Raw genomic sequence first — 57,671 nt, 5'->3', positions numbered from 1 at the left:
TAAACCTATATAGATGAAGAATATATTATAAGAGGAGAAATACTAATGAATACGTTAAGTGATTTTAAATATATTGATTTATACAATGCAGTTGTAGGAGGGATAGTTGTATTTTTGAACTTTATTTTTGGTGAACACTGGATTTTATTTGCGTTGTTTTTATTATTTAATGTTATTGATCTTATAACTGGATGGATGAAAGCTATAATGACTAAAAAAGTAAATTCTGTTACTGGTTTTAAGGGAATATTAAAAAAGTTAGGTTATTGGATAATGATTTTAATTGCTTTTTTAGCTTCGATTACATTTGTAGAAATTGGTAAGACTTTAGGAATTGATTTAGGTGTAACTAAATTATTAGGTTGGTTTGTTTTAGCATCTTTAACTATAAATGAACTTAGAAGTATTGTAGAAAATTTTGTAGAAGCAGGATATAATGTCCCTGCAATATTAACAACGGGGCTAGAAATAAGTAATAGATTAATAAATCAAAAAAAATAGTTATAAATATTGTTAATTAAAAAAAATTTTTAAAATCGTAAAACAAAAAGTTATGATATATACTGTATAATTTAGAAATATATGTAATTAAAGATAATGTCTTTGATGAAAAAATAAAAAAATGTATTGCAATATGTATATAAACATGATATTATATTTAAGCAGTTGAGGAAACGGAGACATACTCAAGAGGCTGAAGAGGCGCCCCTGCTAAGGGTGTAGGTCGGGAAACTGGCGCGAGGGTTCAAATCCCTCTGTCTCCGCCATTTAATTGGTCTGGTAGTTCAGTTGGTTAGAATGCCGCCCTGTCACGGCGGAGGTCGCGGGTTCGAGTCCCGTCCAGACCGCCAATAAGTAGATAACAACTCTTAGAAAGAGTTGTTTTTTTATTTAAATATATGATATTTCTTGTTAGTAGTCTGGTAATGTGTTAGAAAGTTAAAAGAATTGGAAATATGGATGTATTTTTGTTGATTGAATTTAGGATTTTATCCATTTAAATCAGTAACTATACAAAGAGGTGTTTATTTTTTATAAGTGTTTAAAAAGGGATTTGATATATTAAATTTAAAATCTTATAATTTTTGTATATTTATATGTTCCTAAAGTTAAAATAGATTTTTTCTAGTTATTTTATTTTGGAATAGTTACTGAGGAATTAAAAATTATTATATGGAGGTATAAGATGATTGAACCACTATATTTTAAGACACGTGATGAGTTTAGAAACTGGTTGTCTAAAAATTGTACAACAAGTAAGGGGATTTGGTTAGTCTTTAGAAAAACAAAAGAAATAGGAACATTAAAAGCAGATGAAGCACTTGAGGAGGCACTTTGCTTTGGCTGGATTGATGGAGTGATGAAACGTATTGATGATAAATCATATATGAAATATTTTTCTATACGCAGAAAAAATAGTAAGTGGTCTAAAAAAAATAAATCTCTTGCAATAAGTTTAGAAAAACGTGGCTTAATGACTGATTTTGGTTATGCTAAAATTAAAGAGGCAAAGGAAAATGGACAGTGGGATAATGCTAGTAAACCTTCTGCTATTACAGATAAACAAATAGAAGAATTAATTGAATTATTAAAAGAAAATAGATGTGCTTATAAAAATTTTCAACATATGTCTTTATCTGTTAAAAAGACATATACTAGAGCTTATTTAGATGCTAAAACTGAGACTGGACGTATTAAACGATTGTCATGGATCATTGATCGTTTGGAAAAGAACTTAAAACCGATGTAAATATATTTTAGATGATTTTTAATGAATATTAAATTAATTGTGGAGGATTTTTTATGGGATATAATCAGAAAAAAGAAGTTAATGAGGCTATTGAGGCTGTTGATTATACTCTAGGTTATTTAATAGAAGCACAGAAATATTTACATAGTGCGAGTAATTGGGGTGTTTTTGATATATTAGGAGGTGGCTTTTTTGCCACAATGGTTAAACATGGAAAAATGGATGATGCACGAAATGCTATAATGATGGCTAAAGATTCAATTATAAGTTTAAAAAAAGAACTTCTTGATGTTAATGAAGTTCTTGATGTAGATTTAGAAATTAGTGATTTTTTAATATTTGCTGATTATTTTTTTGATGGGATAGTTGCAGATTGGATGGTTCAATCAAAAATCAAAACTGCTCAAAGCCAAGTTGATCAAGCAATTGAAAAGTTAGAAGAAATAAAATCTTGTTTAAAAATGATTGTTTGTTAGGAAGAAACATGTTGATATATGTTATTTGATTATAAGGTTTAAATATGTTTGAAAGAATGTCGGATAAAATAATAAATTATATGTAAAAGTGATTGTTTAAAAAAGTAATTAAAAAAACAAAACCTGATTTTTATATTGGATTTTTTTTTATAACTTACTTTTTAATAAACTTTTAAATCTTTCTTTTATTAATATAAGCATGCATAATTGCAATCATTGTTTTAGAATCAAAAATTTCACCATTTACAACTTTTTGATATGCTTTATCTATGTCTATTGCAACAACTTCAATTTCTTCATCTTCGTCACAATTTAGAGGATTTTCTACTTTGAAGACGTCGTTAGCTTCATATACATATAACCATTCATCACTATAACCAGGAGTTGGTAAAAATTTGGCTATTTGAGTAATACTTTTAGCACTATATCCAGTTTCTTCTTCTAGTTCTCGCAAAGCACAAAGCTTAGTATCTTCACCTAATTCTAGTTTACCAGCTGGGATTTCTAAAGTATCAGTTGCATTAGGGTAACGGTACTGTTTGACTAATAAAATTTTATTATCAATTATTGCTAGAACTCCTACACCGCCATGGTGTCTTACTACTTCTCTAAATGCCTCATTACCATTTTCGCATTTTACTGTATCTTTATATACTTTAATAATTTTGCCATCATATATTAAATGGCTGTCTATTTTCTTTTCCATAGTTTCACCTCAAATAAATTATAACAAAAAAAGTATGCGGGGGTGCATACTTTTTTATATTATTTCACGTAAGGGTGATAATAGGGGGTATGTAAAGCGAATTATCTTCACTTGACAATGTCATTATAACATTTGAATTAGTAAATGTAAAGGGTTTCATTAAAATAAGTAGGTATTTATTATAAAATTTGTTATAATGATTAATGGTGATATAGATGAAGGAACTTAGAATAACAGAAAATGATGCTAACCAGAGAATTGATAAATATTTAAAAAAATTATTAGTCAATGCTCCAGCTAATTTTATTTATAAAATGTTTCGAAAAAAAGATGTTAAAGTTAATGGGAAAAAAGTAGATGAAAAATATATATTAAAGAATAATGATCTAGTTGAAATGTTTTTGTATGAAGATAAATTTCAGGAATTCACAGCTGCAAAGAATATATATCAAGTAACTAGAACTTTTAAAGTTCTTTATGAGGACAAAAATGTTCTAATTGTATATAAACCAGTTGGATTATTGGTACATGAAGATGCTAATGAGAGTATTAATACTTTAACTAATCAAGTTTTAAGTTATCTAGCTGAAAAAAATGAGCTGGACTTAGGACGTGAAAATACTTTTATGCCTGGACCAGTACATCGGTTAGATCGGAATACTAGTGGTATTGTAATTTTTGGTAAAACATTAGCAGCATTACAAATATTGAATGAAATGATTAAACAAAGGCATTGTATAGAAAAAACATATTTGACTATTTGTAAAGGGAAATTAAATCAAAAACGTAATCTTAAAGGTTATATAGTAAAACTTGAAGATCAGGCACAAGTAAAATTAGTTGATAAAGATTATCCTGGTGCATTAACGATGGAGACAATCGTTAAGCCAATAAAATTTAATGATGATTATAGTTTAGTAGAGGTAACTTTAGTAACAGGACGAATGCATCAAATTAGAATCCATCTTGCAAGTATTACTCATCCAATTATAGGAGATCGTAAATACGGGGATTTTGAGTTGAATAAGTGTATGAAAAGAAAATTTGGATTAAATAATCAGCTTTTACATGCGTATAAAATAAAATTTGTTAAAACATTTGGGGTATTGGACTATTTACAAGATAAAGAAATTATTTGTTTGGAACCTGAGCTGTTTAGAAAAATAGAAAAAACTTTATTCTAGATATCTTTTATTAGAGTTATCTTTATTGTATAATTATTTATATATGCAGGAGGAATAAAATGAAATATTATATTGGAATTGATTTAGGTGGTACTAATGTTCGTACTTTGCTGGTAGGAGAAAATGGAACAGTGTACGCTGAGGTAAAGGATAATACTGAAAGAGAAAATGGACCTGATTATGTGTGTACAAAAATCATCAAGCAAATTGAAGCTCTAGATACAATTGTTTGTGATGGATTAAAAGGTGTTAGTGGGATTGGAATTGGTGTACCAGGACCAGTGGATACAGTAAAAGGAACAATGATTATGGCTACTAATTTGCCAGACTTTGAAGATTATCCGATTTGTGATAAATTATCTGAGCGTTTTGGTTTACCTGTATTTATTGATAATGACGCTAATGTAGCTGGATTAGCTGAAGCAATATTAGGAGCAGGAAAAGATTATCCTACTTGTTATTATGTGACTATTTCTACAGGAATTGGTGGTGCTTTTATTGCTGATGGTAAATTAATCTCAGGTGGACGTGGACATGCTGGTGAGATAGGAAATATTATTGTTAAAAATAATGGATATAAATTTGGATCATTAAATCCTGGTGCAGCGGAGGGAGAAGCTAGTGGTACAGCAATTACTCGAAAAGGTAAAGAATTATTAGGTGAAGATAAAGTAAATCATGCAGGTGATGTTTTTAAGTTGGCTAGTGAGGGAAATTTAAAGGCACAGAGTATTGTTGATGAGTGTGTATCACAATTAGCTGCTTTATTTGCTAATATTGCTCATACAGTGGATCCTCATTGTTTTGTAATTGGTGGTGGTGTAATGAAATCACAGGAATATTTCTATGATAAACTAGTTGAACAATTTAATTCAAAGATTCATTTAGGAATGAGAGGTCATATTCCCTTATTGGCAACTAAACTTGAAGATTGTGGAGCTATTGGAGCTGCGATGTTACCAATGTCAAAACTTGGATAAGAAGGAAAATTAATTTTCTTTCTTTTTTATTATAGAAATGTTATTATATGCAAGTGAGGTGACGAGAATGTCAAAAAGAGTAGTATTAGGATTAAGCGGTGGTGTTGATTCAGCAGTTGCTGCTTATTTATTAAAAGAACAGGGCTATGAAGTAATTGGTGTTTTTATGCGGAATTGGGATAGTCAGCTTAATAATGATATTTTAGGTAATCCTACTAATGATAATGATATTTGTCCTCAAGAACAGGATTTTAATGATGCTAAAGCAGTAGCTAAGTGTTTGGGGATTGAAATAAAGAGAATAGATTTTATTAAAGAATACTGGGATCAGGTTTTTACTTATTTTTTAGATGAATATCGTAAAGGAAGAACACCAAATCCAGATATTCTTTGTAATAAACATATTAAATTTAAGGCTTTTTTAGATTATGCAAAAACATTAAATGCTGATTATATTGCTACAGGTCATTATGCAAGAGTTGTACATCATTCTAATGATGATTCAATTATGCTTAAAGGTTTAGATTATAATAAGGATCAAACATATTTTTTGTGCCAATTAAATCAAAAACAATTACAAAATTCATTATTTCCATTAGGTGAAATTGATAAAAAGGAAGTAAGACGTCTTGCCCATGAATTAAATTTACCTGTTGCTAATAAAAAAGATAGTACAGGAATCTGTTTTATTGGTGAACGTGATTTTAAAGAATTTTTGCAAAACTATATTCCAGCTCAGCCTGGGAAAATGGTTGATATTGAAACAGGTGATGTTATCGGTGAACATTCAGGAATCATGTATTATACAATTGGACAACGCAAAGGCTTAGGGATCGGTGGACCAGGAGCTGCCTGGTTTGTTGTAGGAAAAGATTATGATAAAAATGTTTTGTATATTTGTCAAGGAGACCAAAAAGATTGGTTGTATTCAACAGGTGCTTTAATAAGTGATGTAAACTGGATAGCTTCAAATAAGCCAGCTAAAAAAATTAAATGTAATGCAAAATTTAGATATCGCCAGATAGATAATCCGATTCAATTAGAATTTATTGATGAAAATACAGTATATTTGACTTTTGATAAACCTGTAAAAGCTGTAACTCCAGGTCAGGCTGCTGTTTTTTATGATGGAGATATTTGTTTAGGAGGAGGAACAATCGAGACTGTTTACAAGGATGGTAAACCGATTGAATATTTATAATGATTGAATATACTGGTTATATTAAGAAGATTCGCTTTTATAGTGAGTCTTCTAATTATATTGTGGCTTTAATTGAAGTTGAACAAGAAGATAAATTAATTACAATGAATGGATATATGAATAATTTTAATGATTATGATAAATATTTATTTATTGGTGATTATGAAATTCATCCTAAATATGGTAAACAATTTAAATTAAATGAATATCGAATTGTTTTAGCTAAGGAAAGTGATGAAATTGTAAAATACTTATCTAGTCCATTGTTTAAAGGAATTGGTAAAAAGTTAGCACAACAGATTGTTGATAGTTTAGGAGAAGACTGTTTATCAAAGATAAAAGCTGATAAACATAGTTTAGATTTTGTAATTGGGATGACTGAAAAACGTCGTGATACAATATATGATACTTTAACAAATAGTGATTATGATCAAGAAGTGATGCAGTTTTTCATGGGGCATGGAATCAGTTTAAAGAATTTAGGATTAATACAAGGTTTTTATCAAGAAAAGACTTTAGATGTTTTACAAAATAATCCTTATCAATTAATAGAAGATATTGATGGTATTGGTTTTAAAACAGCAGATGATCTAGCTTTAAAAATAGGTGGATCATTGGATAATCCCAATCGTATTAAAGCAGCAATTGTTTATTGCATTAAACAGTATGGTTTTAATACTGGTAGTACATATTGTTTAATAGATGAGATAGTAAATATGTTCAGTAAAATTATTTATAATATTGATGAATCAGTATTTTATGATTATTTAGAAGAATTGATTGATGAAGAATTAGTTATTAAAGAAGATGAACGTTATTATTATCATGAAATGTATGAGGCTGAAAGAAATATTGCAAAATATTTAAAAGCTAGGATAAATCGTCCTGAAGAATTATTTGATGAAAATGAAGTGAATCGTTTATTAAAAAATTATGAAAAAAAACAAGGAATAACTTATGCTTTGAAACAAAAAGAAGCACTAAATTATTTCTTAAAATCATCAGTGATGATTTTAACTGGTGGACCAGGTACTGGGAAAACAACAATTGTTCAAGCTTTATTAAAAATTTACTCAACTTTATATCCAGAAGATCGTATTGGTTTAGTTGCTCCTACAGGTAGAGCTGCTAAACGTTTAACAGAATTAACAGGAATTAGTGCCTGTACCATTCATCGGTTATTAAAGTGGGATTTGCATAGTAATACTTTTGCGATGAATAAGAATAATCCATTAGATATTGATGTTTTAATTATAGATGAGTTTTCGATGGTTGATTGCCTTCTTTTAAGTAAATTGTTTGAAGCTGGAAGGAAAATTAATAAAATCTTATTTATTGGTGATTACCATCAGTTACCTTCAGTTGCTCCTGGCAATGTTTTACAGGATCTAATGGAAGCTGGAGTGAAAACTATTGAGTTGGATGAAATATTTAGACAGGCTAAAGACTCAGGGATTATTCAATTAGCTCATCATATTATTAGTAATGAAATAGAGGATATGGAAATTTTTAATCAATTTCGGGATATAAACTTTTTTTCGTGTATAAACTATGATGTCATTAAAAATGTTAAAACAATAGTAAAAAAAGCGTTAGATGAAGGTTATGATGCTAATGACATTCAAGTGTTAGTTCCAATGTATCAAGGAATAGCAGGAATTGATGCTTTAAATGATGCTTTACAAGATATATTTAATCCTAAAGATGAGTTTATTGAAAGTTATAAAATTGGTCGAATTGAGTATCGTGTTGGAGATAAAATTTTACAATTAAAAAATCGTCCTGATGATGATGTCTTTAATGGTGATATTGGTATTTTAGTGGAAATTTGTAAAAAAGATAATTTTGAGTATCTCCAAGATACTTTGATTGTTGATTTTGATGGTAATTTGGTTGAATATACATCACAAAATTTTAATACCATTACTCATGCTTACTGTATGTCAATTCACAAATCTCAAGGGAATGAATTTAAAATTGTAATCATGGCAGTATTAACTGATTATTATATAATGTTAAGACGAAATTTATTATATACAGCAATTACAAGAGCGAAACAGTCTCTCTTTATTTTGGGAAATTATAATGCATTTATGCAAGGACTTAATAATTATCAGGATAGTCGACGTAAAACAACTTTAAAAACGAGATTTGAATCTGATGAAGAATTAAATGTGTATGATTTTATGGAATAATGACAAACTATACTGAGGTGAGATTATGTTAGCAAGAAATAAATTATTGATTGGATTAACCGTTGCTTCACTAATGATATTATTTAGTGAATGTGAATGTGTTGAAGATATGATGGATAATTTAAAAGCAAAGATGTAGAGATGAGGCTTGAAAAATAGTTTTCAATAGTTTATAATTTGGTAAATCGTTGAAAAAGAAGAGTACTATAAAGATGTTTTTTAGAGATAGTATGGCTGGTGAAAATACTAATCATGTTTATAGGAAAGCTGCTTTGGAGAGTAATTAAATATTACCGTGTAAGCTGCGTTACTAGCTAAATGAGGGCATGAATTATTCATGAACTAGGATGGTACCGCGATTTAAGTCGTTCCTAGCAATAGGACGACTTTTTATATTGAACAAAGGAGAAGAAAATGAAGCAATTAACTGGAAATCAAGTAAGAAAGATGTTTTTGGATTTTTTTGAAAGTAAAGGTCATAAAGTTGAGCCAAGTCATTCATTAATTCCAAATGATGATCCAACTTTACTTTGGATCAATGCAGGAGTAGCTGCATTAAAAAAATATTTTGATGGAACTATAAAACCAGATAATCCTCGTATTACTAATGCACAAAAATCAATTCGTACTAATGATATTGAAAACGTTGGTAAAACAGCACGTCATCATACTTTTTTTGAAATGTTAGGGAACTTTTCAATTGGGGATTATTTTAAAAAAGAAGCAATTGATTTTGCTTGGGAACTATTAACTGATGAAAAATGGTTTGCTTTTGAAAAAGATAAACTATATATTACAGTTCATGATCATGATGATGAGGCTTATAACTATTGGGTTGATGTAAAAGGTGTTGATCCTACACATATGTTAAAAACACCAGGAAACTTTTGGGAAATTGGTGAAGGACCATGTGGACCTGATTCTGAGATTTTCTATGATCGTGGCGAGAAGTATGATCCAGAAGGATTAGGAATAAAATTATTTTATGAAGAGTTAGAGAATGATCGTTATATTGAAATTTGGAATCTTGTATTTTCTCAATATAATTCTCAAGAAGGTGTTGCTCGTGAAGATTATGAAGAATTACCTCAAAAAAATATTGATACTGGAATGGGATTAGAAAGAATTACAAGTATTATTCAAGAGGGAGAAACTAATTTTGATACTGATTTCTTTTTACCAATCATTCATGAAACTGAAAAGTTTGCTAATGTTAGCTATCATGAAAATAAAATGGCTTATCGAGTAATTGCTGACCATATTCGTACAGTTACTTTCGCTTTAGCAGATGGAGCATTATTTGATAATGCTGGTCGTGGTTATGTGTTAAGAAGAATTTTAAGAAGAGCTGTTCGTTATGGTAAACAAATTGGAATTAAAAATGCATTTATGTATAATTTAGTTACTGTAGTTAGTGATATTATGAAAGAGTTTTATAGTTATTTACCAGAAAAAGTTAATTATATTAGTGATTTGGTAAAAAAAGAAGAGGAAGCTTTTCATAAGACATTATCAAATGGTGAAAAATTATTAACTAGTTTAATTTCTAAAAATACAGATGGGGTTATTAGTGGTAAAGATGCATTTAAATTATATGATACTTATGGTTTTCCATTTGAATTAACATTAGAAATAGCTGAAGAGTCAAATTTGAAAGTAGATGAAGAAGGTTTTAAAGAGGAGTTAAAGGTTCAACAAGAAAGAAGTCGTGGAGCACGATCTGATAATGAATCAATGGCTAGTCAAAAACCGGATTTAATGTCATTTGATCTACCATCATCTTTTGAATATGATTCAGCTAAAATTAATGGAATCGTTATTGGGTTATTTAAAGATGGTGTTAAAACTGATATTTTAGATGATTATGGAGAAGTTATTTTTGATGTAACAACTTTTTATGCTGAAATGGGAGGACAATGTGCTGATACTGGTGTGATTCATAATGAAAATTGTAAAGCAAATGTTGTAAATGTGTTAAAAGCTCCAAATCAGCAACATTTACACTTTGTTGAAGTTGAAAACGGAACAATTAGTATTGGAGATGTTTTAACATTAGAGATTGATAATGAAAAACGTAATAAAATTATTGCTAATCATACAGCTACCCATTTATTACAAGCAGCTTTAAAGGAAGTTGTTGGAAATCATATTAATCAGGCTGGTTCATATGTTGATGATAATCGTTTAAGATTTGATTTTACACATTTTGAAAAGATCTCTAATGAGCAAATAAGGGCAGTTGAACAAAAGGTTAATAGTGTTATTTTTAATGGAATTGACGTTGAAATTAAAAATATGACTAAAGATGAAGCGTTAGCTAGTGGAGCAATGGCTTTATTTGATGAAAAATATGGAGATACAGTAAGAGTTGTTTCAGTAGGAGAGTTTTCAAAGGAATTATGTGGTGGATGCCATGTAACTAATAGTGCTAATATTGGATTATTTAAAATAGAAGCTGAGGAAAGTGTAGGGAGTGGAGTTCGTAGAATTGAAGCAATTACAGGTAAAAGTGCATATGAAGCTTTAGTTCAAGAAAAAGAAACAGTAGATACAATTAGTAATCTTTTGAAATTGAAAAATCGTAAAGAAGTAGTTAATAAAATTAGTGCATTAAATGATGAATTATCATCTGTCAAAAAAGAAGTTGAAACTTTAAATGCTAAATTAAATGCTTTAAATGCAGCAAGTAAAATTAATGATGTTGAAAATATCAATGGTGTTAAAGTTTTATATGTTGAAGAAAGTTTAGAAAGTGCCAAAGCTAAACAGTTAGCATTTGATTTTAGAGATAAAATCAATTCTGGAGTAGTAATCTTAGTATCTTGTTTTGAGGACAAATGTTCATATTTTGTTGGTGTAACTAAAGATTATATTGCAAATGGTTTTAAAGCTGGGGATATTGTTAAAAAGATTAATGCAGTAGTTGATGGTCGTGGCGGTGGAAAACCTGATTTTGCTCAAGGTGGTTGTCCAATGAATGAAAAAATTACAAGTATTCATGATCAACTTAAAAACTTCTTTTAATTTACTACTATTTGGTGTAAAATAATTCTATAGGCGATGCCTTGAAGGAGGTCGAATAATATGCATGATTTAACAAAAACAAAAGTATTTAGTTCCGAAGATATGCGTCGGGAGATGATTCGTAGTAATCTTCAAACAGTAATAGATGCTTTAAATGAAAGAGGATATAATGCAGTACATCAGATTGCAGGTTATTTAATCTCTAATGACCCTGCGTATATTTCTAGTCATAAAAATGCTAGAAATATAATTCAACAAATCGAACGTGATGAAATTATTGAGGAATTAGTCAAATCGTATTTGGAGAAATAAGATGGAGAGAATATTAGGATTAGACTTAGGCTCAAGAACATGTGGAATTGCTATGAGTGATGCTTTGGGGATGTTGGCTCATGGTGTTGAGACATATCGTTTTAGTGAAAATGCTTATGAAAAGGCAGCTGATTACATTGAAAAGATAATTAATGAAAATCAGATTAAAACTGTTGTTTTAGGATTACCAAAACATATGAATGGTGATTTAGGAGAAAGAGCAGAAGTCTCGATCATGTTTAAAGAAATGTTAGAAAAAAGAGTAACAGGGTTAGATGTTATTTTAATAGATGAACGTTTAACTACAAAAGTAGCGCAGGATCGCTTGATTTTTGCTGATGTTTCTCGAAAAAAACGTAAACAAGTGATTGATAAGATGGCAGCAGTAGCAATATTACAAGGCTATTTGGATGCTCAATAGAAAGGAAATTTAATGGAAGCAAATAAAATTCAGGTAATTGATGATCAAGGAAATGAAAAAGAATTTGAAGTATTGTTTACTTTTAATAATGATGAATTAAATAAACAATATGTTTTATACTATGATTCAACAGTTGAAGAACCTAGTGTTTATGCATCGATTTTTGATGATGAAGGAGGATTATATCCTATTGAAACACCTGAGGAATGGGAAATGGTAGAAGAAGTTTTCCAAAGTTTTATGGCAGAAGATGAAGAAGAACATGGATGTTGTAGACATCATGGTGATGGTGAGTGTTGTCATGAAGAGGATGATCATGAATGTTGTGGGGGACATGGTCATGATAATCATGAATGTTGTAAAAATAAAAATGATAATTAATAGAAAAGCTAAATTATTTTAGCTTTTTTTTGATAAAAGAATTTAATATAATTTATTAGAGATAGTTGTATCTTTTTTTTGGATGACTAAAAATTGGTTATACTAATAATATAATTGTCAATTTTTGTTATATTTACAGATAAGTTGAATAAGGATGAAAAATATCTTATAATGTAAAAAACGGAGGATATTATGAAAAAAAAGCAGAAAATTATTATTGGTATAACTGCTGCTGTTTTGATTATTGTTTTTAGTTTGGTATTTCTTTATTTTAATGGTCAAAAAGCAGTATCTTTAAAAAGTGAACAAGTAGTAGTTGAAATTTCAGGATCAACGAATGCTGTAATAGATCAATTAGATGAAGCTGGATTAATTAAAAATAAGATGGTGGCTAGTATTTATGCAAAATTGAATCAGCATAGATTTATAGCAAATGTTTATGTATTAGATAAAAATATGGATCTTAAGACAATTTTTAAAATTCTTGAGGGTGATAAAAAATATATATCTACTGCTAAAATCACTATTCTTGATGGCAATACAGTTCCAGAGTGTGCTAAACAAGTAGCAAAGGCATTAAACATTGAAGTTGATACTAATGGATTGAATGAGGAACAGATATTGGCAGCAAAAACACAGGTTGTATTGGAGAAGTGGACTAATAAAGAATATTTACAAAGCTTGGTTGATCAATATTGGTTTTTAGATCAAAGTATTTTAGGTAGTGAAATTATGTTTCCTTTAGAAGGGTATCTTGGACCAGAAACTTATGTGATAACATCTAAAAAAACAACTATTGAAGATGTTACTAAATTGATGTTAGATCAAATGGATAAAAACTTAACTGCAATTAAAAGTAAAATTGAGGAATTTAAGATAAATGGTAATAATATAACTGTTCACCAATTTTTATCGTTGGCTTCAGTTGTGCAATGTGAAGCATCTGGACAAAAAGAAGATCAGTCTAAAATTGCTGGTGTTTTTATGCATCGTTTAGAAAAACCAATGCGTTTACAAAGTGATGTAACTGTTAATTATGCTAATCAAATTAAAACTGTAGCAGTTACATATAATCATTTAGAAGTAGATTCTAAATATAATACATATAAATATGAGGGACTTCCTATTGGACCTATAAGTATGGTTTCTAATGAAATTATGGAGTCATGTTTAAATTATCAACCAACTGATGATCTATTCTTTTTTGCTTTAAAAGATGGAACAGTTATTTATTCAAAAACGTATAATGAACATCAAAAAGTAGTAAAGGAAAATAAGTGGTATTAAAATGAAGTATTTTAAAGAGTTAGAATTAAGTGCAATTAATCGTAATATTCCAATCATGCAACGTGAGGGATTAGAATTTATGATCAATGTTTTTAAAGAGAATAATTATCATTGCTGTTTAGAGATTGGCAGTGCAATTGGTTATTCAGCAATGATGCTAGTGAGTAATATTGCTGATTTTAAAGTAGAAACAATTGAATTAAATGACGAAAGGTATTTAGAAGCTTTAGAGAATATATCAGATAATAATTTAAAAGATCAAATAATTATTCATCATGATGATGCTTTACAGTTTGAGATTAATAATCTTGTTTTAAATAACTTTGATTGTCTTTTTATTGATGCTGCTAAAGCTCAGTATCAAAAATTTTTTGAAAAATATATGCCATTAATTTCTAGTAATGGTATTTGTATTGTAGATAATCTTGATTTTCATGGAATGATATTTGATATTGATAATATTAAAAATCGTAATACTAAACAACTGGTAAAAAAGATTAAACGTTTTAAAGATTGGATTTTTGATAATGAACAGTATGAAGTTACATATCATTCTGTTGGTGATGGAATATGTGTGATAAGAAAAAGGGTGACATAATGGAACTAGTAGTACATTTAAATAGTGTAAAATATGTTAATGATTTTATTGATATTGGGATTAAATATTTTGTTGTTGGAACAAAATATTTTTCTTGTCGACAAGCATTATCACTTGATTATGAAGAATTAAGTGATTTGAAAAATAAATTGGAAAATAAAAAGCTATGGGTATTAGTTAATGCTTTAATTGAAGAGCATAATTTAGATGAACTGCTCAATCATTTAGAAAAATTAAATGAATTAAAAGTAGATGGGATATTATTCCAGGATTTTGGTATTTTAGAAATATGTAAAGATAATAATTATGATTTTGAATTGATTTACAGTCCTGATACATTAAATACTAATCAAGCTACATTAAATTATTTAGCTGCATTAGGAATTAAATGTGCTTTTTTAGCACGTGAGATACCTTTAGATGAAAAAATTATGATTGCTCAAAATACAGCTATAAAGACTGTGACACAAATTCATGGTGTTGAATATATGGCATATTCAAAGAGGAAATTGTTATCAAATTATTTTATGGAAACAGGTTTAGAAAAGTCAGCTTTGATAAATGATAATATCATTATCCAGGCTAATGGAGTAGATTATGGATGTCATATATATGAAGATCAGTTTGGATGTCATATATTAAGTCAAAAACAGATTTGTGGATTAGATATTTTAAGTAGTTTTACTAATTTTGATTATTTATATATTGAGTCTTTATTTATTGATGATTTAAAATTAGTAGAAATAGTAAATCTATATCAGGATGGATTAAAGAGTATTAATAATGGAACATATGGTAAAGAACGAAAAGAATTATTACCGCAACTTCATCAGATAGAACCAGAAGTAGATTATCATCATAGTTTTATGTTTGATGCTACTGTATATAAGATTGATGATGTAAGAAAGCGAGAAGAAAATGAGAAACATAAGTAAGATTATTGATGGTAAAAGAGTAATTATAAAAAAACCAGAATTATTAGCACCAGCTGGAAATCTTGAAAAACTTAAAGTAGCAATTAGATATGGTGCTGATGCAGTGTTCGTTGGAGGAAAAGAATTTTCTCTTAGATCAGGAGCTTCAAACTTTACTCTTGAAGATATTAAAGAGGCTGTTGATTTTGCAAAACAATATAATGCAACGATCCATGTAACATGTAATATTATTTTACATCAAGATAATTTGCATGGAATAGAAGAGTATTTAAAAGCTCTAGATAGGGCTGGGGTTAAGGCTATTATTGTAGCTGATCCTTATATTATGAAAATAGCTAAGGATTTGGATTTAAATTTAGAGGTCCATGTTTCAACGCAACTTTCTACTTTAAATACTAAGGCAATTAAGTTTTATCAGGATTTAGGAATGGATCGGGTTGTTTTAGGTCGTGAGGTTTGTTATGATGACTTAAAAATTATTTTAGATAAGACAGATATTGATATTGAATATTTTATTCATGGGGCTATGTGTATTCACTATTCAGGACGTTGTATGTTATCAAACTATTTTTCTCATCGTGACGCAAATCGTGGCGGCTGTTCACAGTCTTGTCGCTGGTATTATGATATTTTTGATAGTAATCAAAAGTTAAATGAAGGGAAAATTCCTTTTAGTATGTCAAGTAAAGATATGTCATTAATTAATCATTTACCTGAATTAATTGAGCTAGGGGTAGATTCTTTTAAAATAGAAGGACGAATGAAATCATTACATTATATTGCTACAGTAGTCTCTACTTATCGAAAGTTGATAGATGATTACTGCAGTGATCCTGATAATTTTGTGTTTAGTGAAAAATATTATCTAGAACTTTTAAAAGCAGCAAATCGTGCTTTGTGTACTGGTTTTTATGATAATCAAGCAGATAATTCTAAACAATTATTTAATCAGCGTGATGAACATCCAACTCAAGAGTTTTGTGCTCGAGTAATTAGTTATGATAAGATTAATAAATTAGCAATTATTGAGCAACGTAATTATTTTAGAGTTGGTGATAAAATTGAATTTTTTAGTCCGCAACATGAAAATATCATTATTCCTGTAACTAAAATAATTAATGAAGAAAATGAAGAAGTTGCTGTTGCTAATCATCCAATGGAAATATTGAAAATTCCTGTAGATATTGAATTAGAGGAAGATGATATGGGAAGGAAAGTAATTTAATGGATAAACCTGTTATTATTGGAATTGCTGGAGGGAGTGCTTCTGGTAAAACAGCTGTTGCTTATAAAATCTATGAATATTTTAAAGGGAAACATACGATTAAAATTATTAAATTGGATGATTATTATAAAGATCAGTCACATTTAACAATGGAAAAGAGAGTTTTAACTAATTATGATCATCCTTTTGCTTTTGATATGGAACTATTAGTAAAGCATTTAGATTGCTTAAAAGCGGGTCAAGCGATTCAAAAACCTATTTATAATTTTGAACTTCATAATCGTGCAGAAGAAATTGAGACTATTTATCCTCGTGATGTTTTTATTTTAGAGGGATTATTTGTATTGAATGAGTCTCAAATAAGACAGCGTTGTGATATTTTGGTTTATGTCGATACTGATGCAGATATTCGTTTTATTCGGCGATTACAACGAGATATGAAAGAAAGAGGACGAAGTTTAGATTCTATTTGTAATCAGTATCTAACAACTGTAAGACCAATGCATGAGCAGTTTATAGAGACATCTAAAAAATATGCTCATATCATCATTCCAGAAGGTGGCAGTAATACTGTTGCAATTGATTTATTGATAACTAAAATTTGTTCAATCGTTGAAGAATAAGGACTAGCTATTTAGCTAGATATATGCTATATTAGTGATTACGAGGTGAGATAATGGAACAAGAAAAAGTATTGTTAACTCAAAGTGGGTTAGAAAAATTAGAGCAAGAAAGAGATAACTTGATTAATGTCGAAAGACCAAAAGTTATTGAAGAATTACAATTAGCACGTTCTCAAGGTGACTTATCAGAAAATGCTGACTATGATGCAGCAAGAGAAAAACAAGCTCACTTAGAATCAAGAATTAAAGAAATTGATTATATGCTTCAAAATGCAGAAATCATTTCTGAAGATCAAATGGATTTAAAAGTAGTTAAACCTGGGACTACAGTAACTATTTTGGATTTATCTGAAAAGGATGCTGAACCTGAAAGTTATCAAATTGTAGGGTTTACTGAAACTGATCCTTTAAATGGTAAGATTTCAAATGAATCACCACTTGCTAAAGCTGTATTAGGTCATGGTGTAAATGAAATTGTTACAGTAGGGGTCGCTGATCCTTATGATGTAAGAATTATTAATATTGAATTTAAAAATTAAAAAGAATTAGTTATTGTAACTAGTTCTTTTTTGATATGAATATGGTGTGAATGTTTGAAGTGAATGCAAGGTTAAATGTCATTTTCTGTAACAGTTTCTACTATAGGTTTTAATATAAGTAGCGGTATTGATTATTGGCGATTGGCTAGTAGTGTAACAACTTTATATATATGTTTTGATTTTAATCAAACCTATGATTATGTTATTTTTAAACCAAAGGATGCAGATGAGGGGATTAGAAACTAGAAAATGTTTTGGTAAAAATACATATTATGTAACTGCATTTTATAGTAAGGGAAAAGGGATAATAACTTATTGATTTGTTATAGTTTAAGAAGGTTAAGATGATTTAAAGGTTATTTGGGTATTTAAAAATTTATAGCATAGGTAATCAAAAAATATTCAAGAATTACATAGAAAAGATATATCATAGGAGAAAGTGTATTATGTATGATGTAAATGAAAAAGATTTGAAAATTTTAAGAAAAAAATAATTATTTGGCAAGAAAACTATATGCAAAAGTTAAATAATGAATATATTGAACTTTTGCAAAGGAATAATAAAGCTTCACAAAATTTTTGGGATTTAGAAAGAAGAATATTTAAAGATAAAAAAGTATAGGTGTAGTTATTGATATGAGAAAATCAATGATGGTACAGAATAGGTGTTATTAAATTTGATGATTTAGATGAATTTAGTGAAGAATTAAAGAATGAAATACAGTTTATGATTGATAGATAGAAAATTACTATTTGAAAGGATGGTAACTTATGAGAAAAATAATAGAGAATCTTTCACATCATTTAGATGATTATGAATGTATGTGGAATGGTATTGAAGATATTTATATGAATAAAACTGGTGAAAAAATTCCAGATCAATTCTTTTTTGCTATGAGTGGATTTTGCAGTTTTGCATATATAAAAACTAATAAGGCAGATATAAAAAGAATGGTATCTTTTGGAGATGGAAGAACTAAGAAAATGTATGAATTTCTTGCTCCAATAGTGGGGTTTAACTATCATCATATAGAATGTAAAAGTCCAGAATTAGCATTAACCAAAGCAAAGAAAGAAATAGATAATGGTTTTCCAGTTGTAATTGGTGCTTTAGATATGTATTATTTAGAATATTATACAAAGCTTTACCATAAAGAACACATCCCGTTTCATTATGTTTTAATGATTGGATATGATGATGAAGAAAAGAATATATTTTTATATGATTGTGGAAGAAAAGAAATTATAAAACTCTCTTATGAAAACTTGCTTTTAGGTATGAATGCAGAATACAAAGGGTTGTGTAAACCAAATACAATATGTACTATTAGAATGGATAGACCAAATAGTAAAAAAGATATTTTTAAGTCAGCAATGAAACTTAAATCCAATATGTTTTTAAATCCACCAACAAAATTTTTGGGAATCAATGGATTAAAAAAATTATCTAAAGAAATACTTAATTGGGAAGAAGAACTAGGAAAGCAAGAAACTGATAAGATATTAAGAAATATTGTTGAGTTTTGTGGTAGTGTTCCTACAACACCAAATAGACTGAATGGGATTAGTAAAAAAGATGAAGTTGTATTTATGTGTTCAAGAGATAAAATGAGCAAAGTTTTAATTGAACTTGGTAAAGAATATAAAAACAATAATTTGGTTAAATCTGGGGAATTGTTTAAAGAGAGTGGAAAACAATTTGAGAAATTATGTAATATATTTATTGATTATATTTTAGATACAAAAAAAGATATGAAATTAGCAAGTGATGTAATTTTAGATATTGCTGAAATAGAATGCAGTGCTTATCAGTTAGTTAGTAAAGGATTAGATGAGATATAGATAAATTGGAATTTGGGAGGTAATAGAATGATATTGTTAGTTGTTGATACTCAAAATTTAATTATGAATGATGACTTGTATCAATTTCAGACTTTTGTATATCGTATTAAAACACTAATCAAAGAGGCACGCAATAATGATATAGAAGTTATTTATGTTAGACATGATGATGGTGTCGGACAGAAATTAACTAAAGGCACATTAGGCTATGAAATATACGAAGAATTTCAGCCAATGCCAAATGAGCGTGTTTTTGACAAAAATGTAAACAGTGCTTTTAGAGAAGATACAGGGTTGTTGGATTACCTACATGAAAAAAACGAAGATACAATTATTATTGTAGGGCTACAAACAGATTACTGTATAGATGCAACAGTGAAATGTGGTTTTGAGCATGGACTTAAAATGATTGTTCCAGCTAATACAAACAGTACATTTGATAATGCGTATATGACAGCAGAAAAATCTTATAGATATTATAATGAGTTTATGTGGAATGGAAGATACGCAGAATGTATATCGTTTGAAAAAACTCTTGAATTGATGAATAGATAAATTTTAGTTTATAATTTTTGGCATTACTAACTAAGGATTTAATCTATAAATTTTATATGGAAAAGTATTTTGATAAAAAAGAAACTAGATATTAAGTTTAAAACGTCTAGTTTCTTTTGTTGTGTGCCGGGCATGACACGAATTCAGTTGGAGATAAACCAACCACAGGTATTTACCGCCAAGTGTAGTGAACCACAAGCCGTTGATAGTGATGTCATGGGTGAAGGAAGTGGTGTAGCGATTCTTTTGAGCGTACGAACAGAAACTTGATGAGGCTAAATGGTGGATAAGGTTGCAATACAAACCGAAGTTCAAAAGGTAAACGTAAAACCAAGACAGTAAATCAAGACGTTGTGAAAGAAATAGGGTTCATGTCTTACCCCGGGAGGTCTTATGGACGAGGAAGTCTAGTAAACTTTAAAATCAGTGATAGTACCCTCGGTCGAAAAAGGTTTACCATAAGAAGTCAGATGAAGTCATAGTAGGTAGAAATACAGAAGGACTGAAACGTTTATAGAGTGCAAATCACTATAAGCAATGTTTGGATAATCCGAATATGAGGATAGCCTAGAACTATGAAACGTAATCATAGATGGTAAAGGTAATTGGGAGGTTTCCAAATAAATTTACAAATAGATGAGGAGCAGCAAATGAAATTAATGGAAAAGATTTTAAGTAAAGAGAATTTAGAAATGGCAATCAAAAAGGTCAAACAAAATAAAGGAGCACCAGGAATAGATAAAATGAAGGTACAAGAAATTGAATATTGGTTTGAACAATATCAAGAAGAACTCATCTCTAAGATAATGAACAAACAATATCGACCAATGCCCGTTAAAAGAGTATATATTCCAAAAGCAAATGGGAAACAAAGACCATTAGGAATACCAACAGTAGTAGACCGAGTTATCCAACAAGCGATGTTTCAAGTATTAAGTGAAATCTATGAGCCAATATTCAGTGAACATAGTTTTGGTTTTCGACCAAGAAGAAGTGCGCATATGGCAATGGAAGAAGTACTACAATACTTGAACGAGGGTTATGAATGGATAGTTGATTTAGACATTGAAAAGTTCTTTGATACAGTAAATCACGATAAATTAATTTCAATCTTAAGAGAGAAAGTAAATGACGCAACAACATTACATTTAATACGAGCATATCTAAGAGCAGGAGTATTAGATAATGGACTTATTAAAAGCACAACAATAGGAACACCGCAAGGAGGACCTATCAGTGTGATTTTATCTAATATCTACCTAGACAAATTTGATAAAGAGTTGGAAACAAGAAATCTAAGATTTGTGAGATATGCAGATGATTGTATCATTTTTGTAAAAAGTGAAATGAGTGCTAATCGAGTAATGAAGTCAGTGACATCGTGGTTAGAAAGAAAACTATTCTTGAAAGTTAGTGCAACAAAGACAAAAGTAGTTCGACCAATGAAAGGACAATTCTTAGGATTTACATTTTATAAGAATAGTCAAGAATGGAGATGCCAACCTACTCAAGATAGAAAGAAACGCTTATATTCAAAGATACAAGAATATCTTAAAAGAAAACAAGCAGTAACAAGACCACTCGCAATAACATTTATAAAAGTCAATCAAATAGTGAGAGGGTGGATAAACTATTTTAAGATAGGAAGTATGAAGAACTTCATAGATGAATTTGGACAATGGTTACGCCACAAGATAAGATGTATCATTATCAAACAGTGGAAGAAACCAATGACAATTTACAGAAATCTAATGAAATTGAATATCATATACAAATGTAAATTTAGTGACGAAGAAATCTATAAATGCGCAAACACAAGATTAGGGTGGTATAGAAGAAGTGGACTAGATGTCGTGAATTTTATACTATCACCAAAAGTACTAAGCAAAGAAAAAAGGGATAGACCTGGTTTAGTCAATCCTCTTAACTACTATCTTAAGAGTTTGTAATTTCGATATAAATGTAGAGCCGTATACGAGACCCGTACGTACGGGTCAATGGGAGGGGCAATAAACTAATTTATTTCTCTACCCTATTTGAATATTATAGTTATGAACTTTTTTTGATTTGAATAGATAAATTTTTAAAAATTTAAACTTCTAATTTCTTTTTATACATAGATAGAATAATTACAGTCATTATCAAAATAAATGGTCGAGAAATGATATTAATGAGATTAATATCATTAATATTGATCATTAAAGCAATAAGTGCAAAAATCAATCCACATAATAAACTATGCAAAATTGCATTTTTAGAAAATGTTTTAACAATCATAAATCCCCAGATAATCATTATAATACCAGCAATAAGATTTATTATAGTATGATAAATAATGTTTGATAAATGAATAAAACTAATAATAGAGGCTAAGATAAGACTAGTAATAGTAAAGGTAATTAGGATAAATAATGCGAATTTTAAGTATATTTTTAAATATGATTTCATATTTCCTCCTTGTTATCTTACTAATATTATATTTAAGGATTGGTGAAATATGAATGTCTTCGAAGTGTTTTTTATAAGTCTTTGTATATATATTTATTTAAGTGTTTTATTAAGAATTTTTGGTAAAAAAGAATTTAGTCAGTTAAATGTATTTGATTTTGTTGTATTTTTAATTATTGCTGAAATTATGACAGATACAGTTGGTAATAAGGATTTTACTTTTTTTCATGGTGTTATTGCAACAATAACTTTAATTGTAGTGGATCGCCTGGTTTCAATGATAACAATGAAATCAAAAAGATTACGTGATATTTTTGAAGGAAGACCAACATATATTATTTTTAAAGGAAAATTAGATCAAGAGAAAATGAAGAAGCAGCGTTATACAGTTGATGATTTATCACATCATTTAAGAGTTAATGATATTGATAGTATTTCAAAAGTAGAATTTGCTTTGTTGGAAACAAATGGTTCATTGTCTATTATTTCAAAGGATGAATGTGTAGTTGAACTTCCAGATGCATTGATTTGTGATGGAATTGTTGATGAAAATAACTTGAAATTGCTGAATCGTGATCTTAATTGGTTGAAGAAAGAATTAAAGAAACAACATATTGATCATATTGAAGATGTTTTTTATTGTATTTTAGAAAAAGATAAGTTACTTGTAATAAAAAAATAGAACTGTATAAACAGTTCTATCCAAGTAACATTCTGTCGTTAGCAAATTCTTCACCACTAGCTTCTTCAAATTTACGAAGTAAATCTTCAACAGTTAGCTTCTTTTTTTCTTCACCCTTTACATCATAGATAATATGTCCATTATACATCATGATTAAACGATTACCAACATCAATAGCATCACGCATATTATGAGTAACCATCATAGCGGTTAAATGTTGTTTTGTTACAATTTCATTAGTTAATTTTAAAACTTTAGCAGAAGTGGCAGGGTCTAGGGCAGCAGTATGTTCATCTAATAATAGTAATTTAGGTTTTTGTAATGTTGCCATCAATAATGTAATTGCTTGCCTTTGACCACCTGATAATAAGCCCATTTTGGTTGTTAAACGATCTTCTAAACCAAGGTTTAATGACTTGACAAGTTCACGGTATTGTTCTTTTTCTTCTTTGGTAACACCCCAAGATAGTCCACGACGTTTACCTCTACGATTTGCAAGTGCTAGATTTTCTAATATTTGCATATCTCCAGCAGTTCCCAACATAGGGTCTTGGAACAAACGACCAATTTTTTTAGCTCTTTGATGTTCAGGTTGTAAAGAAATGTTTTCACCATCAAGAGTAATAATTCCACAATCTAGAGGATATAGCCCAGAAATCATATTTAATAAAGTGGATTTTCCAGCTCCATTTCCACCAATAATTGTAACAAAGTCACCGTCTTCTAATTCTAAATTAATTTCATGAAGAACTTTCTTTTCATTAACAGTTCCAAGATTAAATGTTTTACTTACTTTTTGTAATTTAAGCATTTTCATCAATCTCCTTTGTTAATTTTTTATATGTGGCAACTTGTTTTCGTTTTGAAAGCATGATTGGAATTGTTAAAGCAATACCTACTAAAATAGCAGTCAATAATTTTAAATCATCAGTATTTAATCCCATTTGTAATACAAGTGCAACAATAATACGATATATAATTGAACCAATAACAATTGATGCTAGTCTTAAAGCAAAACCACTTTTCTTACCAGAAATAACAACTTCCCCAATAACAATTGAAGCTAGAGCAATAACAATAGCTCCTGTTCCTACTCTAACATCAGTTGCTTGACCATATAAAGCATATAATCCGCCAGATAAACCAACCAATCCATTACTAATCATTAATCCTATTAATTTCATTGTATTAGTATTGATTCCTAAAGATCTAGCCATTTGCTCATTGTTTCCAGTAGCTCTAATTGAAGATCCTGTTTCAGTTCCAAAAAACCAATAAAGTAAAGCAATAAAGATAATTACAAAGATTAAAGCAACGATTAATGTAATATAATATTTGTTGATATTTAAAGCTGTAGATAAATCAGAAAATAGTGTGTTTGCTGCAATTAGAGGTAAATTAGCACGTCCACTCATGATTCTTAAATTAATTGAATAAAGACCGATTTGTGTTAAGATACCAGCAAGAATTGCAGGTATCTTACATTTTGTGTGTAAAATACCAGTAATGGCTCCAGCTAAAAATCCTGCTAGAATAGCAACTAGGATTGCAAGTAGGGGGTGGATATTATTTAAGACACAGACTGCACAAACAGCACCACCAGTTGCAAAACTACCATCAACAGTTAAATCTGCAATGTCTAATAAACGAAAGGTAATATAGACACCTAATGCTAAAAATCCCCATATTAAACCTAGATCAACAGCTCCTAGATAAGTATAAAATAACCCCATTTTATAAACTCCTATTCTTCAATAAAAGAAGCATCAGGATAATCTTCTTTGTTAATTGTGATACCACATTTTTCAGCTACTCTTAAATTAATTGCTAAAGTACAATTTTTAGCATCTAATTTTACAACTGGAGTATTAGCTGCAGTTTTTTCACCTTTTAAAATAGCAAGCGCTTGTTTACCAGCTTCACGACCTAAATTTTCGTAGTTAATCCCATAAGTTGCAAATCCTCCAGATTTTACCATTCCTTCTTCTCCAACAATACAAGGAATTTTTGCAGATGTAGTAATGGCTTCAACGCTACTTATATATGTTGCAAGTAAGTTGTCTGTAGGAATATATAAAACATCATTTTTATCGTTTACTATTTGACTAGTTACTGCTTGAATTTCATTTGAATCAGAAACTTTGTATACCTTATATTCCAATCCTTTTTCTTTTGCTGCCTCTACTGCTAAATTTCCTTGGAAAATTGAATTATCTTCACTACCACAATACATAATAGCAACTTTTTTAGCATCAGGTAACATTTTTTCCATTAAGTCAAATTGATCTTTTACTGGTGTTAGATCACTTGCACCAGTAATATTTCCTCCAGGTTTATCATTACTTTTTACTAATTTTGTACTTTCATAATCAGTTATTGCACATCCTATAATTGGAATTTCAGTAGTAGCTGCAGCAGCTGCTTGAAGTGCAGGTGTTGCAATAGCATAAATTAAATCATTACCAGCATTTACTAATTTATCAGCCACAGTAGTACAATTTGATGTATCACCAGCAACTTGATAATCAATATTTTCTTTTTTAACCCCAGCTTTGATTAATTCATCTTTAAACCCTTTGTATGAAGCATCTAGTGCATCATGCTGCATTAATTGAATTACCCCAACTTTAACATCTGATAAATCTTTTGCTTCGCCATTATTTTCTCCACCAGTACCACATCCAGTAATACTAGCACACATAGCTAAAGCTAATAAACCTTTTAACATTCTTTTCATAATTAGTCCCTCCATTTTTCAATTATTAAACAAAAAAAGTCCTCAAAAGAGGACGACAGAGTCGTGATACCACCCCAAATTCATTATTAATTCGCATTAATAATCTCAATAAGTGTAAAACTTTACTATGATAACGGCTAGCAACCGATGACTACCTACATATCAGTATCCGACTCCATGATGAATTCAATATTTCTTAACGCATTGTTCACACCAGCCACAATGTCTCTGATATCTAAGATATATTTACTACTTCACTTCATTGTCTTTGTTTAATAGATTGTTACTCTTATGATACTTTATCATTATTAATTTGTCAATAAGTGAAAATAATAAACATATTATGAAAGTAAAATATCCAATGACATCATGATTACAAAACCAATCATAAAACTAATTGTTCCAATATCGATGCCCTCTGTAGCATTAGCTTCAGGAATTAATTCTTCAATGCACACAAACATCATAGCGCCTGCTGCAAAACATAATGCAAATGGTAATATTCCATTTACTAGTGTAGCAAAAATAAAACCTAATAAAGCTGCAGGAATTTCAACGATTGCCGAAAACTGACCATACATTATTGCTTTAAAACGACTTTTACCACATTGATGCATTGGCAGTGAAATCGCTGTTCCCTCAGGGAAATTTTGAATTCCAATTCCGATTGCTAAAATCAAGGCAGGTAGATAGTTACCACTTTGGCATCCTGCAAACGCTACCCCTACAGCTAATCCCTCAGGGATGTTATGCAATGTCATTGCTAACATTAGTAACTTGTTTTTTGAATAATGACTAGGATTAATTCCTTCTTGAACATGTGTCATCATATGTTCATGAGGAAGTAATTTATCAATTAACATTAACAATCCTACACCACAAATAAAACCTATTGGTACAATTAATAAATCTAATTTACCTGTGTTTTCAAGCTGTTCTTTTGCAGGTAGAATAAGCGAAAAGAATGAAGCTGCAACCATAATTCCTGCTGAACTGCCAAGAGCAATACAAACTAATTTTTTACTTGCATTTTTAACAAATAACACTAATGAAGCCCCTAAAAAAGTCATTAGCCAGTTAAATGTAGCAACGACTAATACAATTATAAATGGACTTAATGATAATAAGTATTCCATCATTTCACCTCATTTATTAATATGCAATTATCATTATTGCTTCTAGGCATTTGTATTGAGCCTTTCATAATAATATGATATTATTAAATAAATGGGGTGATTGATAGTGGAAGAAATGACGATTGCGATGCAAAATTATTTAGAGTTAATTTATGAGTTATCTCTAGATGGAAAAAAAGCACGTGTTAGCGATATTGCTAAACAGCTTGGAGTTTCAAAGCCAAGTGTAAATAATGCTGTTGTAGTTTTGGCTAAAAATGGTTATGTAGATTATGAAAAATATGCTGATATTAAATTGACAGATAAAGGTAGAAAAACTGCAGAGTTTATTTGTAGTAAACATCAAACAATTAAGCAGCTATTTATTGATGTATTAAATATTGATGAAAAAATTGCTGATACTGATGCTTGTTTGATTGAACATGTTATTTCTGATGAAAGTATCAAAGCTATGCAGGTATTTATGGAAAATTATCAAAAAAACAAACTGGATTAATAATTAGAGTGAATGTTTATTTTGGATGGAAGTATTTATAATTAAGAATATTAAAAAACACTTCGAAATAGAAGTGTTTTATAATAGAGTTATATTTACTAAGATGTTATATGATAATTTTGATAAAAAATTATTGAATTATCTATTAATAGTATAATTATTTATAAAGAAATTGATAAATCAGAATTTATGGAGGTTATTTCTATGAGAAATTTGGATATAAATGTATTACATTTGGATGAACTACAAATATTTGGATTATGGGGAAAGTCTAATGATAAAACAATTTCTAATGATATAAAAATTCTCTCAAAAAAATATCATTCCATGGTTTCCTTACCTGAAGGTAAAGTATTTCCTTATTTTGTACTTGCTAGAAATTATGATGAACAAAGTAAGGATTTTGAAATGTTTATAGGTAGTACGATAGATAAAAATGAATTAGAAAGCTTAATCCTCTCTGCTGGCGAATACGCTAAGATAACAGTAAAACCAAAATTAAGATTTTTATGGGGCGTTTCTGTAGGGAAAGCAAAACGATACTTTTATACAAAATGGCTTCCTGAAAGTGAATTTAAAGCATTAAATATGGAATATGAATATCACACAGAGAAAAGTATTGGAAAGCATCCAACGATTGATATATTTTTTGCCATTGAAAGAAAGTCATAAAATTAAGGTTATGCCTTTGTATCAGCATTTTTATGGAAAGGGGGGTTACGTTAAATGAGTTATGAAGCACAGATTGAAATGTTGACTTGTTCAGATAATAAACAAGCATATAACGCATTGAAAGAATTGTTGTTAGTTTGTGAGCACAGCAATGATTTATATATTTTTTTTGATAAATTTGTTGATATGATGAATAATAAAACAAATTCATTTATTCGTACAAGAGGATTGCGATTAATTGCCTATCATGCGAAGTGGGATAATGAAAATAAGATTAATTCTATTATTGAACAATGGCTAAGCCATATCGAAGATGAAAAACCAATTACGGCAAGACAATGTATTCAAGATGTAATTGTTATTGCTAAATATAAACCAGAACTTATAAATGTTATTCTTGATGCATTAGGACATTTTGACCAAATTTATGATGATAGTATGCAGAAATTAGTTTATAAAGATAGACAAAAAGCAATAAAAATAATTCGCCAATATACTTGGTAAATTTCAGTTTGTCAAACTGGAAAATTCTAATTTTATGAGGAGAAATATATGGATGAAAAATATAAGTTAATAAAAAATGAATGTTTGAATTCAAATACAAGAAATCCAATTGAATTGATTTTAAGCATAATGAAAAAAGATTATATTAATATTCATGGACCTGAACATCATGTTTTAGATGGTTCCTGCTTTTTAACAACTATGCATAATGCAGGTGTTGAATTTGATTTAGATAAAGCATTAGATGAAATGATAGTTAGAGGTCAAAAAATGCCAGGGGCTACTTGTGGTCAATGGGGAATGTGTGGTTCTTCTGCTTCTGTTGGAGCAGCATTAGCAATTGTTCATGAAACTGGACCTTTAAGTAATAATCAATATTACAAAGATAACTTGAGTTATGTGTCAAAAGCACTAGGAAAACTTGCTGATGTAGGTGGCCCAAGATGTTGTAAGAGAAATGCATTCCTATCTATATTAACTGCTATTGATTTTGTTAATGAGCAATATGGAATTAAATTAACTAAACAAGAAGTCAAATGTATATTTTCAAATAAAAATAAGCAATGTATAGGTATGAGATGTCCGTTTTATAAGGATGAAAGTAATGATTAAGAAATTAAAAGTTGCATTTGTATGTGTTCATTATTCTTGTAGAAGTTAAATTGCAAAAGCACTAGGGAAGTCATTATTTTCTGATGTATTTGAATGTTGTTTAGCGGGAAATGAAACAAAGTCACAAATTAATTAAGATGCTGTAAGATTGGTTAAATAAATTTATAATGTTGATTGTTCACATAAAGAAGATTGGAGATTAGAAAATCCTACTAGTGAAAAGAATGAGGAATTTAAGAAAGTTATAGAATTAAGTCAGGCAACATTAAATTGTAAAAAATTTGATTTAGATAAAATAATGGAGTAAAAAAGAAATAGAAAATCCTAAGTAAAAGATAGTGATCATTTGCATTATAGAGATTATAATAATTCTTGGAATGAAAAAGAATATGATTTGGTTGTTTTTATAGATGAAAGTGTAGATTAAATTATAATTATCACAGCACATATTATAAAATAGAAAATATCTTTGTTTCAATAATCTAATTTGCATTAAAAAGGACAATGCTTATCAGCTAGGTTTAGCTGAGTACATTGCCCTTTTTTAGGCTTAACTTGTTTATATTGGTATAGTTTTTTAGTACCCAAAATCCAAGTATTCTTCAGTTGTAATAATTAAAATAGCTTTGTTTGTAACAATTCCTTTTTTGTTGTCAAATGTTTCAATTGGTGTATATTCAACTTTATCATGACGTTGAACTTCTTCATCATAAACATAATCAGCTTGTCTAAAGAAAATACCATCTTCATCATATTTAGAAATAGTTCCTAGTGCTTTTTGATTGTTGTAATGAACAACAGTTCCTTCAATTCTTTCAACATATTTACCAAGGTTATTCATAACTTTGTCATACATAATATCATATAACTCACTTGAATCATGATCAAGATATTTATCACCATAATCTTTTTCTGGAGTATATTCTTGATTGTTTTCTTGACAAAGTTTAGTAATAAAGGCATCAACGATTTCTATCAAGTCAGAATCATTAGTTCTTATTGTTGCTTCTTTTAAACGTAAATAAATTCCTAAATGATTAAAATTGTAACCATTTTCAAAGAATTCATATAGTAAATAAGCATTAGCTTCTTTAATGTTACCAATGTTAGCATTTGTTTTATAAAGAACTTTGTAGAAATTAATGTTACGGATACGATTATGTAAAGATAAGAAAACTTTTTTTGCTTCTTCAAATTGCTCTAATTCAACTAATGAACAAGCTCTTTGATAATTGATCCATTGCAAAGTATTAAAATGCCATTTTAATGGTAAAGATAAGGCATTGTTTGCTGTTTGTACACATTCTTGATGTTTTTTAGCATCATATAAAGCTTTTACCTTTAGTCTATAGTAACGTTCTTTTTTAGATTCAAATTCTTTTCCTTCAGAATTAGTAAATGGTTTATCATCTAATAAATTAGGATCTAATAGATTAAGCATTTCAATTAATTTTTCATAATCGCTAGATTTTTCACGTTGTAGATATTTAATTGCCCGATTTACAGATGGTTCCATTGGTGAATAGCGTTCTTGTTTACAGACATCTAAGATATCTTCAAGGACACTAAAGAAAAGTGTTTCATTTTCTTTTATTTTTTCATCATCAACATTGATAAATTTGTTGTAAAGAGCATAACCATATTGATTTAAATACCCTTTTAGGTTTGGACACTGTGACATAAATGTCTTTCCAACCTCAATTGCTTCTTCACTTTTTTCGCTTTTTTTCAATAATTTAATGTAGTCGTTAGCTTGAAAATCATTGAAAGAAGTAGGATCTTCACTAAATTTAGCATTGTATACCTCTAAGCTTTTTAATTCATTTTCATTCATAAAATCACCTCTGGTTAGTATTATAACATTTTTTTTAATGGTTTTGCAGTAGTTAAGTAATAAATTGTTTTGAAATAGAAATTTATATGTTATAATGGCTAAGATAATAGATGAGGTGAGAGAATGAGTAAACAAGTGTTTAGTATGGATTTTTATGGTAAAAATCTAAGTGTGGAAATTGGAGAATTAGCTAAACAGGCTAATGGATCTGTATTGGTAAGATATAATGATACAGTTATTTTATCTACTGTTGTAGCAGGAAAAGAACCAAAAAATGTTGATTTTTTTCCATTAACAGTAACATATGAAGAAAAATTATATTCTGTTGGGAAAATTCCAGGAGGATTTTTAAAAAGAGAAGGACGGCCTAGTGAACATGGGACTTTGACAGCTAGAATGATTGATCGTCCAATTAGACCATTGTTTGCAGATGGATTTAGAAATGAAGTACAAAGTGTTAATACTGTTTTGTCAGTTGACCAGGATGCGACACCTGAAATGACAGCAATGTTAGGGGCATCATTAGCTTTATGTGTTTCTGATATTCCTTTTAATGGACCAATTGCAGGAGTAAATGTTGGTTTAGTTGATGGTGAATTTATTGTAAATGGGACACCTGAACAATTAGAACATTCTTTAATTAATTTAGAAGTAGCAGGAACAAAAGATGCTATTAATATGGTTGAAGCTGATTCAAAAGAAGTTAGTGAAGAAGTAATGTTAGAAGCATTGTTGTTTGGACATGAAAAAATCAAAGAGTTAATTGCTTTTCAAGAAAAAATTGTGGAAGCTTGTGGAAAAGAAAAATTAGAAATTCCATTATTTGAATTAGATTCTAATTTAGTTGAGGAAATTGCAAATCGTGCTAAAGCTGAAATGGTTGCAGCAGTATCAATTCCAGGTAAGTTAGAAAGATATGGGGCAATTGATGATTTAATTGCTCAAGTAACTGAGGAATATGATAATAGAGAATATGAAAATGAAGAAGTAAAAGCAGATACAATGAAACAGGTAGGAATCATTTTACATGATTTAGAAAAAGATGAAGTACGTCGTTTAATTACTGAAGAGAAAGTTAGACCTGATGGTCGTAAAATTGATGAAATTAGACCATTAGATTCACAAGTTGATCTACTTCCAAGAGTTCATGGATCAGCTTTATTCACACGTGGAGAGACACAGGTTTTATCAGTTGCGACACTAGGTGCTATTGGTGAACATCAAAAGATTGATGGTTTAGGATTAGAAGATCAAAAACGTTTTATGCACCATTATAATTTCCCTCCATATTCGGTTGGTGAAGTAGGTAGAATGGGGGCTCCTGGACGCCGTGAAATTGGACATGGTGCTTTAGGAGAAAGAGCTTTGGCACAGGTTATTCCAAGTGAGGATGAATTTCCATATACAATTAGGGTTGTTTCTGAAGTATTGGAATCAAATGGTTCTTCATCTCAAGCTTCTATTTGTGCTTCAACAATGGCTTTAATGGCAGCTGGGGTGCCAATTAAAGCACCAGTAGCTGGGGTTGCTATGGGGTTAGTTAAAAAAGGTGAAGAGTATACGATTTTAACTGATATTCAAGGTATGGAAGATCATTTAGGGGATATGGATTTTAAAGTTGCTGGAACAGATAAAGGTATATGTGCTTTGCAAATGGATATCAAAATAGATGGTATTACTAAAGAAATTTTGCAAGAAGCATTAGCTCAAGCTAAGGTTGCTCGTAAACAGATTATGGCTAATATGATGGAAGCAATTAGTTTACCAAGAGCTGAATTATCTCCATATGCTCCAAAAGTGCAAATGATGAAAATTGATCCAGATCAAATTAAATCAGTTATTGGACCTGGTGGTAAATCAATTAATGAAATTATTGAACAATCTGATGGAGTTAAGATTGATATCGAACAAGATGGTACTGTTATAATTTATCATTATGATCAAAAGGCAATTGATAAAGCGATAGCTTTAATTGAAAGAATCGTTAAAAAGGCTAAAGTTGGTGAAGTATATGATGGTAAGATTGTCAGAGTTGAAGATAATTATGCTTTTGTAAATTTATTTGATGGTACTGATGGTTTTTTACATATTTCTGATTATGCTTATGAAAGAACTAAGAAAATGGGTGAAGTAGTAAAACTTGGTGATGTTATAAAAGTTAAAGTTACTAAAGTTGATGATAAAGGTAAAGTAAATGTTTCAAGAAAAGCATTATTTCCTAAACCAGTCAAAAAGGAAGAACCAAAAGCAGAATAATGAAAAAAATTATCCTTGCTAGTAGTTCTCCAAGAAGAAAAGAATTATTAGAATTACATAAAATTGATTTTATAATTGATTTTCAAACAATAGATGAGGTGTTAGATGAAAATCTAGCACTTCCTTTACGTTTGGAAAAATTAGCTTATCAAAAGGCTTTACCCATTTCTTCAAAATATCCTAAGGATATTGTAATTGGGGCAGATACAATGGTTTGTTTGAATAAACAAATGCTAGGTAAGCCAAAAAATCGCCAAGAGGCTTTTAATATGTTAAATATGCTGTCAAATCGTACACAAACTGTTTATTCGGCAGTTGCTATTATTGATAATGGTAAAGTTGCAACTTTTTGTGATGATACAAAAGTAACATTTAAAAAGTTAACCGAACAAGAAATAAATGATTATTTGGATACTGATGAATGGCGAGGTAAAGCAGGTGCTTATGCTATTCAAGGAATTGGAAAATGTTTGGTTGCGAAGGTAGAAGGAGATATTGAAACAGTTATTGGCTTACCAGTTAAAATTATTGAAAGATATTTAAATTTTTATTAAATTAAAAACTAAAATTATTATTATATTTTTAAGTGTTATTATGTGTCCAAATATCTTTATTTTTCAAGGTATTTGGGCTTTTTTTATATCAATGAATATTTATATTTCTTTGTAAAATTTCTTATATTTCGTGTAAGCTAAAATTAATCCAATGTATTTAAAAAGTGATTACTAGTTGTATAATTACTAATAGTCACTTTATTTCTGTCTTTTATTATTAAAAAATAAATGTAAGAACCTATAAAATATATCTCACTTTATTATTATAACATAAATATGAATAACAAAATAGACTGCTAATTATTAAAATTTATCATATAATATAAGTAGGAGATAACAATAAGATAATAATAAAAAAGAACCCAATAAATGAAAGGTGAGATAATTATGTTAAGACACATATAAAAGTATTAGTTTGTTTATTCACTGCATGTTCATTGATTATTGCTATCATATTGGGGTTGCTGCAAGACTGGATTGTTCAACATGTAGAATGCAATCATCTGAAATTAAATCACAATATATTGATGAAGATGGAAATGTTGTAATTATATATGAAGATGGTGTAGAAGCAATTTATATGACAAACGGCAAAATAGTCCTAAAAGATTACTATAATGTCTTTGAATCTGACTTAAATCAGCTACCTACAACTAGAGTAATACCAGGATGGATTTTAATTGGAATAGGTATTATTGGTGGAACACTTACCACATGTGAACACATTGATTATGTAAGTGGTCATGATGTATGCAGAATTATTTTAAGTAAATTAGGAACATCAGCAAAACCAAGAGCCCGTTATGAGTTAACTGGAAGATTCATTCAAGGTTATATTCCAGGTTGTGAGCCAAGATATTCAGGACTTTGTAATACTGGATATTGGGAATATAGAGTGGTGCCATTATAATTATGAAAAATAGAAAAGATATATTGGTATTAATCTTATTAGTTATCTGTATAATTGGCATGTTGGTAGTTAAATACTGTTATGAACAAGCTGTTATTAATAGTACAACAGCATTAATTTTAAATGATATCTTTGGTATTCCATGTACAGTTGTAATTTTATATTATATCTATCTATATATACAAAAAAGAAAGAAAAAGAAAATTTAAAAGTGCGAGAAAAAATATTTGGGTTCGTTATAATATCAAAAGCTATAGTGACTTGTTATAGCTTTTTTGTTATAGGAATGTAACTTAAATTAATACTATTAATTTGACAAATCGTGATATATATGAGTATAATAAATGTGTCAATAATGACAATGGTTATAAGAATAGCATATTATTATATTTAATTTCTGATTTTAATAAGTAATGGAAAAGTAGTATTTAGTACTGCTTTTTCTTTAATTGCTTGACATTTTGATTGATATCTATAAATTTCAATATAAGTGAAAAGAGGAGTAGCTGATAAGTGGTTATGCCTTGGATTTATTAATGTAGAATAACTACTTCAGTGTTGGAACAAAAGAGGCAGTTATTTTTTTAGATAAACTAAAATTAATGTTGATTGTTTATGTTGCAAATACTCTTTAGTTATATAATATGCTTTTTCTATGTATAAGAATTGATAAGAGATATTATTTGGTTGATACTGTTTATAAGGGATCATTAATTTTACTTTAGGAATATTTTTTAATCAATTTATGATTAACTTTGGCAGTTTTCTTTTTTAATTGGTGATGATAGAATATATGTCTTTCTATTATTTTTTTATTAGTTATAGAAAGTACTTTTAAAAGGGAGTAGCTCGAATATTATCGCTTTAGGGAGGATTTTACTATTTCAATTTATGTAAAATTAATATTTTTGTGTAAACGGTAACATTTTTGTTGTGTTTTAGTAAAAAAAATTTTATAATAGAAATCATGGAGGGATATTTATGGCAGACGTAAAAAGAATCGCATTATTATCTGGTGGTGGTGATTGTCCAGGTTTAAATGCAGTTATTAGAGCGGTAACAAAGGCTGCGATTAACGAATATGGATATGAAGTAATTGGTTATGTATATGGTTATCGTGGTTTATATAACAATGATTACATAGAATTGACAGTTGATAAGGTTGAAAGTATTTATAAAGAAGGTGGAACTATATTATTTAGTTCTAATAAAGATAATTTATTTGATTACCTTGTTGATGATGGACATGGTGGAAAAGTTAAAAAAGATGTTTCTGATGTTGGTGTAGAAAACTTGAAAAAAGCAGGTGTTGATGTACTTGTTGTTTTGGGTGGAGATGGAACATTAACAAGTGCGCGTGATTTTTCAAGAAAAGGTGTAAATGTTATTGGAATTCCTAAAACAATGGACAATGATTTACCAGCAACAGATTTAACATATGGATTTATTAGTGCTTCTACAGTTGGTACAGAATTTATTGATCGTTTGAATACCACAGCTAAATCTCATCATCGAGTTATTTGTTGTGAGTTAATGGGGCGTGATGCAGGATGGATTGCTTTATATTCAGGGATGGCAGGAAATGCTTCTTGTATTTTAATTCCAGAAATTCCTTTTACAATTGATAATATTGTAAAACATGTTGCTAAACGTGATGAAGAGGGTTATCCTTATACAGTAATTGCTGTAGCTGAAGGTGCTAAATATGCTGATGGTACAAAAGTGATTGGAAAGATTGTAGAAGATAGTCCTGATCCAATTCGCTTAGGTGGTATTGCTGCAAAAGTTGCTGATGATTTGGAAAAAGCAATTCCAAACCATGAGGTACGTTCAGTAAATCCTGGACATATCATTCGTGGTGGTGACATTCAATCATATGATAGAATTTTATCAATTCGTTTTGGAGTTAAGGCATTAGAACTTATTAAAGAAGGTAAGTTTGGTAATGTTGTTACTTTAAAAGGTGAAGAAATGTCATATACTTCTTTAGAAGAAGTAATTGGTGATGCAAAATTTGGAAAACAGAAACATGTTGATCCAGAAGGTGAATTAGTAAAAGCTGCTAAAGCTATTGGAATTTGTTTTGGTGATGAATAAAAGGTGGTTAGCCACCTTTTTTAATTTTTAAAAAAATATGAATTTTTTTAATTTTTTGGTCCATACTATAAATGAGGTGAATTTATGAGTAAATCAAAACGCGAGCAACAATCAAATAACCAAAAAGCAAATAACCAAAATGCTAAAGATCAATTAGGTGATGATAACATTGTTGTATCAGGAAATGAACAAAACTCTAAAATGAAAGCATAGGGAACCATAGAGGTTTCCTTTTTTTTACATAATTTAGTGATTTTATCAATATATTTAGTTTGTTATATTTTTATTAGAGGAGGTAGGAAGATGTTAAAAAATGCATTACGAAGTATTAAAAAAAATGTTGGTAAAACATTATTATTATTTGTAATAATGACTGTTATTGCAAACTTAATAATTGCAGGTTTATCAATTCAAAGTGCATCAAAAAAATCAATGGATGAAATACGATCATCGCTTGGTAATGATGTGACTTTAACAATTAATATGAAAAATATGATGAAACAAAGGGAAAGGGGGCAGGCAATAAGTGAAGTAGCTACTAATGTAACTATTGAGATGGCTAATCAATTAAAAGATCTGAAATATGTAGAAAATTATAATTATAGTATTTCAACGTCAGCAAATAGCGATACGATTAGTAAGGTTGAACTTACAGCAACTGATGATTCTCAAGGAACTATGGGATTTGGAAAACCTGAAGATTTTGGTAGTGGAATATTTGGTGGCAATGATGGGGATTTTTCAATTAGTGCTAATACAACGATGGCTTATTTAGAGGCTTTTAGTGAAGCGAAGAGTAATTTGAGTGAAGGAAGATTATTGTCAGCAACAGATGCTGATACTAATAACTGTGTTATCGAAACTACATTAGCAGATGATAATGATCTTAGTGTAGGAGATACATTTATATTAACTGCAACTGTAAATAATGAAACAGTGGAACAGGAATTAAAAATTGTTGGTATATATGAGGTGACAGATTCCCAGCAGATGGGAGGACCTGGGCAGAATAATCCATTTAATACAATTTATACAGATATATCAATAGGGCAAGCTTTTTTAGGTAATAAATCTAATATAACTTCAGCAACTTATTACTTAGATGATCCAGAGAATCTTGAGGCATTTCAAGAATTAGCTAAAGAGAAAAGTAATATTGATTTTGAAACTTATGCTTTAGATGCAAATGATCGTTTGTATCAGCAAAATATTAACAGTTTAGAAAATACACAATCTTTTTCAACGATGTTTTTAATTGTTGTTATTGGCGCTGGAAGTGCAGTATTATGTTTGGTTTTGATATTGACAATTAGAAACAGATATTATGAAATTGGATTGTTTTTATCACTAGGTCAAAGTAAATTTAAAATTATTTTACAACAGTTATTTGAAATGCTGATGATAGCAGCAGTTGCTTTTGTAATCTCTTTAGGAACAGGTAAAATGGTTTCTAATATTATTGGTAATATGTTAGAATCAGGAACTAATAATAATCAATTTCAGATGGAAATACCAGTAGGTGGAAATGATGATGCTTTCGAAAATAATTTTGGTGGCAAAGTTTCTGGAATACCAATGTTTAATGATGCTTTTAATGAGCCTGAAAATAGTGAACTTGATGTTTCACTAACAGCATCAACAGTTAGACAATTGGCAGGAATTACAATTGTTATTTGTTTAGTTTCTATTGCTATACCATCAACATATGTACTAAGATTATCACCTAGAGAAATATTAGTAAAGAAGGAGGGATAAGATGGAAGCAGTATTAGGATTTGAAGATGTTTCATACCATTATTCAGATGGTTCAGATAATATAACTATTCTTAATAAGGCAAATTATAGTTTTGAAAAAGGTAAAATTTATGCGATAGTTGGTGCAAGTGGAAGTGGTAAAACGACCACTATTGTTCTAGCAGGGGGACTGGATAAACCCAAAGCAGGTAAAGTATATTTTAAGGGGACAGATACTGCTGAAATAGGTCTTAATAAATATCGTCGCAATGATGTTTCAATAGTTTTTCAATCATATAATTTAATTTATTATATGAATGCTTATGAAAATGTTGCTAATGCACTAGAAATAGCTAATATTAAAGTTAATGATAAAAAAGACTATTGTTTAAAAATATTAAATGGTTTAGGATTATCAAAAGAACAATGTTTTCGAGATATTAGAAAATTATCAGGTGGACAGCAGCAGCGTGTTGCAATTGCTAGAGCTATTGCTAAAGATGTAGATTTGATTTTAGCAGATGAACCTACAGGTAATTTAGATGAAAAAAATTCTCAAGATATATTAAAAACATTTATTGACTTGGCTCATAAAAATAATAAGTGTGTTATTATTGTTACTCATTCACCTTCTTTAGCAAAAAAATGTGATGTGCAGTTAAAAATTATGGAAGGTCAGATTGTTGAAATATAAAAAGCTCTAAAGTCTATTTGGGGTATTAATAAATATAGGTAAATTCACTTTTAAGTAAGTGGATTTACTTTTTTATTTAATTTTTGTAATTATTTTCTTGAGACTATGCTTTATACTTATTTTATTGAAAAAGTTAAAATGTTCTAACTTTTTAACACGAAAGTATTGACAACTGTGTTATACTGGTATAACATTTGAATAGTTCGAATAAACTAACAATATACTGAGAGGTGATTATGATGCCTTTAACAATGGCAAGTGTTGGTGAAATGCAAACGATTAAAAAAGTTGGTGGAAAGCAGGAGGTAAAATTATTTTTAGAATCACTTGGTTTTACTACAGGTGCAATAGTGACAATTGTAAGTAAGAACCAGGGTAATTTAATTACTAAGATTAAGGATTCAAGAGTAGCTATTAGCCAAGAAATGGCAAATAAAATTACAATTTAAGGGAGAATGATGAATGAAAACATTACAAGATGTAAAAGTAACGACTAGTGCCAAAGTGATAAAATTACATGGGACAGGAGCGGTTAAAAGAAGAATTATGGATATGGGAATTACTAAAGGTACAGAAGTATTTGTACGTAAAGTTGCACCATTAGGAGATCCAATTGAAGTTAAAGTACGTGGTTATGAATTATCATTACGTAAAGCAGATGCTGCTATGATAGAAGTGTTATAGGAGGGAATGGAGAGATGTCAATTACAATCGCTTTAGCAGGTAATCCCAATAGTGGGAAGACAACATTATTTAATGCATTAACTGGTTCTAATCAGTTTGTTGGAAACTGGCCAGGAGTAACAGTTGAAAAAAAAGAAGGTAAATTAAAAGGACATAAGGATATTAAAATAATGGATTTACCTGGTATTTATTCTTTGTCACCTTACACTTTAGAAGAAGTTGTTGCTCGTAATTATTTGATTCAAAAACGACCAGATGCAATTATTAATATTGTTGATGGCACTAATTTAGAAAGAAATCTTTATTTAACGACACAGATCATAGAATTAGGAATCCCTGTCATTATGGCAATTAATATGATGGATATTGTTGCTAAAAATGGTGATAAAATTAATATAAAAAAATTATCAATAGAATTAGGTTGTGAGATAGTTGAAATTTCTGCTTTAAAAGGTACAGGTATTCAAAGTGCAGTTGAATTAGCGGTAGCTATGGCTAATTCAAAAAGAATTAATCTACCAGTTCATAGGTTTGATCAAATAATTGAAAAAGAATTAGATAAGATTAAAGGAATGCTTCCTAATAACATTACAGAAGAACAAAAACGATTTTATGCAATTAAGTTGTTTGAACGAGATGATAAAATTTCAGAATTGATTGGTAAAATTCCTGATGTTGAATCAATTGTTACCAAAATTGAAGAGAAATTTGATGATGATGCCGAGAGTATTATCACGAATGAAAGATATCAATTTATTACTTCAATTATTGATGATTGTTATAAAAGAAATAGCAGGGAGCAGTTATCAATTTCTGATAAAATTGATCGAATTATTACTAATCGCTGGTTAGCATTACCAATATTTGCAATAATCATGTATACTGTTTATTATATTTCAGTTAGTACAGTGGGAACATGGGCAACTGATTGGGCAAATGATGGAGTTTTTGGAGATGGATGGAGTTTATTTGGTATTGCAATTCCCTCAATTCCAAGTTTGATTGAGGGTTTGTTGATATCATTAGGGACAGCTGAATGGTTAAATGGATTGGTTTTAGATGGAATTGTGGCTGGTGTAGGTGCTGTACTTGGTTTTGTACCACAAATGTTAGTATTATTTTTCTTTTTAGCAATTCTTGAATCTTGCGGTTATATGGCTCGTGTTGCTTTTATTATGGATCGTATTTTTAGAAAATTTGGACTTTCAGGTAAATCATTTATTCCAATGTTAATTGGTACTGGGTGTGGGGTTCCAGGAATAATGGCTTCACGTACGATTGAAAATGATCGTGATCGTAAAATGACTATTATGACTACTACTTTTATTCCTTGTGGTGCTAAGCTTCCGATTATTGCTTTGATTGCAGGTGCTTTATTTAATGGGGCTTCTTGGGTAGCTCCAGTTGCATATTTTATTGGAATAGGAGCAATTGTTATTTCAGGAATTATTTTAAAGAAAACTAAACTTTTTGCTGGAGAACCAGCGCCGTTTGTAATGGAACTACCTGCTTATCATATGCCTACTCTTTTAAATGTTTTAAGAAGTATGTGGGAAAGAGGATGGTCGTTTATTAAAAAAGCTGGTACAATTATTATGATTTCTACAATTTTGGTTTGGTTTACTTCATATTTTGGATTTGTTGATGGCAAATTCATGATGCTTGAAGATACACAGTTAGATCAAAGTATTTTAGCATCAGTAGGAAATGCAATAGCTTGGTTGTTTACACCTCTTGGTTGGGGTGATTGGAAAGCAGCTGTAGCAGCTATAACTGGTTTAGTAGCAAAAGAAAATGTTGTTGGTACATTTGGAATTCTTTATGGTTTTACAGAGGTGGCTGAAGATGGGGTTGAGATCTGGGGGACTTTAGCATTAAGTTATACTCAAATAGCAGCATTCTCATTCCTGATTTTTAACTTATTATGTGCACCATGTTTTGCAGCGATAGGAGCGATTAAAAGAGAGATGAACAATGGTAAATGGACTGCGTTTGCAATTATATATCAAACTGTATTTGCTTATTTAATAGCCTTTTGTATTTATCAAATTGGAAACGCAGTTATTACTAAAACATTTACGATTGCAACCATAATTGCAATTATTGTTATAATTGGATTTATATATTTAATAGTTAGACCCTATAAAGAAAGTAAGAAACATGATGTTGGTTTTGATAATGTAGTTACTTCAAAATAGAAAGGATATTTATGATGGGATGGTTAATGGAAAATTTATCTACGATTCTAGTTAGTTTGATTATTATAGTTACTGTTGTTTTAGCAATACGTACAATTAGAAAAGATAAGGCTAAAGGTAAATCAGGTTGTGGCGGTAATTGTGGAAGTTGTGGCAGTTTATGTAATAGTAAAAATAACCTTGTTGATAGTTACCATCAAGATCATGTTGGGAAGTGTTAAGGCACTTCTTTTTTATATATGATATACTTGGTTTAATACTAAGTGGTGAAAATTTATTGAAAGATTTTATACTGTTAGTTATTAGTTCTAGACATGGTATCAACTGGAAAAGTTTGTGGTAAAGTCTTGAATCAAGGAACAAGAATTATTATATATATATTTAATTGATGAGACTGTACAATAGGTTAAAGTCCGATAGCATGAGTAAGTAACTAATGTAAAGATAGTGAGTATATGGAATAAAAGTGTTATGTTTCATAGAGAAAAAAGAGCTATTGATATATTGCTTAGTCTAATTAGTACACTTTGGTATATATAGTGCTGTAAAAGGAACGAGAAATTTTAGTTCTTAGTCTCTATTTTATTTGTAAATAATCAGAAAAATTGTATAATAAAATTGATTATTATTTTAGGAGGAATTATGAATAAAAAAGCAATTTTTTTAGATGTTGATGGAACTTTAGTTGCTGGTCATATGGAAATGAGTGATAAAGTAAAAGAAGCTATCACAAAAGCTCGTTTGAATGGGCATAAAGTATTTATATGTACAGGTCGAAATAAAGCTGGAATAAAAAAAGAATTAGAATCAGTAGAATTTGATGGAATAGTTGCAAGTGCAGGTAGCTATGTTGAAATCAATAACAAAGTGATACATAGTACTTATTTTGATAAATCATTAGTGGATAAAATTACAAATATTTTTAATACAAATAATATTTTTTATAATTATGAATGTACAGATATGACTTTTATGAGTGATGAAATGGTTCAACTGTTTGTTGGGGGAGTCAATTTTGATAAAGGTAATTTTGAGTTAGAGCGTTTAAGAGCGCAACAGCATGATAAATTTAATATTAAAGATATGAGCTGTTATACTAATCAAAAGATTCATAAAATTTGTTTTATTTCTTTAGATCAAGAGGTTTTGAATCAAGCTGTTAGAATGTTGGAACAAGATGTTAATGTAATAATTCATGATATGTTTGATGTTACTACAATAAATGGTGAGTTGATTTCAAAAACAAATAATAAGGCTACTGGCATACAATATGCAATTGATTATTTAAATATTGACAAAGAAAATACTATTGCTTTTGGTGATAGTATGAATGATTATGAGATGATTGATTTTGTTAATTATGGTGTAGTTATGGAAAATGGCAGTGCTCAACTTAAACAAATAGCATCTAGTGTTTGTAAAAGTGTTGATGAAGATGGAGTATATCATGAATTTATAAATTTAGGATTAATTTGATAGGGTGTCGGCATAAAAATAGTTAAAATTATAGCAGGAGTAATAATTAATGAAAAATCTTATTATGTTTTTAATAAATTAACTAAAGGTATACAAAAAGAACTATTTTCATTAAGATAAAGGGTTTATCAAGAAAACTGTGTAGGTAGGTTATTAACTCTTTCAGTGAACTTTTCATTGATCAAGAGTTGGTCTATTACCATTGATTAGTTTGGTACATATCATAATGATGGAAGTATCTAGCAAAAAATTACATATTCAAACGATCTTCTCTTGAGTTTATATGGTTATATTTGATGTAGTACTATTCCAATACTAATCTATTTTATGAGGTTGCCCTATTAATTTGATTGAAGTGCTTGACATATGTTATATTTTTTGTTACTATGCATATGTAATGAGCAATGGATATTTAACTTACAGATGGTAAAGTTGTATTTATAAGCAACTTATCATCTGTTTTTTATATAAGTAATGCTTTTTATAATTTTAAGAGGAGGTACGTCTGAATGAATACAGGTACAGTAAAATGGTTTAATAGTGAAAAAGGTTTTGGTTTTATTACAAAAGATAATGGTGGAGATTTATTTGTTCATTTTTCAGCTATTCAAGGAAATGGTTTTAAATCTTTAGAAGAAGGTGCTAAGGTTAGTTTTGATATCGTTGAATCTGATCGTGGTGAACAAGCTAGTAACGTTGTAACTTTATAATTGTTAATAATTTAAAAATAAGAAGGCAATGATGCAGTATATTACTGCCATTGTTTTTTTATATCGAAAAAATTAGTGACTAACTAAATGATGGAATATTTGCATAGAAAGTATTAATAATGTGGAAAAAGATTTATAATTTATTATTTTTATACTATTTTTGTTATTGTTTGAGCCAATATGTTTACTTTAGTATATTAAATTTATCTATATAAAATTGGTTTTAAGATATTAAAAAGTGAAATTTTATCATTAAGTCTTTATCTTTTAAAATAGAGAGATATATTGAATGTTTTAGCACTTTTATATTGACAGTGCTAAGAGGTTGTATTAAAATATCTTTAGCACATAAGAAAGATGAGTGCTAATATAAGAATGGAGATGTAACTATGGCTGAAAAAAAACAATTTAAAGCAGAATCAAAAAGATTATTAGATTTAATGATTAATTCTATTTATACACATAAAGAAATATTTTTACGAGAATTGATTTCAAATGCAAGCGATGCAAGTGACAAATTATATTATAAAGCACTTACTGAAAACATTTCATCTATTAATCGAGCTGATTTGAATATTGAAATTACTGTTGATAAAGATAATCGTGTTTTAATGATCAAAGATCATGGAATTGGAATGGATAAAGATGAATTAGAAACTCATTTAGGTACAATTGCTAACAGTGGATCATTTGAGTTTAAAAATGAAAATGAACATGATGATATTGATATTATTGGTCAATTTGGAGTTGGGTTCTATGCTGCATTTATGGTAGCGAAAAAAGTAGAAGTTATTTCTAAAAAATATGATAGTGATCAAGGTTATACTTGGGTATCTGAAGTTAGTGATGGTTATGAGATTTTTGAAACTAATGTTAATAATCATGGTACAACAATTAAATTATATTTAAAAGATAATACTGAAGATGAGAATTATGATGAATATTTAAATCAATATCATATTCGTGATTTGGTAAAGAAGTATTCTGATTATGTTCATTATCCAATTAAAATGGATATGACAGTTTCTAAGAAAAAAGAAGATAGTGATGAATATGAAGATGTAGTTGAAAATCAAACTTTGAATTCAATGGTTCCTTTATGGAAAAGAAATAAAAAAGATATTACTGAAGAAGAATATAATGATTTTTATAAAGATAAATTTAATGATTTTAATGAGCCTTTAAAAGTAATTCATACTCGTGTTGAAGGTAATGTATCTTATGATTCGTTATTATTTATCCCATCTAAACCACCAATGAATTATTATTCAAATGAATATGAAAAAGGATTACAATTATATTCACGTGGTGTCTTTATTATGGATAAAGCAAGTGAATTAGTACCTGAACATTTTAGATTTGTTAAAGGACTAGTTGATTCTGAAGATTTATCATTAAATATTTCAAGAGAAATGTTACAACATGATCGTCAATTAAAGGTTATTGCTGATAAGATTGAAAAGAAAATTCAATCAGAATTAGAAACAATGCTAAAAAAAGATCGTGAAAAATATGAAGAATTCTTTAATAGTTTTGGTTTGCAATTAAAATTTGGAATTTATAATAGTTATGGAATGTTAAAAGAAAAACTTCAAGATTTATTATTATATTATTCTAGTAAAGAAGAAAAGCTTATCACACTAGCTAATTATGTTGAAAATATGCCTGAAGGACAAAAAGAAATTTATTTTGCAAGTGGTGAAACTAGAGAAAAGATTGCTACTTTACCACAAGTTGAATTAGTTAAAGATAAAGGATATGATGTTTTATATTTAACTGATAATGTAGATGAATTCTGTTTCCAAATGATGCGTGATTATAAAGAAAAGCCATTTAAATCAGTAGCACAAGGTGATTTGGATATTGAAAGTGAAGAAGAGAAAAAAGAATTAGAAAAAACTAATGAAGAAAACAAAGATTTATTAACTGCAATTAAAGATTCATTAGGTGATAAAGTTGTTGATGTTAAAGTATCTTCACGTTTGAAATCTCATCCTGTGTGCTTAGTATCTAGTGATGGTGTCTCTTTTGAAATGGAAAAGGTTTTAAATCAAATGCCTGATGCTCAAGGTGTTAAAGCAGGAAGAATTTTAGAAATTAATCCTAATCATGATATTTTTAATGCAATGAAAAAGGTTTATGAAAATAATCAAGATAAAGTATCAGATTATGCTAGTATTCTATATGATCAAGCATTATTGATTGAAGGTTTCTCAATTGATAATCCAGTTGATTTTTCAAATAAGATTTGTGATTTAATGATTGAATTAAATAAATAAGAATCGGGCTATCAGCCCGATTTTATGATATAATAACTTTATTGGAGGTAAAAATATGGAGTTAGATACTATAATAAATACACGAAGGAGTATTCGTAAATATAAAAATCAACTTATAGAAATAGAAAAAGTAAAAATGATTATTAAAGCTGCAGTAGAAGCAGAGTCATGGAAAAATAGTCAGACAGCTCGATATCACATCATTACTTCAAAGGAATTATTAATAGAATTTAAAAAAACATGTTTACCAGAATTTAATCAAGAAAATTGTAAGGATGCACCAGTTTTAATTGTTTCTACTTTTATAAAAAATCGTTCTGGATTTGAACGTGATGGTACTGCTAGTAACGAGTTAGGTAATGGTTGGGGATGTTATGATTTAGGAATTCATAATCAAAATTTGATTTTAAAAGCAACTGAATTAGGAATTGGAAGTTTGATAATGGGAATTCGTGATGAGAAAAAAATAAGAACTTTATTAAACATTCCTGCTTCAGAGATAATTGTATCAGTAATTGCTTTAGGAATTAGCGATATTGAACCTGAAAGACCTAAACGTAAAAATATAGATGAAATATGTAAGTTTTATTAGTTGCTATTTTATATAGTAACTTTTTTTGCATATTAATTGATTTTAGATAAGATAAGATATATAATTTAATCGTACCCCCGTGGGAGGGGTGTGAGGAGGCAGTATGAAACAAAAATATAGTGTTAAAGGAATGACTTGTTCTGCATGTGAAAGCCATGTATATAACAGTGTTTGTAAGTTGCCAGGAGTTAGTAATGTTGAGGTTAATTTGTTGACGAATTCGATGAATGTTGAATTTGATGAACATCAAACTAATGATACATTAATTATTAAGGCAGTTAAAGATGGTGGTTATCAAGCAAGTTTATTTGAAGAAGGTTTAATTGATAGTGATGAATTAGTGGGATTGAAAAAACGTTTGATTTATTGTTTTATTGCTTTAGGATTATTGATGTATGTGTCAATGTCAGCAATGTTTAATTATCCAATACCATCATTTATCAAAGACAATAGCTATACAAATATTATCTTTCAGGTTATTTTTTTGATTCCAATTTTGATTTTGAAAAAAGAATATTTTATTAATGGATTTAAGAATTTGATTCATTTTGATCCAACAATGGATTCATTAATTGCTTTAGGGGCAGGAGCAGCAATAGTATATAGCGTTTATTCAGTTGTTTTAACTTTAACGGGTACGATGATGGAAATGCATCTTGTTCATAATGTTTACTTTGAATCAGCAGGAATGATTATCACATTGATTAGTTTTGGTAAGTATCTTGAAGCTCGTTCAAAGAAAAAAACAACTGATGCAATAAGTAAATTATTAGAATTGGCGCCTGATGTAGCTTGTCGAATTAATGATGGTAAAGAGGAAATTGTTAAGATTTCACAGCTTATGATTAATGATAAAGTACTAGTAAAAGCTAATGAAACTATTCCAGTTGATGGAAAAATAATTCAAGGGTTTAGTTCAGTTGATGAGTCGATGATTACTGGTGAAAGCTTACCTATTGAAAAAGGGGTTGATAGTTTAGTTATTGGTGGAACTAATAATTTGCAAGGAAGTTTTATTTATCAAGTTACAAAAACAGTTGAAGATAGTACACTAGCTAAAATTATTGAGTTAGTTGAGGAAGCTTCAAGTTCAAAAGCTCCAATGACTAGAGCGATTGATAAGGTTGTTAAATATTTTGTGCCAACTGTAATAATTATTGCATTATTAACATTTGGTTATTGGATGTTGGTAGGAAATGGACTTAATTTTGCTATTACTAGTGCTATTGCAGTATTAGTTATTTCTTGTCCATGTGCTTTAGGATTAGCAACGCCAGTGGCAATTATGGTTTCAACAGGGGTAGGTGCAACTAATGGAATTTTAATAAAAAGTGCTAGTGTTTTAGAAAATGAGAATAATATTGATGTTGTTGTATTTGATAAGACAGGAACACTTACTCAAGGTAAGGCTAGAGTTAGTGATGTTTATAGTGATAGCTTGAGTAATGAGGAAGTAATTAGAATCATTGCTTCATTAGAAAAAGGCTCAAGTCATGTTTTAGCTGATGCTTTTATTCAAAAGGCAAAAGAATTAGATGTGGAGTTAGTTGAAATAACTGATTTTGAATCATTAAGTGGTTTAGGGATTAAAGGAAATGTTTTAGATCAAGATTATTTAGTTGGTAATCTTAGAATGATTAAAGAAAATAAAATAGATTTTAGTGATTATCAAGATCAAATTAATGATTATGTAGCTAAGGGAAAAACATTAGTGTTTTTAGCAAAGCAAAATAAGTTAGTAGGTTTAGTAAGTATTTTTGATGATATTAAGTTAACGAGCAAACAGGCAATACAGCGTTTAAAAGAGATGAAGATCAAAACGGTAATGTTAACTGGTGATTTAAAAGCTGCTGCTAAAGCGATTAATCAACAGTTGGAGTTGGATGAGGTTATTGCAGAAGTTTTGCCACAGGATAAAGAAAGTGTAATTAAGAGATTACAAGAACAGGGTAATAATGTTATGATGGTCGGTGATGGTATTAATGATGCACCAGCCTTAGTGCGTAGTGATGTTGGTGTTGCAATTGGTAAAGGAAATGATATTGCGATTGATGCTGCTGATGTTATTTTAATGAAGGATGATATGCGTGATATTGTTTCTTCAATTGAATTGTCAAAAAAGACTATTTTAAATATTAAAGAAAATCTTTTCTGGGCATTTATTTATAATATTATTGGTATTCCAATTGCAGCAGGTGTTTTTTATAATTTATTTGGATTACGATTAGATGCAATGATTGGTTCATTATGTATGTCATTGTCATCTGTTTGTGTAGTGAGTAATGCTTTAAGATTAAAAAGATTTAAACCATATTATAAAAAGGAGAATAAGAAAGTGAAAAAAGAAATTATGATTGATGGAATGATGTGTGCAATGTGCAAAAAACATGTAGAGGAAGCTTTAAATAGTTTAGCTAATACTAATGCTACAGTTAATTTAGAAGCTAAAAAAGCAATTGTAGAAACAGAATTAGATGATAGTGTTTTACAAGGTGTAATTGAAAAAGCTGGATATAAAGTAGTGGGAATTGAAAATGTCTAATGAAAAAGTTTTGTTACGTTTAAAAACTGCTCGTGGGCAAATAGATGCTGTTATCAAAATGATTGAAGATGGACGATATTGTATTGATATTTCAAATCAATTGTTAGCTATTCAATCATTAATAAAGAATGCTAATAATGAAGTTTTGTCTAATCATTTAAATAATTGTGTAAAAAATGCAGTTAATGAACATGATGCAGATCAAAAAATTGATGAAGTTATTAAATTATTATCTAAATTATAAACCTCTGTTTTTTAACAGAGGTTAGTAGTTGAAATTAAGTATTTTTTGATAGATATCATCTTTTAATAAATTTAAAGTTGTTTGAACAATAATTAATTGCTCATTTTTTACAAAAATAATACTATCATAATTAGAATCATTTGAAAGTAAATAGCCATTAGCTATTTGCTTTTTCTTTTTATAATTATTAGTTTTTAAATAATTATCTAAATTTTTATTAGCTTTTTTATTAGAGTCAAAACGATAATAATTGATTTTTAGAGCTTCATCATCATTATTTTCAAAATAACTATAAAATTCATTGATTAATAAACTAGAACTTTTAGTATATGTTTCACTACGATCGCTGGTATATCCTAAATCATTTAATGATAGGATATTATCATTAATTGGAACAGTCTTTCTTTCTATAGTATCTAAACAAAAACCACTGATAAGAATTAAAATACATATAATAAATAACCAGTTAGATAAAATAAAAGAATATTCTTGGGTATTGTTGATTTTAGGACGTGTTTGTTTTGTTAAAGTATTTTTGATTTTTTCTGTTTGCATATAATTATTAATGAATCTAACAATTAAAGATAGACAAAATACTAGTGGTGCATAATGAAGCAATATTGAACCATTAGTGATAAATTCATTAGGACTATTATTAACAAAAACATTAGGTATTAAGATAAAAGATAAGAATAAGGCAGTAAAAACAAGTAAAATATTAGTTAATGTTTTATTTGTTTTAAAATATTTAAGTAATAGAGAATTATCTGTTTCTTTAACTTTTATATTTTTTTCTGCTTTAAAAATATAGATCTTTTTTGATTTACCAATAAATTCATAACCATGATCAATGTAATTCATTAACCAGTTATCACGTTGTTCACGATTACTTAATTTACTTTTTTTATCAGGAACAAAAATATCGGTTTTATAATAAAAGCGTTTATTGTCATATTTGAAAATAGTGAACATATCAGCGCTATTACAGTTGTAACCTAGTTTGGATAAATTATTAAGTTTATATTCTAGTAGTTTATAATCACTGGTATCATAATTTGTTAATTTAAATTTCATAATTAACTCCTTTTTCTTATATAGTATAGATTATCATTTTTTCTGATAATAATAAAGTAAAACCATGAAAACATGGTTTTACTTAGAAAAAGCAGATTCTGGTTCTTCATTATTATAAGCTGATTCTTCAAGAATATAAGCTTCAGCGATGTTTTGGCAATGATCACCCATTCTTTCTAGATTTGCTAGAATATCTACGTATGTAGAATTAACCAAAGTAGATTTTTCAATTTTATGACTAACACGTTTAATATGACGTTGTTTAGCTTTTTTATTAAAGTAATCAAGGTCAGCCTCTTTTTCATCAACATAATTAATATCATCAATAAGATGGCCATCAAAAGCTTTAACTGCATGATGCAACATATCAATTACCATATTCATCATTGTTTCTAAATCTTTTCTTGCTTCATCTGAAAAATCTTCTTTTTCGTCATAAATAGCTTCATAATATTTTACAATATTAATGCATAAATCTCCAATTCGCTCTAGATCTTTAATTGTTTTCATGTTGGCTAAATAATCATTTGAATCATGGTCATTTAGTGTTTCGTGAGAAATTAAGACAAGATAATCTGTTATTTTAGTATCTAGGGTATTTATTGCATTTTCTAGTTCATAGACACTGTCTTTAGCAACACTGTTTTTATTGTTAAAATAAGCTCGAATTCCTTCGACTGCTTCAATTGTGATATGTCCCATTTCAATAATTTTATTTTTAGCTACTGCTAATGCATGACTTGGAAATAATAGAACTACATTTTGATCAAGCTCACTTAAGTCCATATTAATTTCTTTTTTACTGCTAGGTAAGATTTTTTTAATTAATTTAACAATCAATGGTATTAATGGGAAGAAAAATGCTGTTGTAATAATATTAAAGATACCATGCGCTACAGATAATTGTAATTCTGGTAAAATATTCATTGTTTTAGCTAACCATTGAATTACAATTGTAAATGGTGATAAGACCAGCATAAATAATAACGATCCCACTACATTGAATAAAACATGGAAGAAAGCAGCCCGTTTAGCAGGGACTGTTCCTCCAAACGAAGCTAATACTGCAGTAATAGTAGTTCCGATATTGCTACCAAATAAAAATGGTAAAGCAATAGATAAGCCGATTGCTCCAGCTCCATACATTTGTTGAGCAATTGCAATTACAGCTGCTGATGATTGGACTGCTGTAGTTAATAGTGTACCACCTAATAATCCAAGCCATGGATTTTGTGATAGATAATTAGCAACTTGTGTAAATTCTGGTACTTTAGAAATATTGGCTAAATTATCACCCATTAATTCCAAACCATAAAACAAGCATCCAAAACCAAAAATTATCTGTCCCATATATTTTGCTTTTTTATTTTTAGAGAACATTAAAAATACTGCTCCAAGGATAATGAAATATACTGCATATTGAGATATTTTCAGACCTACAAATACGGATGTAATAACTGTTCCAATATTGGCACCCATAATTATACCAATTGACTGTTCAAGTGTCATTAATCCAGAGCGAATCAATCCAATTGCTAGAGCAGTTGTTCCAGAACTTGATTGAATCAAACAAGTTACAAATGCTCCAATTAGAATCCCTTTAAAGGGGCTGGAAGTATATTTATCAATGATATTTTTTAATTTATCACCTGAATAGTTTTTTAAACCATCACCCATATATTCAATTCCAAATAAGAATAATCCCAAACCAGCGAGTATCATTGGCCAGTCTATGTCCGCTAATGTCATATGATCACACTCCTATACATACCAATAATATAGAAATGTTAAGGAATTGTAAATTATTTGTAAAATAAATTAACACAATCTTAACAAAAGTACTTTTTACTTAAATTATTTAATAATTTATGATATGATATTGTAGCTGAGAAAGGAGTATTATATGAGTAGTAGAGCAAAGAAATTTTTATCATACTATCGGCCATATTTAAGGTTATTTATTGCAGATTTATTTTGTGCAGTAATAGCTGCTACAATAACTTTAGTTTTTCCAATGATTATTCGATATCTTACAGGAACAGTATTAATTGATAAAAATTTTGATATTAGTATTATTTATAAATTAGGAATATTCATGATTGTTCTAGTAATTATAGAGTATTTATGCAATTATTTTGTCGCTTATCAAGGGCATGTCATGGGTGTTTATATGGAACGGGATCTTAGAAATGAACTTTTCCAGCATTATCAAAAGCTTTCCTTTAGTTTTTATGATGAACAAAAGACAGGACAACTGATGTCAAGACTTACAAATGATTTGTTTTCTTTGACAGAATTGTATCATCATGGACCTGAGGATATTGTTATTTCACTTATAAAGTTTTTTGGGGCTTTTATTATTCTAGCTACTATTAATCTTCAATTAACTTTAATTGTATTTGCTTTTATACCAGTCATGGGTGCATTCATTTATTATTATAATCGTAAAATGAAAAGAGCATTTAAGAGAAATAGGCAAAGGGTTGGAGATATAAATGCTCGAATTGAAGATAACTTATCTGGAATTAGAGTGGTGAAAAGTTTTGGTAATGAAGATTATGAGGTTGATAGATTCCATGATGAAAATACAAAATATGTAAATAGTAAAAGAAACAGCTATTATTATATGGGGAAATTTCATTCAGGATTAGGAGCCTTTACAAGTTTGATTACAGTAGCTGCAGCTATTTTTGGTTCAGTTTTTATATCTAAAGATATCATTAATACAGCTGATTTAGTTGCATTTTTACTTTATATTAATAATCTGATTGATCCTGTTAAAAAATTCATTAATTTTACAGAACAGTTTCAAGAAGGAATTACTGGTTTTGAACGATTTATGGAAGTTCTTGAAATTGAACCTGATATTAAAGATAAAAAAGAAGCTCATGATTTAGTTAATGTTGAAGGTGCTATTAAATATCATAATGTTGGTTTTAAATATAATTCTAAAAGTGATTATGTTTTAAAAGATATCAATTTGAATATTGAACCTGGTGAATATATTGCTTTAGTTGGCTCATCTGGTGCTGGTAAAACAACGATTTGTTCATTGTTACCAAGATTTTATGAGGTAACTGAGGGGGAAATATTAATTGATAACCAAAATATTAAAGATATTAAATTAAATTCATTACGCCAAAATATTGGAATTGTTCAACAAGATGTATATTTATTTGCAGGTACTATTTTAGACAATATACGTTATGGACGTTTTGATGCTAGTGATGAAGAAGTTATTGAGGCGGCAAAAAAAGCTAATGCCCATGAGTTTATAATGGAGTTGCCAGAAGGTTATAATACAGATTGTGGACAGCGTGGAGTTAAACTATCTGGAGGTCAAAAACAACGATTAAGTATTGCACGAGTATTTTTGAAAAATCCTCCTATTTTGATTTTCGATGAAGCGACTAGCGCATTAGATAATGAAAGTGAACATATTGTTCAAGAATCACTAGAGTCATTAGCAAAGAATCGAACAACATTAGTAATTGCTCATCGCCTTTCAACAATAAAAAATGCTAAAAGAATCTGTGTTTTATCGAATGAGGGGATTGTTGAAGAAGGAACTCATGAAGAATTACTTAAAAAGAATGGTCAATATGCAGGTTTTTATAATTTAGGTAAAAATTTAACTTAAGAATATTTAAAAACAATGAAGAGTATTTATATTTTCATTGTTTTTTATTTAGCGTATTTTTGGATTTGAAAACAATTTAATCGAATAATTTGTATATCTTTGCAAAAATAATATAATGTGTTGACGGATTATTGAAGTCGATTTTGTATAAAGGAGAATTACTAACTTGTTTTATTAGATATTTATGGAAAGAGGGGGAGCTTTCATAAATTGATATTAAGAAACAGTTTATGTTTACATGATTGTAAAATCAGAAAGGAAATGACGACATGGATATATCATGATATAATATGTATTAAGATTAAGTCGATTTGAAAGTTTATGGGATTTGATTTAGAACACTTAATTCATTGTCAAGATTAGCATTATGAGCTAAAAGAAAAATAGTAATTTGAAAGTGAGGTGTAATTTTATGAACAAGGAAGAATTTCATAATATTGTAATAGAACAACAACCAAATATTTGTCAAATAGTTTGTTATAAGGATAATAAAAATATATATTCTGATGTTTGGAATAATTATAAAGAAAATGATGCTGTTCATATAATGTCAGTGACTAAAAGTATCGTTTCATTACTTGTTGGAATATGTATAGATAAAGATTTAATTAAAAGTATTGATGATAAAATATTAGATTATTTTCCAAATTATAAAGTTAAAAGAGGAGAAAAAACAATATTTAATGTTACAATAAAACATTTAATGACAATGAAAACACCTTTAAAGTGTAAATATGATCCATGGGTTAAAGTGTGTTCAAGTGATGATTGGACAATTGCTTCATTAGATTTTATAGGTGGTAGAAAAGGAATAACTAATGAATTTAAATATAATACTGTGTGTCTTCATGTGTTGACGGGGATTATTGCTAAAGTAAGTAATATGACACCAGTAGAATTTGCGAATATATATTTATTTGAGCCATTAGGAATAGTAAAGCATAAACACTATTTAGCAGAAACAGCAGAAGAACATAAAGCATTTACTATGTCAAAAGCACCAAAAGAACATATTTGGTTTGAAGATCCACAAGGAGTAGGAACTGCTGGTTATGGTTTGTGTATGTCTGCAAGCGATTTAGCAAAAATAGGATTGTTATGTTTGAATAATGGAAAATACAATGGCAGACAAATTGTATCTGAAAAATGGATAAAAGAAATGGTGGAAGTAACCCATACAGCTGATGAACAATTTAGAAATATGAGTTATGGATTATTATGGTGGATAATAGATTCTAAAAAAGGAATATATGCAGCAATTGGAAATAGTGGTAATATAATTTATATCAATAACTCTAATAACTTTGTTTGTGGAATTACAGGATATTTTAAACCTACTATATTTGATAGAGTAGATTTTATCCTGAAATATTTAGATAAATAAATTACACTTTGAAAGTAAGATGAAACTTATGAAAATAATAATATATGGCTCTCAATATGGAACAACAAAACAATATGCAAAGGAGTTATCAAAAAAGACTAATATTAAAGCATATAGTTATGAAAATATAAAAAATATTGATAAATATGAAACAATTATATATATAGGAGCTTTATATGCTGGAGGAGTTTTAGGAATGGCTAAAACTTTTAAAAAAATATCTAATTATAAGAGCAAGAAAATAATAATTGCAACAGTTGGATTAGCAGATCCTATGGATATAGAAAATGTAAATAATATAGAAAATAGTATGAAAAGGCAACTTTCAAGCAAAATATATGAAAGAGCATATATTTATCATTTAAGGGGTGGAATTGATTATTCAAAATTAAATTTTGTTCACAAAATAATGATGGGTTTAGTTTATAAAAAAGTAAAAAGTTTACCAGAACATAAGAAAACAGCAGAGGTTAAAGCAATGATAAATACTTATAATCAAAAAGTTGATTTTGTGAATTATTATAGTTTAGAAAATATCATTAGGGAAATTCAAAGTTAAACACAATATCACTTTGGTTAAGGAGAAAATGTCAAGTGACAATAGACATAGTAGAATGGAATTTATTAGTGTATTAACTCTGGTATTTATAATATTAAAATTAACAAATATTATTAGTTGATTTTTGGTATAAGTATTATTTTTAGTCATTTTGCTTATTGCAATTATCGTTATTATTAAGATAGATAATAGTATTATAATTTGTATATGTGTTGAAGATACGGAGAAATCTCTATTAAAAATTGTAAGAAATATTTATTTTAAAGCGGAAGATTTAAAGAGAGAACATAAAAGCATAAAGCTGTTAGGAAATGTTTCAGAGATAATATATATGAAGATTAATTGTTGTAAATGTGATGGCAATGACTTTCATAGTAGTTCATGTTATAATAATTGAACATGGAAAGGAATGATGAGTATGAAACAAATCAGTACAGGAATAGAAGATTTTAAGACTGTTATAGATAATGATTATTATTATGTGGATAAAACTCAATTAATAGCTGATGTATTTAGTAATGCTGTTATGCTTTATACAAGACCTAGAAGATTTGGAAAGACATTAAATATGTCGATGCTTTATTATTTCTTTTCAAATAAGGAAAAAGATAATGATTATCTATTTGAAGGTTTAAAGATTACTGAAAACAAAGAAATGATGAAACATCAAAATCAGTATCCTGTTATCT

General features: G+C 28.8%; 58 protein-coding genes, 2 tRNA genes and 2 other annotated features. Of the genes, 51 read left to right on the top strand and 9 right to left on the bottom strand.

The window, feature by feature from the left end; genetic code table 11:
- The first annotated feature begins 45 nt into the window (after positions 1-45).
- The 5 genes from BMW96_RS06010 to BMW96_RS05990 all read left to right on the top strand — a co-directional run bounded on the left by BMW96_RS06010 (position 46) and on the right by BMW96_RS05990 (position 2,226).
- Positions 46-501: a phage holin family protein gene (locus BMW96_RS06010; protein WP_092353496.1), complete on the top strand. Its 456-nt coding sequence runs from the start codon at positions 46-48 to the stop codon at positions 499-501.
- A 175-nt stretch (positions 502-676) separates the two neighbouring features.
- Positions 677-767: transfer RNA gene (locus BMW96_RS06005), tRNA-Ser, on the top strand.
- 7 nt (positions 768-774) lie between these two features.
- A tRNA-Asp gene (locus BMW96_RS06000) sits at positions 775-851 on the top strand.
- Between the two features lie 335 nt (positions 852-1,186).
- Positions 1,187-1,750: a YdeI/OmpD-associated family protein gene (locus BMW96_RS05995; RefSeq protein ID WP_092353494.1), complete on the top strand. Its 564-nt coding sequence runs from the start codon at positions 1,187-1,189 to the stop codon at positions 1,748-1,750.
- Positions 1,751-1,803: 53 nt separating this feature from the next.
- Complete coding sequence (locus tag BMW96_RS05990) at positions 1,804-2,226, top strand: hypothetical protein (protein WP_092353492.1); 423 nt, start codon at positions 1,804-1,806, stop codon at positions 2,224-2,226.
- 172 nt (positions 2,227-2,398) lie between these two features.
- Here BMW96_RS05990 and BMW96_RS05985 read toward each other — a convergent pair whose 3' ends face one another.
- The gene (locus BMW96_RS05985; protein WP_092353490.1) at positions 2,399-2,932 is read right to left on the bottom strand and encodes an NUDIX hydrolase; all 534 of its coding nucleotides are present in this window, start codon (positions 2,930-2,932) and stop codon (positions 2,399-2,401) included.
- Positions 2,933-3,147: 215 nt separating this feature from the next.
- Here BMW96_RS05985 and BMW96_RS05980 point away from each other — a divergent pair, with 215 nt between their 5' ends.
- The 19 genes from BMW96_RS05980 to ltrA all read left to right on the top strand — a co-directional run bounded on the left by BMW96_RS05980 (position 3,148) and on the right by ltrA (position 22,183).
- Positions 3,148-4,116, top strand: coding sequence for an RluA family pseudouridine synthase (locus BMW96_RS05980; protein WP_092353488.1), 969 nt, complete (start codon positions 3,148-3,150; stop codon positions 4,114-4,116).
- A 59-nt stretch (positions 4,117-4,175) separates the two neighbouring features.
- On the top strand, positions 4,176-5,096 hold the full coding sequence (locus tag BMW96_RS05975) for an ROK family protein (RefSeq protein ID WP_092353486.1): 921 nt from the start codon (positions 4,176-4,178) through the stop codon (positions 5,094-5,096).
- 67 nt (positions 5,097-5,163) lie between these two features.
- A complete protein-coding gene (gene mnmA, locus BMW96_RS05970; RefSeq protein ID WP_092353484.1) occupies positions 5,164-6,297 on the top strand; it encodes a tRNA 2-thiouridine(34) synthase MnmA in 1,134 nt (377 codons plus the stop codon).
- Positions 6,297-8,492, top strand: coding sequence for an SF1B family DNA helicase RecD2 (gene recD2, locus BMW96_RS05965; protein ID WP_092353482.1), 2,196 nt, complete (start codon positions 6,297-6,299; stop codon positions 8,490-8,492). Before mnmA ends, recD2 begins: the two co-directional genes overlap by 1 nt.
- 179 nt (positions 8,493-8,671) lie before the next feature.
- Positions 8,672-8,868, top strand: a binding site (T-box leader).
- 38 nt (positions 8,869-8,906) lie between these two features.
- Positions 8,907-11,516: an alanine--tRNA ligase gene (gene alaS / locus BMW96_RS05960; RefSeq protein ID WP_092353480.1), complete on the top strand. Its 2,610-nt coding sequence runs from the start codon at positions 8,907-8,909 to the stop codon at positions 11,514-11,516.
- Positions 11,517-11,576: 60 nt separating this feature from the next.
- Positions 11,577-11,828, top strand: a complete 252-nt coding sequence (locus tag BMW96_RS05955) for an IreB family regulatory phosphoprotein (RefSeq protein ID WP_024720679.1) — start codon at positions 11,577-11,579, stop codon at positions 11,826-11,828.
- A gap of 1 nt (position 11,829) precedes the next feature.
- Entirely contained in the window at positions 11,830-12,249 is a 420-nt protein-coding gene (gene ruvX, locus BMW96_RS05950; RefSeq protein ID WP_092353478.1) for a Holliday junction resolvase RuvX, read from the top strand.
- A 12-nt stretch (positions 12,250-12,261) separates the two neighbouring features.
- Entirely contained in the window at positions 12,262-12,630 is a 369-nt protein-coding gene (locus tag BMW96_RS05945) for a DUF1292 domain-containing protein (RefSeq protein ID WP_092353476.1), read from the top strand.
- A gap of 192 nt (positions 12,631-12,822) precedes the next feature.
- On the top strand, positions 12,823-13,917 hold the full coding sequence (gene mltG / locus BMW96_RS05940) for an endolytic transglycosylase MltG (protein ID WP_092353474.1): 1,095 nt from the start codon (positions 12,823-12,825) through the stop codon (positions 13,915-13,917).
- 1 nt (position 13,918) lies between these two features.
- Positions 13,919-14,515 carry an O-methyltransferase gene (locus BMW96_RS05935; protein ID WP_092353472.1) on the top strand — a complete coding sequence of 199 codons (597 nt, stop codon included), beginning with the start codon at positions 13,919-13,921 and terminating at the stop codon, positions 14,513-14,515.
- On the top strand, positions 14,515-15,450 hold the full coding sequence (locus tag BMW96_RS05930; protein ID WP_092353524.1) for a U32 family peptidase: 936 nt from the start codon (positions 14,515-14,517) through the stop codon (positions 15,448-15,450). The genes BMW96_RS05935 and BMW96_RS05930 overlap by 1 nt, the downstream gene beginning before the upstream one ends.
- Complete coding sequence (locus BMW96_RS05925) at positions 15,434-16,675, top strand: peptidase U32 family protein (RefSeq protein ID WP_092353470.1); 1,242 nt, start codon at positions 15,434-15,436, stop codon at positions 16,673-16,675. Before BMW96_RS05930 ends, BMW96_RS05925 begins: the two co-directional genes overlap by 17 nt.
- Entirely contained in the window at positions 16,675-17,298 is a 624-nt protein-coding gene (udk, locus tag BMW96_RS05920) for a uridine kinase (RefSeq protein ID WP_092353468.1), read from the top strand. Before BMW96_RS05925 ends, udk begins: the two co-directional genes overlap by 1 nt.
- Positions 17,299-17,351: 53 nt before the next feature.
- Positions 17,352-17,837: a transcription elongation factor GreA gene (gene greA, locus BMW96_RS05915; protein ID WP_092353466.1), complete on the top strand. Its 486-nt coding sequence runs from the start codon at positions 17,352-17,354 to the stop codon at positions 17,835-17,837.
- Between the two features lie 75 nt (positions 17,838-17,912).
- Positions 17,913-18,083: a hypothetical protein gene (locus tag BMW96_RS14085; RefSeq protein WP_157796092.1), complete on the top strand. Its 171-nt coding sequence runs from the start codon at positions 17,913-17,915 to the stop codon at positions 18,081-18,083.
- A gap of 525 nt (positions 18,084-18,608) precedes the next feature.
- Positions 18,609-19,679, top strand: coding sequence for a BtrH N-terminal domain-containing protein (locus BMW96_RS05910; RefSeq protein ID WP_092353464.1), 1,071 nt, complete (start codon positions 18,609-18,611; stop codon positions 19,677-19,679).
- A 27-nt stretch (positions 19,680-19,706) separates the two neighbouring features.
- Positions 19,707-20,234 (top strand): cysteine hydrolase family protein, encoded by a 528-nt coding sequence (locus BMW96_RS05905; protein ID WP_092353462.1) that lies wholly within the window; start codon positions 19,707-19,709, stop codon positions 20,232-20,234.
- A gap of 132 nt (positions 20,235-20,366) precedes the next feature.
- Positions 20,367-20,504: a hypothetical protein gene (locus BMW96_RS14080; RefSeq protein ID WP_162207554.1), complete on the top strand. Its 138-nt coding sequence runs from the start codon at positions 20,367-20,369 to the stop codon at positions 20,502-20,504.
- 380 nt (positions 20,505-20,884) lie between these two features.
- Entirely contained in the window at positions 20,885-22,183 is a 1,299-nt protein-coding gene (ltrA, locus tag BMW96_RS05895) for a group II intron reverse transcriptase/maturase (protein WP_092353458.1), read from the top strand.
- A gap of 142 nt (positions 22,184-22,325) precedes the next feature.
- On the opposite strand, the gene BMW96_RS05890 is transcribed toward ltrA, so the two are convergent.
- Positions 22,326-22,682 carry a DUF3792 domain-containing protein gene (locus BMW96_RS05890; protein WP_092353456.1) on the bottom strand — a complete coding sequence of 119 codons (357 nt, stop codon included), beginning with the start codon at positions 22,680-22,682 and terminating at the stop codon, positions 22,326-22,328.
- Between the two features lie 49 nt (positions 22,683-22,731).
- Here BMW96_RS05890 and BMW96_RS05885 point away from each other — a divergent pair, with 49 nt between their 5' ends.
- A complete protein-coding gene (locus BMW96_RS05885; protein ID WP_092353454.1) occupies positions 22,732-23,364 on the top strand; it encodes a DUF421 domain-containing protein in 633 nt (210 codons plus the stop codon).
- 16 nt (positions 23,365-23,380) lie between these two features.
- On the opposite strand, the gene BMW96_RS05880 is transcribed toward BMW96_RS05885, so the two are convergent.
- From BMW96_RS05880 to BMW96_RS05865, 4 genes are all read right to left on the bottom strand, one after another.
- Complete coding sequence (locus tag BMW96_RS05880) at positions 23,381-24,175, bottom strand: ABC transporter ATP-binding protein (protein WP_092353522.1); 795 nt, start codon at positions 24,173-24,175, stop codon at positions 23,381-23,383.
- Positions 24,168-25,097, bottom strand: coding sequence for an ABC transporter permease (locus BMW96_RS05875; RefSeq protein WP_092353452.1), 930 nt, complete (start codon positions 25,095-25,097; stop codon positions 24,168-24,170). Before BMW96_RS05875 ends, BMW96_RS05880 begins: the two co-directional genes overlap by 8 nt.
- An 11-nt stretch (positions 25,098-25,108) precedes the next feature.
- Entirely contained in the window at positions 25,109-26,101 is a 993-nt protein-coding gene (locus BMW96_RS05870; protein ID WP_092353450.1) for an ABC transporter substrate-binding protein, read from the bottom strand.
- 45 nt (positions 26,102-26,146) lie between these two features.
- Positions 26,147-26,373 (bottom strand) — a binding site (T-box leader).
- Between the two features lie 69 nt (positions 26,374-26,442).
- A complete protein-coding gene (locus tag BMW96_RS05865; RefSeq protein ID WP_092353448.1) occupies positions 26,443-27,237 on the bottom strand; it encodes a ZIP family metal transporter in 795 nt (264 codons plus the stop codon).
- A gap of 115 nt (positions 27,238-27,352) precedes the next feature.
- Here BMW96_RS05865 and BMW96_RS05860 point away from each other — a divergent pair, with 115 nt between their 5' ends.
- From BMW96_RS05860 to BMW96_RS05845, 4 genes are all read left to right on the top strand, one after another.
- Positions 27,353-27,733: a metal-dependent transcriptional regulator gene (locus BMW96_RS05860; protein ID WP_180320383.1), complete on the top strand. Its 381-nt coding sequence runs from the start codon at positions 27,353-27,355 to the stop codon at positions 27,731-27,733.
- 204 nt (positions 27,734-27,937) lie between these two features.
- Complete coding sequence (locus tag BMW96_RS05855) at positions 27,938-28,405, top strand: GyrI-like domain-containing protein (protein WP_092353444.1); 468 nt, start codon at positions 27,938-27,940, stop codon at positions 28,403-28,405.
- A gap of 54 nt (positions 28,406-28,459) precedes the next feature.
- Positions 28,460-28,909: a hypothetical protein gene (locus BMW96_RS05850; protein ID WP_021404304.1), complete on the top strand. Its 450-nt coding sequence runs from the start codon at positions 28,460-28,462 to the stop codon at positions 28,907-28,909.
- Positions 28,910-28,957: 48 nt separating this feature from the next.
- A complete protein-coding gene (locus tag BMW96_RS05845) occupies positions 28,958-29,521 on the top strand; it encodes a DUF5714 domain-containing protein (RefSeq protein WP_092353442.1) in 564 nt (187 codons plus the stop codon).
- A gap of 577 nt (positions 29,522-30,098) precedes the next feature.
- Here BMW96_RS05845 and BMW96_RS05835 read toward each other — a convergent pair.
- Positions 30,099-31,355, bottom strand: a complete 1,257-nt coding sequence (locus tag BMW96_RS05835) for a hypothetical protein (protein ID WP_092353441.1) — start codon at positions 31,353-31,355, stop codon at positions 30,099-30,101.
- Between the two features lie 123 nt (positions 31,356-31,478).
- On the opposite strand from BMW96_RS05835, the gene pnp reads away from it, so the two are divergent.
- From pnp to BMW96_RS05750, 18 genes are all read left to right on the top strand, one after another.
- Positions 31,479-33,611, top strand: coding sequence for a polyribonucleotide nucleotidyltransferase (gene pnp / locus BMW96_RS05830; RefSeq protein WP_092353440.1), 2,133 nt, complete (start codon positions 31,479-31,481; stop codon positions 33,609-33,611).
- A complete protein-coding gene (locus tag BMW96_RS05825; RefSeq protein WP_092353439.1) occupies positions 33,611-34,165 on the top strand; it encodes a Maf family protein in 555 nt (184 codons plus the stop codon). Before pnp ends, BMW96_RS05825 begins: the two co-directional genes overlap by 1 nt.
- Positions 34,166-34,595: 430 nt before the next feature.
- Positions 34,596-35,075, top strand: coding sequence for a hypothetical protein (locus BMW96_RS05820; protein ID WP_143050713.1), 480 nt, complete (start codon positions 34,596-34,598; stop codon positions 35,073-35,075).
- A 2-nt stretch (positions 35,076-35,077) separates the two neighbouring features.
- A complete protein-coding gene (locus BMW96_RS05815; RefSeq protein WP_092353435.1) occupies positions 35,078-35,284 on the top strand; it encodes a hypothetical protein in 207 nt (68 codons plus the stop codon).
- A 772-nt stretch (positions 35,285-36,056) separates the two neighbouring features.
- A complete protein-coding gene (locus BMW96_RS05810; RefSeq protein ID WP_092353433.1) occupies positions 36,057-37,172 on the top strand; it encodes a 6-phosphofructokinase in 1,116 nt (371 codons plus the stop codon).
- A gap of 84 nt (positions 37,173-37,256) precedes the next feature.
- On the top strand, positions 37,257-37,385 hold the full coding sequence (locus BMW96_RS14645) for a hypothetical protein (RefSeq protein WP_257606880.1): 129 nt from the start codon (positions 37,257-37,259) through the stop codon (positions 37,383-37,385).
- Positions 37,386-37,475: 90 nt separating this feature from the next.
- On the top strand, positions 37,476-38,927 hold the full coding sequence (locus BMW96_RS05805; RefSeq protein ID WP_092353431.1) for an ABC transporter permease: 1,452 nt from the start codon (positions 37,476-37,478) through the stop codon (positions 38,925-38,927).
- 1 nt (position 38,928) lies between these two features.
- Positions 38,929-39,600: an ABC transporter ATP-binding protein gene (locus BMW96_RS05800; RefSeq protein ID WP_092353429.1), complete on the top strand. Its 672-nt coding sequence runs from the start codon at positions 38,929-38,931 to the stop codon at positions 39,598-39,600.
- Positions 39,601-39,839: 239 nt separating this feature from the next.
- Positions 39,840-40,049: a FeoA family protein gene (locus BMW96_RS05795; protein ID WP_418361233.1), complete on the top strand. Its 210-nt coding sequence runs from the start codon at positions 39,840-39,842 to the stop codon at positions 40,047-40,049.
- Positions 40,050-40,062: 13 nt separating this feature from the next.
- On the top strand, positions 40,063-40,284 hold the full coding sequence (locus tag BMW96_RS05790) for a FeoA family protein (RefSeq protein WP_092353427.1): 222 nt from the start codon (positions 40,063-40,065) through the stop codon (positions 40,282-40,284).
- Positions 40,285-40,298: 14 nt separating this feature from the next.
- Positions 40,299-42,482: a ferrous iron transport protein B gene (gene feoB, locus BMW96_RS05785; RefSeq protein ID WP_092353425.1), complete on the top strand. Its 2,184-nt coding sequence runs from the start codon at positions 40,299-40,301 to the stop codon at positions 42,480-42,482.
- 14 nt (positions 42,483-42,496) lie between these two features.
- On the top strand, positions 42,497-42,703 hold the full coding sequence (locus tag BMW96_RS05780; protein ID WP_092353423.1) for a FeoB-associated Cys-rich membrane protein: 207 nt from the start codon (positions 42,497-42,499) through the stop codon (positions 42,701-42,703).
- A gap of 421 nt (positions 42,704-43,124) precedes the next feature.
- On the top strand, positions 43,125-43,958 hold the full coding sequence (locus tag BMW96_RS05775; RefSeq protein WP_092353421.1) for an HAD family hydrolase: 834 nt from the start codon (positions 43,125-43,127) through the stop codon (positions 43,956-43,958).
- A gap of 509 nt (positions 43,959-44,467) precedes the next feature.
- Positions 44,468-44,668, top strand: coding sequence for a cold-shock protein (locus BMW96_RS05770; RefSeq protein WP_092353419.1), 201 nt, complete (start codon positions 44,468-44,470; stop codon positions 44,666-44,668).
- 389 nt (positions 44,669-45,057) lie between these two features.
- Entirely contained in the window at positions 45,058-46,947 is a 1,890-nt protein-coding gene (gene htpG / locus BMW96_RS05765; protein WP_092353417.1) for a molecular chaperone HtpG, read from the top strand.
- Between the two features lie 55 nt (positions 46,948-47,002).
- Positions 47,003-47,539, top strand: coding sequence for a nitroreductase family protein (locus BMW96_RS05760; protein WP_092353415.1), 537 nt, complete (start codon positions 47,003-47,005; stop codon positions 47,537-47,539).
- Positions 47,540-47,642: 103 nt separating this feature from the next.
- Positions 47,643-50,081: a heavy metal translocating P-type ATPase gene (locus BMW96_RS05755; protein ID WP_092353413.1), complete on the top strand. Its 2,439-nt coding sequence runs from the start codon at positions 47,643-47,645 to the stop codon at positions 50,079-50,081.
- Positions 50,074-50,325, top strand: coding sequence for a metal-sensing transcriptional repressor (locus BMW96_RS05750; protein WP_092353411.1), 252 nt, complete (start codon positions 50,074-50,076; stop codon positions 50,323-50,325). Before BMW96_RS05755 ends, BMW96_RS05750 begins: the two co-directional genes overlap by 8 nt.
- A 21-nt stretch (positions 50,326-50,346) precedes the next feature.
- On the opposite strand, the gene BMW96_RS05745 is transcribed toward BMW96_RS05750, so the two are convergent.
- A complete protein-coding gene (locus BMW96_RS05745) occupies positions 50,347-51,399 on the bottom strand; it encodes a DUF2812 domain-containing protein (RefSeq protein WP_092353408.1) in 1,053 nt (350 codons plus the stop codon).
- A gap of 78 nt (positions 51,400-51,477) precedes the next feature.
- The gene (locus tag BMW96_RS05740; protein ID WP_092353406.1) at positions 51,478-53,148 is read right to left on the bottom strand and encodes a Na/Pi cotransporter family protein; all 1,671 of its coding nucleotides are present in this window, start codon (positions 53,146-53,148) and stop codon (positions 51,478-51,480) included.
- Positions 53,149-53,302: 154 nt separating this feature from the next.
- On the opposite strand from BMW96_RS05740, the gene BMW96_RS05735 reads away from it, so the two are divergent.
- From BMW96_RS05735 to BMW96_RS05720, 4 genes are all read left to right on the top strand, one after another.
- A complete protein-coding gene (locus BMW96_RS05735) occupies positions 53,303-55,039 on the top strand; it encodes an ABC transporter ATP-binding protein (protein WP_092353404.1) in 1,737 nt (578 codons plus the stop codon).
- Positions 55,040-55,451: 412 nt separating this feature from the next.
- Positions 55,452-56,423 (top strand): serine hydrolase domain-containing protein, encoded by a 972-nt coding sequence (locus BMW96_RS05730; protein WP_092353402.1) that lies wholly within the window; start codon positions 55,452-55,454, stop codon positions 56,421-56,423.
- Between the two features lie 28 nt (positions 56,424-56,451).
- Entirely contained in the window at positions 56,452-56,982 is a 531-nt protein-coding gene (locus tag BMW96_RS05725; protein WP_244881267.1) for a flavodoxin domain-containing protein, read from the top strand.
- A gap of 418 nt (positions 56,983-57,400) precedes the next feature.
- A partial coding sequence (locus BMW96_RS05720; protein ID WP_177165819.1) for an AAA family ATPase occupies positions 57,401-57,671 on the top strand: 271 nt, incomplete at its 3' end.

The organism is Thomasclavelia cocleata (assembly GCF_900102365.1).
GTDB classification, from domain to species: Bacteria; Bacillota_I; Bacilli_A; order Erysipelotrichales; family Coprobacillaceae; genus Thomasclavelia; species Thomasclavelia cocleata.
Note: the sequence above shows the minus strand (reverse complement) of the source record. Positions and strands in the feature narration are given on the sequence as shown.

Coding starts and splice junctions, on each gene's coding strand:
- BMW96_RS14080 (WP_162207554.1), top strand. CDS start 20,367: ATGACACGAATTCAGTTGGAGATAAACCAACCACAGGTATTTACCGCC.
- BMW96_RS05975 (WP_092353486.1), top strand. CDS start 4,176: ATGAAATATTATATTGGAATTGATTTAGGTGGTACTAATGTTCGTACT.
- BMW96_RS05860 (WP_180320383.1), top strand. CDS start 27,353: ATGACGATTGCGATGCAAAATTATTTAGAGTTAATTTATGAGTTATCT.
- BMW96_RS05790 (WP_092353427.1), top strand. CDS start 40,063: ATGAAAACATTACAAGATGTAAAAGTAACGACTAGTGCCAAAGTGATA.
- BMW96_RS05985 (WP_092353490.1), bottom strand. CDS start 2,932: ATGGAAAAGAAAATAGACAGCCATTTAATATATGATGGCAAAATTATT.
- BMW96_RS05945 (WP_092353476.1), top strand. CDS start 12,262: ATGGAAGCAAATAAAATTCAGGTAATTGATGATCAAGGAAATGAAAAA.
- BMW96_RS05865 (WP_092353448.1), bottom strand. CDS start 27,237: ATGGAATACTTATTATCATTAAGTCCATTTATAATTGTATTAGTCGTT.
- BMW96_RS05740 (WP_092353406.1), bottom strand. CDS start 53,148: ATGACATTAGCGGACATAGACTGGCCAATGATACTCGCTGGTTTGGGA.
- BMW96_RS05735 (WP_092353404.1), top strand. CDS start 53,303: ATGAGTAGTAGAGCAAAGAAATTTTTATCATACTATCGGCCATATTTA.
- BMW96_RS05850 (WP_021404304.1), top strand. CDS start 28,460: ATGAGTTATGAAGCACAGATTGAAATGTTGACTTGTTCAGATAATAAA.
- BMW96_RS05870 (WP_092353450.1), bottom strand. CDS start 26,101: ATGAAAAGAATGTTAAAAGGTTTATTAGCTTTAGCTATGTGTGCTAGT.
- BMW96_RS05885 (WP_092353454.1), top strand. CDS start 22,732: ATGAATGTCTTCGAAGTGTTTTTTATAAGTCTTTGTATATATATTTAT.
- BMW96_RS05955 (WP_024720679.1), top strand. CDS start 11,577: ATGCATGATTTAACAAAAACAAAAGTATTTAGTTCCGAAGATATGCGT.
- BMW96_RS05825 (WP_092353439.1), top strand. CDS start 33,611: ATGAAAAAAATTATCCTTGCTAGTAGTTCTCCAAGAAGAAAAGAATTA.
- BMW96_RS05810 (WP_092353433.1), top strand. CDS start 36,057: ATGGCAGACGTAAAAAGAATCGCATTATTATCTGGTGGTGGTGATTGT.
- BMW96_RS05755 (WP_092353413.1), top strand. CDS start 47,643: ATGAAACAAAAATATAGTGTTAAAGGAATGACTTGTTCTGCATGTGAA.
- BMW96_RS05815 (WP_092353435.1), top strand. CDS start 35,078: ATGAAAAATAGAAAAGATATATTGGTATTAATCTTATTAGTTATCTGT.
- BMW96_RS05725 (WP_244881267.1), top strand. CDS start 56,452: ATGAAAATAATAATATATGGCTCTCAATATGGAACAACAAAACAATAT.
- BMW96_RS05760 (WP_092353415.1), top strand. CDS start 47,003: ATGGAGTTAGATACTATAATAAATACACGAAGGAGTATTCGTAAATAT.
- BMW96_RS05820 (WP_143050713.1), top strand. CDS start 34,596: ATGTTCATTGATTATTGCTATCATATTGGGGTTGCTGCAAGACTGGAT.
- BMW96_RS05770 (WP_092353419.1), top strand. CDS start 44,468: ATGAATACAGGTACAGTAAAATGGTTTAATAGTGAAAAAGGTTTTGGT.
- BMW96_RS05795 (WP_418361233.1), top strand. CDS start 39,840: ATGCCTTTAACAATGGCAAGTGTTGGTGAAATGCAAACGATTAAAAAA.
- mltG (WP_092353474.1), top strand. CDS start 12,823: ATGAAAAAAAAGCAGAAAATTATTATTGGTATAACTGCTGCTGTTTTG.
- BMW96_RS05930 (WP_092353524.1), top strand. CDS start 14,515: ATGGAACTAGTAGTACATTTAAATAGTGTAAAATATGTTAATGATTTT.
- BMW96_RS05730 (WP_092353402.1), top strand. CDS start 55,452: ATGAACAAGGAAGAATTTCATAATATTGTAATAGAACAACAACCAAAT.
- BMW96_RS05995 (WP_092353494.1), top strand. CDS start 1,187: ATGATTGAACCACTATATTTTAAGACACGTGATGAGTTTAGAAACTGG.
- BMW96_RS05800 (WP_092353429.1), top strand. CDS start 38,929: ATGGAAGCAGTATTAGGATTTGAAGATGTTTCATACCATTATTCAGAT.
- ruvX (WP_092353478.1), top strand. CDS start 11,830: ATGGAGAGAATATTAGGATTAGACTTAGGCTCAAGAACATGTGGAATT.
- alaS (WP_092353480.1), top strand. CDS start 8,907: ATGAAGCAATTAACTGGAAATCAAGTAAGAAAGATGTTTTTGGATTTT.
- feoB (WP_092353425.1), top strand. CDS start 40,299: ATGTCAATTACAATCGCTTTAGCAGGTAATCCCAATAGTGGGAAGACA.
- BMW96_RS14085 (WP_157796092.1), top strand. CDS start 17,913: ATGTCATTTTCTGTAACAGTTTCTACTATAGGTTTTAATATAAGTAGC.
- BMW96_RS05745 (WP_092353408.1), bottom strand. CDS start 51,399: ATGAAATTTAAATTAACAAATTATGATACCAGTGATTATAAACTACTA.
- BMW96_RS05805 (WP_092353431.1), top strand. CDS start 37,476: ATGTTAAAAAATGCATTACGAAGTATTAAAAAAAATGTTGGTAAAACA.
- BMW96_RS05845 (WP_092353442.1), top strand. CDS start 28,958: ATGGATGAAAAATATAAGTTAATAAAAAATGAATGTTTGAATTCAAAT.
- BMW96_RS05905 (WP_092353462.1), top strand. CDS start 19,707: ATGATATTGTTAGTTGTTGATACTCAAAATTTAATTATGAATGATGAC.
- pnp (WP_092353440.1), top strand. CDS start 31,479: ATGAGTAAACAAGTGTTTAGTATGGATTTTTATGGTAAAAATCTAAGT.
- BMW96_RS05780 (WP_092353423.1), top strand. CDS start 42,497: ATGGGATGGTTAATGGAAAATTTATCTACGATTCTAGTTAGTTTGATT.
- udk (WP_092353468.1), top strand. CDS start 16,675: ATGGATAAACCTGTTATTATTGGAATTGCTGGAGGGAGTGCTTCTGGT.
- BMW96_RS05935 (WP_092353472.1), top strand. CDS start 13,919: ATGAAGTATTTTAAAGAGTTAGAATTAAGTGCAATTAATCGTAATATT.
- BMW96_RS05880 (WP_092353522.1), bottom strand. CDS start 24,175: ATGCTTAAATTACAAAAAGTAAGTAAAACATTTAATCTTGGAACTGTT.
- htpG (WP_092353417.1), top strand. CDS start 45,058: ATGGCTGAAAAAAAACAATTTAAAGCAGAATCAAAAAGATTATTAGAT.
- BMW96_RS05890 (WP_092353456.1), bottom strand. CDS start 22,682: ATGAAATCATATTTAAAAATATACTTAAAATTCGCATTATTTATCCTA.
- recD2 (WP_092353482.1), top strand. CDS start 6,297: ATGATTGAATATACTGGTTATATTAAGAAGATTCGCTTTTATAGTGAG.
- BMW96_RS05855 (WP_092353444.1), top strand. CDS start 27,938: ATGAGAAATTTGGATATAAATGTATTACATTTGGATGAACTACAAATA.
- BMW96_RS05775 (WP_092353421.1), top strand. CDS start 43,125: ATGAATAAAAAAGCAATTTTTTTAGATGTTGATGGAACTTTAGTTGCT.
- ltrA (WP_092353458.1), top strand. CDS start 20,885: ATGAAATTAATGGAAAAGATTTTAAGTAAAGAGAATTTAGAAATGGCA.
- BMW96_RS05990 (WP_092353492.1), top strand. CDS start 1,804: ATGGGATATAATCAGAAAAAAGAAGTTAATGAGGCTATTGAGGCTGTT.
- BMW96_RS05875 (WP_092353452.1), bottom strand. CDS start 25,097: ATGGGGTTATTTTATACTTATCTAGGAGCTGTTGATCTAGGTTTAATA.
- BMW96_RS05910 (WP_092353464.1), top strand. CDS start 18,609: ATGAGAAAAATAATAGAGAATCTTTCACATCATTTAGATGATTATGAA.
- BMW96_RS05835 (WP_092353441.1), bottom strand. CDS start 31,355: ATGAATGAAAATGAATTAAAAAGCTTAGAGGTATACAATGCTAAATTT.
- BMW96_RS05750 (WP_092353411.1), top strand. CDS start 50,074: ATGTCTAATGAAAAAGTTTTGTTACGTTTAAAAACTGCTCGTGGGCAA.
- BMW96_RS05980 (WP_092353488.1), top strand. CDS start 3,148: ATGAAGGAACTTAGAATAACAGAAAATGATGCTAACCAGAGAATTGAT.
- BMW96_RS06010 (WP_092353496.1), top strand. CDS start 46: ATGAATACGTTAAGTGATTTTAAATATATTGATTTATACAATGCAGTT.
- BMW96_RS14645 (WP_257606880.1), top strand. CDS start 37,257: ATGAGTAAATCAAAACGCGAGCAACAATCAAATAACCAAAAAGCAAAT.
- BMW96_RS05925 (WP_092353470.1), top strand. CDS start 15,434: ATGAGAAACATAAGTAAGATTATTGATGGTAAAAGAGTAATTATAAAA.
- greA (WP_092353466.1), top strand. CDS start 17,352: ATGGAACAAGAAAAAGTATTGTTAACTCAAAGTGGGTTAGAAAAATTA.
- mnmA (WP_092353484.1), top strand. CDS start 5,164: ATGTCAAAAAGAGTAGTATTAGGATTAAGCGGTGGTGTTGATTCAGCA.